This is a genomic window from Paenibacillus sp. p3-SID867 (assembly GCF_025142895.1).
GTDB lineage: Bacteria > Bacillota > Bacilli > Paenibacillales > Paenibacillaceae > Paenibacillus_AQ.
In genome coordinates this window covers 1-56534 of record NZ_JAMBDM010000001.1, presented here as the reverse complement: position 1 = coordinate 56534, position 56534 = coordinate 1, and the positions used below count along the sequence as shown (strand labels likewise).

The window sequence follows — 56534 nt, the reverse complement described above, 5'->3', positions numbered from 1 at the left end:
CGGCTTTTGCCAAGGCCGAGGATCCGAACAGCGGCGGACGGCAGATGCCTGGACACTTTGGCAGTAAACGCCTGCGAATTGTGACGGGCTCCAGCCCTGTAACCACACAGCTTCCGCATGCAGTGGGTATCGCACTGGCGGCGAAGATGCAGAAGAAGGATTTTGTATCGTTTGTTACGTTTGGCGAAGGCTCAAGCAATCAGGGGGATTTTCACGAGGGCTGCAACTTTGCGGGCGTTCACAAACTTCCTGTCATTATCATGTGCGAGAATAACCAATACGCCATTTCGGTGCCGCTTCATAAACAGATTAGCGGGAAGGTAAGCGACCGCGCGCTCGGTTATGGATTCCCCGGCATTCGAGTGGATGGTAACGATGCGCTCGAGGTCTATGCAGCCGTGAAGGAAGCGCGTGAGCGTGCGATTCGCGGAGAAGGTCCGACACTGATCGAATCCATGATGTACCGTTTGTCTCCGCACTCCACATCGGATAACGATTTGGCGTACCGGACTAAAGAAGAGGTCGAAGAGAACTGGAAGAAAGACGGCGTCGCCCGCTTTAAGAACTATTTGGTCGACTGCGGGCTCTGGGACGAAGCACGCGATCAGGATCTGATTGCGCAATTAAACCTGGAGATCAAAGAAGCGACGGAATCTGCAGACTTGGCTCCATTTCCGAAGCCTGAAGATACGCTTCTTCACGTATATGCCGATGATGAAGGGGGCGTGTAAAAGATGGCGGTAATGGAATATATCGATGCAATTCGCCTGGCCATGAAGGAAGAGATGGAGCGTGACGAGTCCGTATTCGTGTTAGGCGAGGACGTAGGCGTCAAAGGCGGCGTGTTTACAACAACCAAGGGTTTGATGGATCAGTTCGGCGATATGAGGGTGCTTGATACCCCGCTCGCGGAGTCCGCGATTGCCGGTGTCGCTATCGGAGCGGCCATGTATGGCATGAAGCCGATTGCCGAGATGCAATATTCGGATTTCATGTTCCCGGCAACCAATCAGATTATTAGTGAAGCTGCGAAAATCCGCTATCGTTCCAATAACGACTGGAGCTGTCCCGTCGTGATTCGTGCGCCGATCGGCGGCGGAATATTCGGAGGATTGTATCATTCCCAGTGCCCGGAATCGGTTTTCTTCGGAACGCCGGGATTGAAAATCGTTGCGCCGTACTCGGCCTATGATGCGAAGGGGCTGCTGAAAGCTGCGATACGCGACCCGGATCCGGTACTGTTCTTTGAGAACAAAAAATGCTACAAGCTGATTACTGGCGATGTACCGGAAGATGATTACGTTGTACCGATCGGCAAAGCGAAATTGCTGCGCGAAGGGTCGGATATTACGGTGATCAGCTACAGTCTGCCGCTGCACTTTGCCATGCAGGCTGCCGAAGAGCTTGAGCAGGAAGAAGGCATCAGCGCGCATGTTCTGGATCTGCGTACGATACAGCCGCTTGACCGGGAAGCGATTATTGAAGCGGCCCGTGCAACGGGTAAAGTGCTGATCGTTCATGAAGATAATAAGACCGGTGGCGTCGGAGGGGAAGTAGCCGCGATTATTGCGGAGCACTGCCTCTATGATCTGGATGCCCCGATCATGCGCTTGTGCGGTCCGGATGTACCGGCTATGCCAATCAGTCCGCCGATGGAGAAATTCTTCATGCTTAACAAGGACAAAGTCAAAGAATCCATGCGTCAACTGGCGCTTTATTAAGAACAGGGAGTGGAGTGTGAGCATGTCACAAAATCAGAAATTGACCGATGTTACAATGCCTCAGCTGGCGGAATCCCTTGTTTCGGCGACCATTGCCAAGTGGCTGAAGAAGCCGGGGGATGCCATCGAGCAGTACGAACCGATCTGTGAAGTCATTACCGACAAAGTCAATGCCGAGATTCCATCCACCTTGGACGGCGTCATGGGAGAGATTCTTGCCCAGGAGGGCCAGACTGTCAATGTTGGCGAGATCATTTGCCGGATCGCTGTCGCTTCCGGTCAAGGGGCAGATCCTTCTCCCCTGCCGGCTGCAAGTGCTCCCGTGAGTCAGCATCAGGGAAGCGGCAGCGAAGAAGGCTCGATGCGTTTCCGGTATTCCCCGGCTGTTCAAACACTGGCAGCCGAGCATCAGATTGATCTTTCGCAAGTACAGGGATCAGGCATGGGCGGCAGAATCACTCGTAAAGACGTACTGGCTTATATTGAAAAGGGAGGAGCAGCCCAAGGCCAAGGCGCTCCTGCTGGAGCAGCACCAGTCCAGAGCGCCCAAGCACCGCAAGAAACGATACAGCCTAGCGGGACTTCGCCGTTTCAAGGGCTGCAGCATCAGACGCCTGCGGAACCGTCGCCTCCACTTGGCACAGCTATTCCGGATGTGCGTCATTCCGGGCTGCATTTGACGGAATCGCCGAAAATTCCAACCATCGAAGTGGAAGGAATGGAAGGCGGCAGATCGGAATACTTTATCGATGTTACGCCGATGCGTAATGCGATCGCCAGAAATATGCGTCAAAGCGTGACGGAGATTCCGCACGCGTGGACGATGATTGAGGTCGACGTGACCAACATCGTATTGCTGCGTAATCAGCTGAAGGACGAGTTCAAGCGTAAGGAAGGGGTTAATCTGACCTATCTGGCCTTTTTGCTAAAAGCCGTTGTGAACGCAATTAAAGATTATCCGATCATGAATTCGTTCTGGGCCGTGGATAAAATCGTAGTGAAGCGCGATATCAATCTGTCCCTGGCCGTCGGAACAGAGGATTCCGTGCTGACGCCGGTCATCCACCGTGCCGATCAGAAGAATATTGCCGGCTTGGCTAGAGAGATCGAAGAGCTTGCACGCAAGACCCGTGAAGGCAAGCTGAAGTTAGACGACATGCAGGGTGGTACCTTTACGGTGAACAATACGGGATCCTTCGGTTCGATTTTGTCTTATCCGATTATCAACTATCCGCAGGCTGCGATTCTAACGTTTGAATCCATTGTTAAAAAGCCTGTGGTCATCAATGATATGATCGCTGTTCGTTCCATGGCGAACCTGTGTCTATCCCTCGATCATCGGATTTTGGATGGGGTTATCTGCGGAAGATTCCTGCAACGGGTCAAAGATAACCTGGAAGGTTATACCCTGGATACGAAGCTGTATTAATGTTCTTCAATGCATCTGCGGACTGATTCTTCGGAAGAAGGTTCGCAGACGTCATTTATACCAAAGTCAATTACAGGAGCATTCATTGTTAGTGGGAACCCTATGAAAGAAGGCGTTAGCACATGAATAAACCGTTAGATGTATCGTATACGCCGGTTGTAGATTATGGCATGGCTTGGGAGCTTCAGAAACAACATGTTTCCGCCATCGATCAGGGGGAGCAGCATGAATGCTTGATGCTCCTTCAACATCCTCCGACCTATACCATGGGGTCGCAGCGTCATCCGGAGCACTTGCTCTTAAGCAAAGAGGAATTGGAGAAGCAGGGCATCGGCTTGTTTGAAATCGATCGTGGCGGTGACATTACATATCATGGTCCTGGACAGCTTGTCGGGTATCCGCTGTTACTGCTGGACGGCGGCAAGAATTTGAATCTGCACGGATTTCTGCGCGATGTGGAACAGGTCATCATCGATTACTTGGCATCATACAACATCGAAGCCGGCCGCAAACCCGAGTACACCGGGGTATGGGTAGGGGATCTGAAAATTTGCGCCATCGGCGTTAAATTCAATAAAGCCCGCCAGCATCGCGGATTTGTGACAAGCCATGGTTTTGCGTTTAATATTAAATCCGGGATCGCCGACGCGGGATTCGCTGGAATCATTCCATGCGGCATACAGGAATATGGTGTAACTTCATTGGAAGACTGTACGGGGCGGGTTTTTGAAGTAGAGGAAGTAGCCCGGGAGATCGTGCCTTTCTTCACCCGGGTATTTCCATATGAGGCTCGTTGGTTGTAACAGCAGGCGCTCGTAAATGCAGGGTGTCAGCGAAGGAACAATGGCTCAAGGATAACCAGCAGTGTTGATCCAATCATGGCAATCAGCATGAGGTAGATAACAATTCGAAACCACTTTTTACGTTGCATTGTGTAACTCCTTTGAAATAGGTTTAATGATGAACATACATGCAGCAGCATCATTTCATTGTGATATAGATATAAAGACATTGTATCGTATCTGCGAAAGAGAGGGAAGTCCAGTGATCTCAGAAGAGCGTATCATCCAAGAGTTTATGGAATTGGTTCAGGTCGATAGTGAAACCAAGCATGAAGAAGAGATCTCCAAGGTTCTCAAACATAAATTTTCCGTTCTTGGCTTTGACGTCATCGAAGATGATGCCAGAGAGAAGACAGGGCACGGAGCAGGAAATCTGATTATTACCTGGAAAGCGGACGAGGCGTCCTCGCAAGCGCCTAAACTGCTATTCACCTGCCATATGGACACCGTAACGCCCGGTAAAGGCATTAAGCCGACCTTGGGTGATGATGGCTGGATTCGAAGTGATGGAACGACTATCCTCGGGGCTGATGACAAAGCGGGCATCGCCGCACTACTGGAAGGTATTCGGGTTATCCGGGAAAATAACATTCCCCACGGACAAGTCCAGTTTGTCATTACGGTAGGTGAGGAATCGGGTTTGGTGGGAGCTCGTGCGCTTGACCCTGATGTTTTGGATGCGGATCTCGGCTTTGCCCTGGATTCCAACGGTGAATTAGGCTCCATTGCAGTTGCCGCACCGACCCAAGCAAAAATCAAAATGATTATCAAGGGCAAGTCGGCTCACGCCGGAGTGAATCCGGAGGATGGCATCAGTGCCATTCAAGTCGCTTCAAAAGCGATAGCCAAAATGAAGCTGGGACGCATCGACAAAGAAACCACGGCAAACATTGGCAAGTTTCAGGGTGGAGGGGCAACCAACATCGTCTGTGATCATGTTCAGATTGATGCTGAAGCACGCAGTATCGTTCAAGAGAAAGTGGATAAGCAAGTAAATGATATGCGTGAGGCGCTCGAAACTACCGTGCGGGAGTACAATGCCAATTGTGAGTTCATTAGCGAGATAGTCTACCCGGCTTTCAGTTTTAATGAACATGATGAGGTCGTTCAGCTTGCGCAGCGTGCCATCGGCGGTTTGGGCTTGCCCACCCGCACGTTCCGCTCCGGAGGCGGTAGTGACGCCAACATTTTTAACGGTCTTGGAATTCCAACCGTCAATTTGGCGATTGGATATCAAGATATTCATACGACACAGGAGCGCATTCAAGCTGCAGATCTGGTCAAGGCGGCACAGATCGTTGTTGCGATCATCCAGGAAACGGCTAAGGCTTAGTCGATCATCAGACATGAAGAAAATGTATAAAGCCCGCGGCGGACGTTTTACGTCCCTGCGGGCTTTTAGATTTGTCGATTAATTCAAGGTTGCCATGGGCGATTGGTTCTCCCGTCTTTTTTGGGCAGGCGACCAAGTGGTATGCCAGTTCGTGTTCTCGACCACATGCAATGCGGCATTGATGTTGTCTAAGTATTGTTCAATCTCTTTACTCGCCACTGCCGAGGAATACTGTTCCTCAAGGCGGGCAGAGAGGGAGATCAAGGCTGACTGCAAATAACAAGCAGCTTCGCCGAATCGTATCTCTGTACGCCCGGGATAAACCACTCTAAGCTGCTCGAACAGGGATGCAGCCTCATCATATTTTCCTTGATCATATAAATGCTCTGCCGCTATAAAACATACTTTCATACAGTTGCTGTCCTGCTCTTGAAGCGGCAGCGCTTCCAATTGGTTTAATTTTGAAATTGCGAGTCCTCTGTAGCCTTCATCATAAAGAAAACAGATCAGAGCATAATAAGCATGCTCGCCGCTATGGGTAAGCAGATGTTCGGCTAGGGATATCATATTAAGCGTAACGGCAGCACGTGCTAATTCTAAAGTATCCGACATGGCGATAAATTGATCAGGGATTGAATGGTTTATGTTCCACTCGCAGAGCTGCCTGATTCTGGCCAGCTGAGCTCCTTCTGACGTTCTTGGACGAGGCAGTTCGCGCAGGTGGTGAGTCGAATCGCGAAGGTAACTGTCGATGAGCTGCATGGCTACAGAAACTTGACCCGTCATGATCAGGCAAGCCACATATTGGATACAGGTATCTGGATATAAACTCCCCTGTTTAGCAAAACAATGGGCAGCTTCCGGATAAGCTCCGATGTAGAATAGTGATCTGCCAACCATGATGTTGGAAGCCGGAAAGCTTCTTGTTTCGTCCAGGAGTCGTTCACAAATCGTGTGGTCTGAAATCCCCTGCATGTGCAGGAGTGCAGCCCACTTGTTCAGAGCCTCTTGGACGTAGGTACCGGAATGCTGTACGACGGTTCTGAAAGCTTCCTCCGATTTGCCGAAGGAACGCATCCGCATGCTCAATAACCCGTATTCGAGCCAGCTTAGATCAACTTCCTTCCAGCCCGAGCTCGTCTTGTCGGTCGGGCCGGATTGCGCAGCTTCCCTGAAGCTCTTTAAAGCCTTCTCAAGATACCCGCGTCTTTTGTACCACTTACCGCGCTCATATTCAGTTGAAGGTGGATTAGTGATTGGTTCGGTTTCAATAATAGGTATATGTCGCATGTCGAAGCCTCCCAATGTTATAACACCCATATAGGTGTAAAGGTCATGGTCCGTATTCGAAAAAAATAGAAAAAAGTCGAAAATCAGGTCGTAAGACCTAATTTCACCCCTTGTTTTCGTAAATATTTTTAGAAGACTTAGAAATTATATCCATAATCTTTGTTTCCGAGCCCCATTGCTGTTGCCACTGTTTCAGCATGATCCGGATCTGCCAAGCCTGTCCTACCATATGTACGGAATGATCCCCTTTGTAGCTTTTCATGGGCAGGTTCCTTCTTTCTTGTAAATTTTGATATAATACACCTTATGCAATAGCATGGTCAGTCATGCCGTTTTTAAACAAAGGAGGTCATTTTGTGAGCGATATCGGCAGTAAGAACCGAGAAGCCTCGGATAAATTGCTGGAAGAAACCACCCTATCTACCCAATCGATTTTTGAAGGGAAGATTATTTCACTGCAGGTCGATACGGTGAAACTGCCCAATGGGGGGACTGCGAAACGTGAAGTTGTCAGACACCCCGGCGCAGTAGCGGTGCTTGCTATAAAAGGCGACAAAATGTTGGCCGTCAATCAATTTCGTCAGCCGCTTGGGCGCTGTGAGGTTGAAATCCCTGCAGGCAAGCTGGAGCGGGGGGAAGATCCGCTGGAAGCGGCGAAGCGCGAACTACAGGAAGAAACGGGTTATTCGTGCGGTTCCATTCGTAAACTGCATTCCTTTTATACCTCCCCGGGATTTGCAGATGAGATCATTCACTTATATCTGGCAGAGGATCTGGTCAGCGGCGACATGAACCCGGATGAGGATGAATTTATAGAGATGATGGAAATCTCGCTGGAAGAGGCGTATTCACTTATACAAGAAGAAAGAATCAGCGATGCGAAGACCATTCTCGCCGTTTATGCTTGGAATATGTATAGCCTGACAGGAAAAATCTGATATGCTGCAGCCTGAAAAGAACATGTCAACCGGGGAGAAGCTTCAGTCCTATTACTGCGACATGCACATTCACATAGGGCGCACAAGCAGCGGACAAGCTGTGAAAATTAGCGCAAGTAACAATTTGACCTTTGAGAATATAGCCGTGGAGGCCTCGGAGCGCAAAGGCATCCAAATGATCGGTATCATCGATTGCCATTCTCCTTCGGTACAGCACGATATACTCCAATGTTTGGACAGCGGCGTCATGCAGGAGATAGATGGAGGCGGCATCGCGTATCAGGATACGGTGATCCTGCTTGGAAGCGAGATTGAAATTCGCGAAAGCGGCCGTGGCGCAGCCCATGTGCTGGCCTATTTCCCTGACCTGAACACCATTCAGGAGTTTTCTGTCTGGATGGCAAAATACATGAAGAATGTGCAGCTTAGTTCACAGCGCATCTATGTCAGCCCTCGTGAGCTGCAGCAGGAGATTTTGGATCGCGGCGGGCTGCTGATACCTGCACACGTCTTTACGCCTCATAAGGGACTGTACGGCAGCATGGCGGATCGTATGAGTGAGGTGCTGGACCTGAACGGGATTGCGGGAATAGAGCTTGGACTCAGTGCTGATTCCTCGATGGCCGGGCGGATAAGCGAACTGGACGCCTACTCCTTTCTAACCAACTCGGATGCACATTCGCTTGGGAAAATCGGCAGGGAATACAACCGGATTGACATGGCGAAGCCTTCATTTACCGAATTTCGCCAGGCGCTTGGAACAAGTAACGGTCGAAGAATCAGCGCGAACTACGGGCTTAATCCCAGACTCGGAAAATACCATCGTACTTACTGCGGCGGCTGTGACAGCATTCTGGAGGAGGGCAGCGATATTCATGAATTGGTGCGCTGTCCTTACTGCGGGAGTACCAAGCTGGTGCAGGGCGTGTTTGATCGGATTCTGAACATCGCTGACCGTAAAGAGCCCATAGTACCGCAAAGCCGGCCGGCATATCACTATCAGGTTCCGCTAGAGTTCATCCCGGGCCTTGGCAAATCGTCGATGTCGAAGCTGCTGGGGGCTTTCGGCACCGAAATGCACATCCTTCACCAGGCTACGGAAGCGGAGCTTGCCGCTGTTGCCGGGGAAGGGCTCGCTGCCAGCATTGTGATGGCTAGGAACGGGACATTGTCCTTTTCGGATGGCGGGGGAGGCTCTTACGGGAAGGTTCTCCGCTAAATCGACCAACTCTTTCAATCGCTAGGTCATACAAGAAGGGTGATGGTCATAGAGTAGAGTAGAGACACAGAAAGGAGACTCTATTCTATGCAATCATTCCGCCAAGCCTTTAAGGATCAGACCATGCTCTATGTGTTCGTGGGCGTCTTGTTTTTAGTTGGCGTCCTGTTTGGAGCGTTGATGGTCAATGCACTTTCATTGGAGCAGCAGCAGGAGATGGCCCGATATTTAAACCACTTTTTTGTAAACGTGCAGGACGGTGGAGAAACCATGAGTCAGTCTTCTTACTGGAGCATCGCAGCCCTTCATCTGAAATGGATCGGTTTGATATGGATTCTGGGATTGTCCGTCATCGGGCTTCCGGGAATATTGATATTGGACTTCTTAAAAGGAGTGCTCATTGGGTTTACGGTCGGTTACTTGGTCGGACAGTATTCTTGGAAAGGACTGCTGTTCGCCTTGGTGTCGATTGCGCCGCAAAATTTGTTCATCATCCCCGTGCTTATGATGTGCAGCGTAGCGGCGATAACCTTCTCCCTATACATCATCAGGGACCGGTTTATTATGAATCGCGGCGGGAGCATGGTAAAGCCCTTTGCCTCGTATGCGATGCTGACCTTTTTCATGGTCCTGATAACGCTCGGAGTCGCTTCTTTTGAAACCTGGGTAACCCCGGCCATGATGCGCTGGGTCACGCCAATGTTGCTATAATCCGCGAATTTTTCCATAAAGCAAAACCGTTTGACTTTGTTTGTCAAATCCCCCTATAATGAAGGAAGTGAACAATAACGTGCAGTGATTTCCAAGGGGGAGGGAAACGATGGAAGCGCGGATCGACAAAATTAAGCAGCAGCTACAATCCCAAGGATACAAATTAACGCCCCAACGGGAAGCCACGGTAAGCGTATTGTTGGAAAATGAAGACGACCACCTTAGCGCAGAGGATGTATTTATGCTCGTGAAAGAGAAGGCTCCGGAGATCGGTCTGGCAACCGTGTACCGTACCCTAGAGCTGCTCAGTGAGCTTCATGTTGTCGAGAAGATAAATTTTGGCGATGGTGTCGCCCGTTATGACTTGCGGACGGATACTTCGAAGCATCACCATCATCATTTGATATGTACTCAATGTGGAAGCATGGATGAGATACGCGAGGATTGGCTCGGTCCATTGGAAGAGCGGTTAGAGCGAGAGTTTAACTTTACCGTTCATGACCATCGGCTTGATTTCCATGGCATATGCTACCGTTGCAAAGAGAAGGGCAAGAATGACCAGGACAAATCATAATTTTATATCATTCAACAAACCGCAGTGATGACCATCACGGCAAGCCCTCTACGGCGGTAAGCCGGGAGGGTTTTTTAGATGGTAACCAAAATATATATGGAACATGCACGAGTTCGTATCGTTCACGCAAGAACAATCTATCATTCTACATCATCCATGTACGTCGATAAGACGTTTTTTTTATTCTATCCCAATAACCGCCAAGTCCAATGACTAAAGAACATCAGAGGAAAACGTCATAATCCAGCAGCTTGTATCATAGGATTTACGTGAAGTATACCTGTAATACCCACTTTCACTTGGTGATCAAGCAAAGATGAAAGAGAGGCGCTGCCAGTGATTATATCGATCCGAAAAATAGGCTCACTGATCCGATTTATTACGATGTTTGCTGTTCTGACGATGTTTTTTTACTTCGTGCTGGGTTGGGTGGGAGATTGGCTGACCCCAGTGGATCCTTACCGTGCGCCTTCCGGTCAAGCGGTTAAGGCTTTTCAGCCTGAAAGCACCATGGACTCCCGATATTCGCCGGCGGAACGTCTGCGATTGTACTACTGGTATGGGGAGTGATCGTGCTTGTAACGGGCACACGGGAATAGGAGCAAAAAGATCATGAAACAATATCTGGACGAATATGTAACCTATCTGGAAGACGTGAAGGGATTGTCCCGAAGTACGATTGAATCGTACCGGGCCGACTTACAAGGATTCATTGCTTTTGCAGAGGAAAGAGACGTTATCAATCCGCAGGAAGTTACACGTACCATGCTTGGATTATACATGGGAAGACTGAGGCAGCAGGGCAAGGCGGCATCAAGCCAGCTTCGCTGCACGGCTTCCTTGCGTTCCTTTTTTCAATATTTGGTGCGTCAAGCCGTTATAGGACAAGATCCGACCCAGCTGCTGGAAAATCCGAAGCCGGAACGGAAGCCGCCCAAGTCGCTAACCATTGAGCAGGTGGACAAGCTGCTGTCGGCCCCGGATTCCGGCACCCCTCAGGGGGCCAGGGACAAAGCGATGCTGGAACTGCTATATGCTTCAGGTATTAAGGTGTCGGAATTGGTGAATTTGAATACGCATGACATAAATATGGAGTTGCGATTTCTGCGCTGTGCCGTTTCCGGAGGGAAGGAGCGAATTCTTCCAATTACTCAGATCGCAGCCGAGAGCGTGGCTTTTTATATGCAAGACATGCGGGACAAGCTGATTCGTGATGCGGACGAGGATGCATTATTCCTGAATTCACTCGGTACGCGCTTGACACGGCAGGGATTTTGGAAAATTATTAAAAAGTATGGCAAGCTGGCCGATATCGATGAGGAGATCACGCCGCATACCCTTCGCCATTCGTTTGCTATTCATTTGCTGCAGAACGGCGCCGACTTGCGTTCGGTTCAGGAGATGCTGGGTCACTCGGCATTATCCACCACCGGCATGTATCAATCCACCAAGAAAAGCATGAAGGAAGTATATGATCATTTTCACCCGAGATCTTAGCGGGACCTGCTCGACTAGGATCTACAACTTATTCTCAGTTAGGAGAGGTATGAACATGAGTTCAATTCATCAGGAAAGCATTAAGGAAGCAGCGGCATACATACGCGGGCAGAAGGGTGTCGAGCCCCAGGTCGGCTTGATTTTGGGTTCAGGACTCGGCGTGCTGGCAGAATTAATTGAGAACCCGGTCTCCATCCCGTACACGGACATTCCTCATTTTCCCGTGTCCACCGTAGAAGGCCATGAAGGAGAACTGCTGCTGGGCACGATACACGATCGACCTGTCGTTCTGATGAAGGGCCGTTTCCATATGTATGAAGGCTATGGTCCGGAAGTGACGGCTTTCCCGGTGCGCGTCATGAAAGAGCTGGGCGTGAAAAGCCTGCTGGTTACCAATGCGGCGGGCGGCATCAACACGTCCTTCGAGCCGGGTGACCTCATGCTGATCTCCGATCATCTGAACATGACAGGCACCAACCCGTTAATCGGGCCGAATGATCCGGAGCTTGGCGTTCGGTTCCCGGACATGTCCCAGGCTTACAGCCGTCAGCTTCGCCAATTGGCAAAAGAAGTCGCGGTGGGTCAGGGCATTGCGCTTAGAGAAGGGGTCTATGCAGGTTTGCTCGGACCAACCTATGAAACGCCTGCCGAGATCGTCATGCTGCGTACGCTCGGCGCGGATGCGGTAGGCATGTCTACGGTGTCTGAGGTCATTGTGGCCAGACATGCCGGTCTTGAAGTGCTGGGCATCTCCTGCATCAGCAACATGGCAGCCGGAATATTGGATCAGCCGCTATCCCATGACGAGGTTATGGAGACTGCCGAGAAGGTCCGGGAGAAATTCCTTGCGCTTGTCATGGCCATTATTCCAAAAATGTAATAACCCATTTTAGCAAGGGGCTGGGCTCCGGCGGATTTATATCTGCCGAGTCCAGCTTTTTTGCTATAAGTTTTCAGCGAAGCTGAACCATTCTGTATTCGCATTTATACGTGTTTGGGGTCCCCGCAAAGTATTTGGAATAAGCATCGAAGCATAGGCTCCACTTTATGGGGTTATTCTGTGTTCCTTTTAAGATCAAGTGATAATATTTCCGTAAAATACTGGAATAATTTGTTTTCATCCTGACGACAATGAATAGCAGACCCGTTATTTTTCGGGATGCCATTACGAATGTCAGGAGGGGATGGAAGTGAAAAAAGCGTTAATCGCTGGATTGCTGGTTCTATTTGTAGGGTTGTCCAGTGCGGCTGTACCAAGTTATGCAGAAGAAAAAAGCAAACCCGGCGAAGGATCATCTCAAGAGGAACTGGCACCAGGTGCTCGTTCTGCTATATTGCTGGATGCGGATACCGGAACCATTATTTACGAGAAAAACAGCCATGATAAGCTGCCTCCGGCGAGCATCACCAAAATTATGACGATGCTGCTTACGATGGAGGCCATCGATGAAGGACAATTGCAGTGGACGGATAAGGTGCGTACCAGCGAATATGCGGCCTCCATGGGCGGGTCACAGATCTTTCTTGAGCCCGGCGAAGAGATGACGGTGGATGAGATGCTCAAAGGCATAGCCATGGCATCAGGCAATGATGCCTCCGTCGCGGTGGCGGAGAAAATTGCCGGCTCAGAGGAAGCGTTTGTGAAGCTGATGAACGAGAAAGCGGCCGAGCTGGGAATGAAGGATACACATTTTGTGAACTGCAACGGACTTCCTGCAGAGAATCACTATACTTCGGCCCACGACATTGCGGTCATGAGCCGGGAGCTGCTGAAATATGACCAGATCACCAAATATACGGGAGCCTATCAGGATTATTTACGTAAAGATTCAGAAAAACCGTTCTGGCTGGTCAACACAAACAAGCTGGTTCGATTCTACACGGGTGCTGACGGATTGAAAACCGGATACACGTCAGAGGCCAAATTCTGTTTATCGGCAACGGCCAAACGGGACGGACTGCGCGCTGTAGCCGTTGTCATGGGAGCTCCGGATACAAAGACTCGGAATAATGAAGTATCTCGCATGTTTGACTATGCCTTCTCCCAGTATTCGATGCATTCCATCTATAAACCGGGTGAAGTGTTAGGTATCGTGAAGGTCCAGAAGGGAACCGTGCCTGAGATCTCGATTCAAGCGGATAAAGATTACAGCGTGCTGGTTAAGAAGGGCGTAAAAAGTCCGGATATCCGTCATGAGATTCAGATGGACCCGAATTTGAAGGCGCCGGTAGCCGCCGGACAAGTCGTCGGCAAGCTAACGGTATATCAAGGTGATCGGGTCGTGAAGGAGTTCGAGCTGACATCTCCTGTCGAGGTGAAGAAGGCCGGATTCTGGAAGCTCTTTAAACGGACAACCGGCAGGTTGTTTCATGTAGATTAATAGGAGTTTTCTTCTAGTTTTGTCGGGATGCAGGAATGTCATTTTCAAATGTAGAAATCTTTGTTCATGTCAGGGAGGAGAGTGAGCAAACATGAATCTGCATGTTGATATGGAGCATCACAGGCATGTACTGATTGTCCGTCTGTCCGGGGAACTGGATCATCATACGGCTGATCATGTCCGGATGCAGCTGGATGAAGCTATTCAGAGACGTCAAACAGAGCACTTGGTGCTGAGCTTAAAGGACTTGGACTTTATGGACAGCTCGGGACTTGGGGTCATCCTGGGACGCTATAAATTCATCAAGCAAAAAGGCGGAAAGATGGCGGTATGCGATGTCAAGCCGCAGGTTTACCGCTTGCTTGAAATGTCGGGGCTGTTCAAGATCATGCCGATATATGAGAACGAGAGCACGGCACTCTCGGGTTTGGAGGTAGTGTCATGAGTGAAGGAAAAGCACAGCATAATTTTATGACTCTGCAGTTTGCCGCAAAGTCGGAAAACGAATCCTTTGCCCGTGTCGCCGTGGCTGCGTTCATCTCCCAGATGGATCCCAACATGGATGAGCTGAGTGACCTAAAAACGGTAGTCTCCGAAGCGGTCACAAACAGCATTATCCACGGTTATGATAGTGATCCGGATGGGGTTGTCAAGATTGAAGCCTCCATAGACGGGGATATGATCACGCTGTGCATTGAAGATTCCGGCCATGGGATCGAAGACTTGGAGATGGCCAAGCAGCCGCTTTATACATCAAAGCCAGAGCTGGAGCGATCCGGCATGGGATTCACCATCATGGAAAATTTCATGGATGAATTTGAAGTGGTCAGCGAACCAGGCAGCGGTACGTCGATCAAAATGAAAAAGAGGATCGAATCTAAGAAAGCTTTATATAATTAGGGGTTGGACAAATGGATGCCGATGTGAAGAAAACTTCGCAGACTTATTTGGACGACGCGGAGGTCAAACGACTCATTGCACTTAGCCAAAGCGGGGATAATGTCGCCCGGGACACGCTCGTCAACTGTAATATTCGTCTTGTCTGGTCTGTCGTTCAGCGGTTTATGAACCGGGGGTATGAGCCTGATGATCTGTTTCAGATCGGCTGTATCGGTCTCCTCAAATCCGTGGACAAGTTCGATCTCAGTTATGACGTAAAGTTCTCGACCTATGCCGTACCGATGATCATCGGAGAAATTCAGCGCTTCTTAAGGGACGACGGGACCCTGAAGGTCAGCCGTTCGCTTAAGGAAATGGCCAACAAAGTCAGGAAGAAGCGGGACGAGCTGTCCAAGCAGCTCGATCGGCTTCCAACGGTGAAAGAGGTTGCCGAAGAGCTTGGGGTAACCCCCGAGGAAGTGGTGTTTGCCCAAGAGGCGAACAAACCGCCAACCTCGATTCATGAGACCGTATTTGAAAATGACGGGGATCCCATAACGCTAATGGATCAGATAGCTGATGAATCGCAGGAACGATGGTTCGACAAGCTGGCCTTGAATGAAGCGATAGGCGGCTTGACCGAACGGGAGCGGCTCATTGTATATCTGCGGTATTACCGGGATCAGACGCAGTCGGAAGTTGCCAGCCGGCTGGGCATATCCCAAGTACAGGTATCGCGACTTGAGAAAAAAATATTGCAGAGCATACGGAACGAGATCGCGCAGTAGCGGCTCGCAGCCGTTATTCTAAAGAACTGCTCAAACTGACGCCGCCCTTAGGGGACGGCGTCTTTTCATTTTTCAACAACCTCCCTGTTGATGGAGCGGATAAAGAAAGTATGGTAAATCCGAGTAGAAAGGAGAGACATTTCCCATACTAACGGTAATTTAGCAGTAAAGGAGTGTTTCGGATGAAGGTTAATCCCACTCCGACGGTGTTTCTGCAGCTAAGGAGCCGCATACGGTTACCAAGAAACCAGACCGTCAAACTAGGTGATGTCGCCTTCATTGTCTGCGAGCCCGAATGGGAGAAACGGCTGAGAGCCTTGCCGCTTACGCAGCCGAAGGATATCGATGGCAACCGCCTTGTCATGGATCTGATACAAATCATCCCGAAAATTCAAGCCTTGATTCCTGGCGCCCATATTGAACCGATGGGAAACCATCATACCCTGGTAGAGCTTATTGGTCCGGAGAGCAAGCGGTCCAAATTGTGGTTCCCGCTCATTTGGCTGCTCTTGTTTTTCGGTTCGGCGCTTACCATTATGAACTTCCATGCCGATGTCAACATGCTCGAGGTACAGATCCGAATCGTCGAGATGGTGACGGGGAAAAGAGACGAGCATCCTTATTTGTTCCAGATTGCATACTCGCTCGGGCTCGGATTCGGAATGACGGTGTTCTTCAATCATTTGTTCAAGAAAAAATGGAATGAAGAACCGACCCCGCTCGAGGTGGAAATGTACCTCTATCAGGAAAATCTGGATCAGTTCGTGGTCGCCGAAGAATATCGGAAAATGAACGCCAGCGCGGATACACCAGGTAAGGAACCATGATGATATCCATTCTGCAAGGGATATTCACCATTGTTCTTGGCGTAGCTGGGGGCATCGCCGTCGGCGGCGGAGTCATTGCGCTCATCATCGTGCTGGACATCATTCCGAGATTGTCCCAGCTGACGGCAACGTACAACCGGGTCCATTGGTATGAAGGGGCTTTAATTGCCGGATCTTTTATCGGCACGGTGGCCGATTTCTGGCGATGGTCCGTTCCTTTGGGACCGGTTGTGAGTACCGTGATCGGATTGATGTGCGGGATATTCATCGGCATGCTGGCAGCCGCATTGACCGAAGTATTGAATGTATTGCCGATTCTGGCCAAGCGGCTCCGGTTGACGGGGTATTTGTTCGGTCTTCTTATGGCCATGGTCGCAGGCAAAGTAGCGGGCTCTCTGTTCGACTGGTTTGTTTACAGCAAGTAATAGTTAAGGCTAGGAGGTAGGTTATGGACGAGAAAACAACATATAACGGCGAACGGGAGACCGATATTCCGATCATTCCGCCATCGGAGATCAAAGCATTGGAGGAACAGGAGCTGGCGGAGAAGAGGGAGGCCGAAACCTCCAACAGCACCGAGGAATCCGTCATCTACTGGCAGCACACAGACCATGTCCCCGCAAAGCTGAGTGATCTGAAAAAAGTGCTTAAGGAAGTTATCGGTCTTGGAGTTTCGTTTGATGTGGTATTCCGTGAAATGAACTTTGCCGGCAGAAATGCGGGGCTTCTCTTCCTAAACGGCTTCACGAATGATGCCGTGGTGACGGATATACTGACAAGGCTGACGTATCTGACACCGGAGGATGTGAGCAATCAGGCACTTACCGAGATGATGACCCGCTATATTCCCCATGTCCAAGTGGAGCGGGATACAAGACTCAGCAAAGTGATTAACGAAGTGCTCTCCGGTATATGTGCGCTGTTCATTGAGGATGCGCATTCCGCCATCTTGTTGGATACCCGGAAATATCCTGTGCGCGGGCTCGAGGAGCCTGCGGTGGAACGTGTCGTTCGCGGCGCAAGAGATGGTTTTACGGAGACACTCGTTACCAACGTGAACCTGGTGCGAAGACGGGTTCGTGATCCGGGACTTCACGTCGAGGTCATGAAGGTCGGAAGGCGGACGAGAACCGATGTGTGTCTGGTTTTCATTGATGATATCGTGGACCGCACGCAGGTTGAGGCGATTCGCGATAAAATCAAGGAGGTGGATTTAGAGGGGCTTCCACTAGGAGATAAACAGCTCGAAGAAGCAATCGTGAACAAAGGCTGGCACCCTTTTCCGCTGGTCCGATATTCGGAACGGCCGGATGTTGTATCCTCCCATCTGCTCGAAGGCCGAGTTGTTGTCATGGTAGATACTTCACCGAGCGTGATGATTATGCCAACCACGTTTTTGGATCTGTGTCAGCATGCCGAGGAGAATCGCCAAACCCCATTTATGGGGACATATCTCCGCTGGATACGTTTTATTGGCATTTTTGCATCCATGTTTCTGCTCCCGCTGTGGATGCTGCTTGTTGTCCATCCTGAACTGAAGCCGCCGGGACTCGATATCATCGGTCCGCAGGAGAACGCTAAAATTCCGATTATCCTGCAGTTTCTGATCGTTGAATTCGGCGTGGATTTGCTCCGCTTGGCTGCCGTTCATACACCGACGCCGCTAGCGTCGGCGATGGGGTTGATCGCTGCCATCTTGATCGGCGATATCGCCGTTAAGACCGGATTGTTTGTCAACGAGGTCGTCTTGTATATGGCGGTTGCATCCATCGGGATGTATGCAACTCCGAGTTATGAGCTGGGACTTGCCAACCGGATGGTCAGGCTGCTCCTTCTGCTTGCAACAGCCCTGTTTGCGGTGAAGGGTTTTGTCATCGGGACGACGCTTCTGATTCTGCTCCTGACGACACACCGTTCCTACAATTCCTCTTACTTGTGGCCATTTATACCATTTAGTGCAAAAGCGATGGGCGAAATTTTGTTCCGCAAACCGCTGCTTCTATCAAGAAGACGCCCGGCCCACAATAAAACGCGCGACAACACCAAAATGGGTCCTGAAATGAATCCGAGGGGCGAGCAATAACAATAACACAAATGTTGTGTTGAAAAATCCATTTTGATTACCTTCCGTTGTCTGCTATACTGTGAACAATTATTCGATTACCCTATTTTGAATCAATGGATCGGAGGAATTGTAAGCATGTTTTTACACGGTACAAGCAAGATTAACGATCAGGGGCATTTGGAAATCGGCGGGTGTGACACATCCGATTTGAAAGCTCAATATGGAACACCATTATATATTGTAGACGAGCAGTCGGTTCGCAATCGTTGTCGGGAATACATCGAGGCCTTCAAGGCGTCCGGCTTGAAGTTCCAAGTCGCGTATGCAAGTAAGGCGTTTTGCGTGATGGCCATGTGCCAATTGGCCGATCAGGAAGGTATGTCGCTTGACGTCGTATCAGACGGAGAGCTGTACACCGCACTTGAGGCCGGATTCCCGGCAGACCGGATTCATTTCCACGGAAATAATAAAACCCCGGAAGAAATTGAGATGGCGCTGGATGCGGAAATTGGCTGTTTCGTTGTCGATAACGTAGTTGAACTGCATATGCTGCAAGCGATTGCTGCCGAGAAGAATCGGAAGGTCAACATTCTGCTACGCGTGACACCGGGTGTTGAGGCTCATACGCATGAGTATATCTCAACAGGCCAAACGGATTCGAAATTTGGCTTTGATATCGGCAACGGCTCTGCTTATGAAGCGGTGAAGCTTGCCGAGGCTCAAGCGAACATTCATCTGATGGGTATTCATTCCCATATCGGCTCCCAGATTTTTGAGGTGGAAGGCTTTCAGATGGCTGTTCAGCGCGTAGCTGAATTCGCGGTTTCCGTTAAAGAAGGTTTGGGGGTTGTGTTCAAGGTTGTAAACCTTGGGGGTGGTTTCGGTATCCGTTACGTGGATGGCGATACGCCGCTTCAAGTATCCCAGTATGTAAAAGCGATCACGGATGCCGTGAAGACCCATTTTGCGGGCCTTGGCTCCGAACTTCCTGAAATTTGGGTGGAACCGGGCCGGAGCATTGTTGGTGATGCAGGCACCACCCTGTATACGGTGGGCACAAGCAAGGATATTCCCGGAGTGCGTAAATACGTTGCCGTAGACGGCGGAATGACGGACAACCCGCGCCCGGCGTTGTACGAGTCGAAATATGAAGCGCTGCTGGCGAACCGGGCGAATGAGAAACCGGAAGAAACGGTATCCATTGCCGGCAAATGCTGTGAGAGCGGAGACATGCTCATCTGGGACTTGGAGCTTCCGAAGGTAGCAACAGGCGATTTGCTGGCCGTATCCTGCACAGGCGCATACAACTATTCCATGGCTAGCAATTACAACCGGATCCGTAAACCTGCGGTCGTGTTCGTGAAGGACGGACAGAGCAAGCTGGTCGTACGTCGTGAGTCGCTTGCGGACATCATTAGCCATGATGTAGTGCCGGCAAGTGTAACCAAAGAAACCGTAACCAATTAATCTGATGTTTGTTTTACGGCTCTAAAATCCAAGAGGGCCCGCCAATGCCTCCGGCTGCGGTCAGGGCTCTTAGTTATGCCTTGACTTGAGATGTGATGTGTAAACGGGGGACAAGATCGTTTTTGCTTCGAAGCTCAATTCATAGTAAACTATAGAATGCATTGTAAAAAAATCGATAAAAGCGTTCTAAGTAACGGAAGGAGATAACACATATGGCTAAAAAAGCGAAGATCACATTAGAGAACGGCAAAGAGGTAGTGCTTGATCTGTTCGAGAATGATGCACCGAATACGGTAGCTAATTTTGAGAAATTGGCGAACTCCGGTTTTTATAACGGTCTTGTATTTCACCGCGTAATTCCTGGGTTCGTTGCTCAAGGCGGCTGCCCACAGGGAACGGGAACCGGCGGTCCTGGCTATACCATCAACTGCGAAATCAACCCTAACAAGCATGAGCGTGGAAGCTTGGCCATGGCGCATGCCGGCCGCAACACGGGCGGAAGCCAGTTCTATGTATGCTACGAGCCGCAGCCGCATTTGGACGGACAACATACGGTGTTCGGTAAAGTTGTAGAGGGCATGGAGTATGTGGATGCATTCAAAGGCCGCGACAAAATGGAAAAAGTAGAAGTATACGAAGCGTAACCATTAGCTTTTGTTCAGGACAGGCTCACTCATAAGGGTGAGCCTGTTTTTAATATTCCGGGGAGGGGTTAGGCAGGGTCAGGGAATAATTGGCGGAGCTCCTCCGGAACAGGCCGGCTTTTTCGGGTATGTACATCCATCGCCACACTGGTAACGGCGGCATCCGCGCACAGCTCTCCCTGTTCGTTGTATATCGTCTGAGTCAGCACATAACTCGTACGACCCATAGCATGCGGTTCGGTCACGATCGTCAGCCGTTCGCCCTGGCCGCACTCCTTGCGGTAATTAATATTGATATTGACGGTAACGGTCTGGACGCCGAGCCGTTTCAATATGTCATATTGAAGATTTCCTGCTTCGTACCATTCCTCACGACCCCACTCCAGATATTCCAGGTATTTGGCGTTGTTTACATGTCCGTTGACGTCGATTTCCGTAGGACGGACGACAATGTCCATCGAAGTTTTCATCGTTGTGCGCTCCTTTTCAACTGTATCTAGTTCCCGTGTTTATCCTATCTATCTGTTCTCTCTTGGGGGAGAATTCTCCTTCTACATACATTACACATATTGGTATTAAGTTATAGACTTTAAAAAAGTTAGTTGTTTTTCTTGCAATTTTCAAAAGGTGGTGATAAGATTCTTCATAAGATCAAATAATTTCATATGTTTAATCCTTCGGGGCAGGGTGAAATTCCCTACCGGCGGTGATGAACGCAGTGATTGAGCTTTAGAGAGCAGATATCTGCGTCTTAGTCCGTGACCCGGATATGCGTGTGTTGTTACACACCGTATGCGGTGGACCTGGTGAAAATCCGGGACCGACAGTATAGTCTGGATGGGAGAAGGAGTGAAAGACACATAAGCAACATGTGCTATTTGTGTCTGTGCACACAACGCGATATGCGTTATGTGCAGGTTTTCACATGCAATTCAAGCCTGTGCTTGCGATGATTTGATGTCGCCGGTAACCGATTTGAATCGTTTGTTATAGGCAAAACCTGCGATCATAACGGTTATTTAGCGTGTCGATTATTAACTTCCATCAAGCCCTGTTCAAGGATTCCCCGAATCTTTGGCAGGGCTTTTTTGTGTGAACGTTGAGAAAGGGGCATGTTTAGCATGGATATCGTCAACGATGAATTCTATATGTCACTTGCGCTGGACCTGGCTGAACGTGCTCAGGGCCAAACCGGGATTAATCCGGTTGTGGGCTGTGTCGTCGTTAAGGATGGCGCGCTTGCAGGGGTGGGAACACATCTGGAGCGCGGAACACCGCACGCTGAAGTTCATGCCCTGAATATGGCTGGCAGCAAAGCAGCGGGCAGTACGGTGTACGTGACACTGGAGCCCTGCAGTCACTACGGAACGACGCCGCCTTGCAGCGAGAGGCTGATTGCCGAGGGTGTTCAGCGAGTGGTTGTTGCTTGCGAGGATCCCAATCCTCTCGTTGCGGGCAATGGGATCCAAATGCTGCGCGCAGCAGGAATCCGGGTTGAGATCGGTGTCCTTAAGGAACGTGCTCTTCGCTTGAACGAAACCTTCATTAAATTCATTACGACGGGTCAGCCTTTCGTAACGTTAAAGACAGCCAGCACGCTGGACGGCAAGATCGCTTCGAAAACCGGTGATAGCAAGTGGATATCCAATGAGGAATCAAGAGAGCTTGTGCATACGCTGCGTCACCGTCACCAGGGCATCATGGTAGGCGTGTCTACCGTAATCGCGGATAATCCAAGCCTGACGACAAGACTTGGCGTGGAAGGCTTGCATCCGGTTAGGATCATTGTGGATTCCAGCTTGCGAGTCCCGCTCGACAGCCATGTCGTGACAGACGGTTTGGCGCCGACGTGGATCTTGACGACGGAGCAGGCGGATGAGAAGAAGCGGGCCGTGCTGGAAGAGCAAGGAGTTCAGGTTATCCCCTGCGGGCCAGGACCGCGTGTGGATCTGAAGACTGCACTGGTGAAACTGGGGCAGAAGGGGATTGCCTCCATTTTACTGGAAGGTGGTGGCACGCTGAATGGCTCGATGCTGGAACAGAAGCTGGTGGATCGGCTCATCCAGTTCATCGCCCCTAAGATTATTGGTGGATACGATTCCCCGGGAAATTACATGTTCAGCGGGTATGAGCAGATGAATCAAGCGATTCAGCTGTCAGGACTTGAGACCGAAAGACTTGGCGACAATATTTACGTCACCGGGATTCCGGTCTGGAAATAAGGAGAAAGAAAGGAGGGAAACCTGTGTTTACTGGATTGGTTGAGGAGATCGGCGAGATGAGGCGGATCGGACGGAGGGGCGAAGCCATGCTGCTGAGCATTTCCGCGAGCCGGATTATGGATGATTTAAAGCTGGGGGACAGCGTATCCGTTAATGGCGTTTGCTTGACAGCTACAACTATTGACAAAGGCATATTTACGGTGGACGTGATGCCGGAAACCTATAGAAATACCAATCTGAAGGAACTGCAGCCAGGCGGAAAGGTGAATCTGGAACGGGCGATGGCTGCCGGAGGCAGATTTGGAGGCCATATCGTTCAGGGGCATGTGGATGGCGTCGGCGTCATTCGGAATGTGCAGGAGGATCAGAATGCCGTGGTATATGAGATTGCTCCCGCGAATGGGGACGTATTCAAATATATCATTCCAAAAGGCTCTGTCACACTGGATGGAATCAGCTTGACCGTTGTCAAAACAACAGATTCCTCCTTTACGGTATCGATCATCCCCCATACGCTGGCGGAGACGGTGCTGGCTTATAAAAAAGCGGGCGATACGATTAATATCGAATGCGACATTTTAGGGAAATATGTAGATCACCTGCTGCATTACGGCTCAGAAGGGGCCGGCAGCAAAGGTGGGACAAAACCGGGGATCAGCAGGGATTATCTTGCGGAACACGGATTTGCCTAAGCCTGGTGATTCACATAGAGTCTCCATGAGGAAGAAGGAGGAGTAGCGATGGATGAACGCTTTTCATTTCATACAATCGAAGAGGCGTTAACCGATTTGAAGGAAGGCAGGGTCGTCATTGTTGTCGATGATGAAGACCGTGAGAATGAGGGCGATTTTATCGCATTAGCAGATAAGGCAACCCCGGAGGTCATTAATTTTATGATCACCGAAGGCCGTGGGCTCGTATGTTTGCCCATGACGCAGGCCAGAGCCCAGGAGCTCGACCTCAAACCGATGGTTACCCAGAATACGGACTTTCATGGAACGGCCTTTACGGTTTCCATTGATCATAAGGATACTACGACAGGCATATCGGCCTATGAGCGGTCCATCACCGTCAAAGGCATTTTGGATTCGAATGCATCTGCGTCCGATTTCCGAAGACCGGGTCATATGTTCCCGCTGATCGCAAAAGATGGAGGCGTCCTGCGCCGGGCAGGACATACGGAGGCCGCTGTCGATCTTGCCAGATTGAGCGGCTCCTATCCGGCCGGTGTCATCTGCGAGGTAATCAAGGAAGACGGCACAATGGCACGGCTGCCGGACCTTGTGGAGATTGCGAAGAAGCATGAGCTGAAGCTGATTAGCATCAAGGATCTGATTCATTACCGCAATGAAAAAGAAAAGCTTGTCCAGCGAGAGGTAGCTGTGCGAATGCCGACCGACTTCGGCGTGTTTCAGGCCGTAGCCTACACCAACGACGTGGACAATAAAGAGCATGTTGCCTTGGTAAAAGGGGAGATCGACGGGAATGAGCCTGTTCTCGTGCGCGTGCATTCCGAGTGCCTGACAGGAGATGTGTTTCACTCCCATCGCTGCGATTGCGGTCCCCAGTTCGAGGCGGCACTCCGCCAAATCGATGAAGCAGGCAGAGGCGTTCTTCTCTACATGCGCCAGGAGGGGCGGGGCATCGGCTTAATCAACAAATTGAAAGCCTACAAGCTGCAGGAAGAGGGACTCGACACCGTTGACGCCAACCTTAAGCTCGGCTTTGCGGCCGATCTGCGCGATTACGGCATTGGAGCCCAGATCCTGAAGGATCTGGGGATCAGAAAAATCCGCTTGCTGACAAACAATCCGCGCAAAATCAAAGGCCTCGAAGGTTATGGTCTTGAGGTTGTGGAGCGCGTTCCGATCCAAATGCCGGAGAACGAGGATAACACGGGCTACCTGCATACCAAGCAAGCCAAGCTCGGTCATATGCTGAAATTCAGCGATATCGAGCAGAACGAGAGTGCCAACTAATCACCACATAACAAAAGGTCAATCATGGGGAGGCTGACTTCTTGGAGTGACCTAGCGAAGAGGACGGAATGCTGCTGAAGAAGCGGTAGCGGTCGCCTTTAACTCCTGATTTCTACCTTGAATAAATAGTTCATGAAATCAGGAGTTAACAGCGATCGGAAGCAGCAGCCGTCAGCGCAGCGGAAACATGAACCGAAGTCATACCCGCCAAGTTTGACCTTATATAAACTCCAAACCGAAAGGAAGTCATTCATCATGGCAACTATATTTGAAGGTAAATTAGTATCCGAGGGTCTAAAGTACGGGATCGTCGTAGGTCGATTCAACGAATTCATCACCAGCAAGCTGCTGAGCGGCGCACTGGACGCACTGAAGCGTCACGGCGCACAGGAGAACGAAATCGATGTGGCCTGGGTGCCGGGTGCGTTTGAAATCCCGCTGATTGCCCAAAAAATGGCAGAGAGCGGCAAATACGATGCAATCATCACCTTGGGAACCGTCATTCGCGGGTCCACCACGCATTATGATTATGTATGCAACGAAGTGGCCAAGGGGGTATCCGCAATTAACCTGAAGACCGGTGTACCAACGATTTTCGGTGTCGTGACAACGGAGAATATCGAACAAGCCGTGGAACGCGCGGGAACGAAGGCCGGCAATAAAGGCTGGGATTCGGCTATGGCAGCCATTGAAATGGCGAACTTGACGAAAAGCCTAAAATAGTGCTTATTTAATGTAGTGCTCTTTTTTTGAGCACTGCATTTTATTTTTTGGCGGGAGGTTTCACCGTGACCGTATTATACAAGCTGGAAACGTTTGAAGGACCGCTCGATCTGCTGCTGCATTTGATTGATAAAGCGGAAATCGACATCCAGGATATTCCCGTCAGCGAGATTACCGAACAATACATGGCCTATTTGCACAACATGCAGGAGCTGGAGCTGGAAATTACGAGCGAATTTCTGGTCATGGCTGCAACGCTGCTGTCTATAAAGAGCAAGCTATTGCTTCCGAAGCCTCCGGTTATCGAAATGGACGAGTTCGATTTTTATGAAGAGGATGACATGGATCCCAGAGCAGAGCTCATTGCGAAGCTGATCGAATACCGTAAGTACAAAGGCATCGCACGCCACCTGCATGAGAAGGAATGGGAACGCAGTCTGATTTATTCCAAGGAAGCGGAAGACCTGACGCCTTACATGCCGGAAGTGGAAGAGAATCCGGTTCAGGGATTACATATTTCCGATTTGATCGCTGCTTTTCAAAAAGCGTTAAGCAAAGCAGTCAAACGTACATCGTATGCCCGCATTCAGCGGGATGAAATATCGGTTAAGGACCGGATTCGTCAGGTCATGGATGCTTTGGAGGAGGTTGGGCCTGGAGGCAGAATCCTGTTCTCCAAGCTGCTACACGAAGAGATGGTACGGCATGAAATCGTGGTAACCTTCCTGGCCATTTTGGAGCTGATGAAAATGAAGCAAATTTTGTGCTACCAAGAGAAGTTGTTTGAAGATATCGTCATGGAGTGGAGAGGGGAAGGACGCATTGATGGATTATCCGAAGCTGAAATCGATTATTGAGGGGCTTCTGTTCCTGTCGGGAGAAGAGGGCTTGTCGGTTAGGCAAATTGCTGAGATCACCGAGCAGTCGGATGGCCTGGTTGGCGAAGCGCTTGAGGACATGAAGGAGGAATGGGAGCGCCATGAGCGCGGGATTCAGATCGTACAGATTGCGGGGAGTTACAAAATCGCGACGCTGGCCGAGCACGCTCCGTATTTTGAGCGCCTGGCGTATTCGCCTTCCCGCTCTTCCTTGTCGCAAGCCGCACTCGAAACACTTTCCATCGTGGCTTATCGTCAACCGATTACGCGCGTAGAGATTGAAGACATCCGCGGCGTCAAGTCCGAACGGGCTATCCATACGCTGGTAAGCAAAGGATTGATCGAGGAAGTCGGACGCGCCGAGGCGATTGGCAGACCGATTCTGTATGGAACGACCAAGTCCTTCCTGGAATATTTCGGGCTTGCCAATATCAAGGATTTGCCGGAGCCGTCGCAATTCGAGGATAACGATAGTTTAGAAGAGGAAACGCAGCTGTTGTTCGATAAGCTTGACGGTCGTCAGCTTACGTTTGATGATGTAGAGGAAAGCTAGCCATTATACAATATTATAGGCTGCAGCAAAAAGTTGATCCTGGGCATGGTGAAATCCATCGTCCGGGATTTTTTTATGCGGCTAGCGAAAATTTGAATTTCAAGGACTTGGAACAATTTCGCATCATTTGGAGGCGCTTTTGCCATACTAAGCCAAGCGGATTACATTTGACTAAGTTCGTGCTGGGGGTTACTTCGTGAGGATATGGATCTTTCTGGCGGCTGGTCTGGTCGTTCTCCTCATCGTATTGCTGATCGTTGTGCTGAGCTCCAAGGTAACGATTAAGCTGGATGTGGTTCTAAAAAAAGATGAATATAAAGTGTTGGCGGAAATCAAAATGATTTTCGGATTGATTAAGCGCAAGTATGCAGTCCCCTTTCACCTGGCGAACGGTGGGATCGAGTTTAAGAAGGAAACCGTTGGTGGAGACGGAGAACAGGGAACTGCGCCCGATTCAAAAGAGGAGAAGGCTTCGAGCAAAACGATCAGATTTAAGGACTACGGGCGGGCCATGCTTTCAACAAAAGGTTTCAAAAAGTGGTTGAGACAGACGATGTCGGCCGTTCATCTCATGGATGTGCGCTGGTCAACCCGGATTGCCCTGGAGCATGCGGCCGACACGGCGGTAGCGACTGGGCTGCTGCATGGCATCAAGCATACGTTACTTGGATGGATGTCGTATCGCCTGGTCATGGAAGAGCTTCCCCGAATTGATGTGGTGCCGCTCTTTAACGATCCGCCGCAAATTTCCACAGAGCTTAACTGCATAGCGAAAATCTCTTGCGGAAAAGCTATGTATGCTGGACTGGTACTTATAGTTCGCGTGTTAAAGGTGAAAGGAGGAATAAGATCATGGCAGAACACCCTATTCAAGGCTTGATGCAAACGGCTATGGAAAACATCAAGGGAATGGTGGACGTTAATACGATTGTGGGCGATCCGGTGAATACGCCGGACGGCAGCGTTATCTTGCCAATCAGTAAAGTGGCGTTTGGTTTCGCTGCCGGCGGTAGCGACTACAACGTTGAGGCGGGAGGCACACACTCATCCACCACTACTAACGGGACGCACAACGATCATAGTGCCCTTCCTTTTGGCGGCGGCAGCGGCGGTGGCGTGTCCATTCGGCCGATTGCTTTCCTGGTCGTGGGTAAAGAAGGCGTGCACATCGTGCCGCTGGACAATCAAACCCATCTGTTTGAACGGATTATTGATGCAACCCCGTATTTACTCGATCAAATCCAGTCGATGTTTCAATCAGGAAGCAATGCCGCGAACAGCACCACGCCTCCGCCTGCGTACTGATTGGAGCAAGCAAATCCCTTTCGTTCATAACGGAAGGGATTTTTGCTGTAAAGAGAAGTGGTTATATGAGCATTCAGTGAAGCTGAACTCATCTGATAATCACGAAATGGACATACCTTTAGCGCGGACGACATATACTTGTACAAGATTTCTGAACACCGGAGGATAAAATGATGAAAATGAAATGGACGAACTGCAAGTCTTTGTTATCCATGTTGATTGCCATAAGCTGCTTGCTGGTCACGGCTGTTCCCGTGCATGCAGATCATGAGAATGGCCCCGCCAACCATGCGCAGGCAGCTGCACTGATTGATGTCACTTCTGGTAGAATGCTCTACAGCAAAAACGGGGACGAGCGTTTAAGAATCGCAAGCCTGACCAAGATTATGACAGCCATTGTGGCGATTGAACACGGCAAGCTGGACGATCGCGTTAAGGTCTCCAAGAATGCGTTTGCCAAAGAGGGCTCCTCTCTCTTCCTGAAGCTAGGTGAGGAGATGACACTTGAGAATCTGCTGTACGGCTTAATGCTGCGATCAGGCAACGACGCTGCGACGGCCATTGCCGAGCATGTCGGGGGGACGGAAGAAGGCTTTGTGCTGCTGATGAACGAGAAGGCGGCCGGACTCGGTTTGACCAACTCGCATTTTATGAATCCTCACGGTTTGGATCATGATGATCATTATTCTTCCGCTAATGACGTTGCCAAACTGACGGCTTATGCCCTCAAGAACCCTGTCTTTAGCGAGATTGTCAAAACGCCGACCAAGAAAGCACCGAATCCAAATGAAGCGTGGGACTACAAATGGGATAACAAAAACAAGATGCTTCGTTTCTACGAGGGGGCGGACGGCGTCAAAACCGGTTACACCAAAAAAGCATTCCGCTGCCTGGTAAGCTCTGCCACCCGAAACGGTCAGCAGATTGCGGCGGTTACGCTGAATGACGGCAACGATTGGAATGATCATTCCAAGATGCTGGATTACGGATTTAACCATTTTCCACTGAAAAAGGTTACGGAGAAAGGGCAGAAGATCCAGGGCTATCCACTGGTCACGGGCAGTTCCTTTACGTATGCGTTCGCGCATGATGAGGAAGCGCGCCTGGTGAAGAGGCTGGTCCTGCATAAAGCGAGCACACCCGACTTGTCTTTCGGGTTGCGGGGTCATATTGAACTGCTGCTCGATAATGTCAGCATCGGCAAAGTTCCGGTCTATGCCGAAGGAAGCAAGTTACCTGAAGTCCCTGAGGTTTTGCAGAAGTCCAGAAGCACATCCGGACCCATCGGTTCGTTGTCGCTGTGGCAGTCTGCAGGAGAAGTGCTAAGGCATCTGTTCAGGGCCAAATCATAACTAGCCTTCGCTAAAGAGATCGTATATTCTCACGCGAGCGAGGCAGCAAACGGGGGCGAAGAGATGATCAATTTGATTTGGATGGGGATGATACTGATCGGCTTTATCTTTGCGGCAGTTAACGGGAACATCGAAAGTGTTACAAAAGCCGCATTTGACGGAGCCCAGACGGGAGTAACCGTCTCCTTCGGTCTCATCAGCATACTGGTATTCTGGCTAGGCATGATGCGCCTGGCAGAGGACGCGGGCCTGCTGAAGAAGGTTGCCAAGCTGCTGGGCCCGGTTGTCCGCTTCCTGTTCCCGGATGTACCGAAGAATCATCCCGCTATGGGGTATATATTGTCCAACATGAGCGCCAATTTGTTCGGTCTGGGGAATGCGGCGACTCCGATGGGGATTAAGGCGATGCAGGAGCTTCAGAAGTTAAACCCGGATAAGGAAACAGCGTCTCCGGCGATGTGTACCCTGCTGGCATTAAATACGGCCAGCATTACGCTCATACCGACTACGCTAATCGCGATCAGGCTGAATTATGAGTCCGCTAATCCTTCGGAAATCGTGGGCACCACGCTTTTGGCCACTGCGATTGCGACGGCGGCCGCCATTATGGCTGACCGATGGTATCGAAGAAAGACGATACGCCGCCAGAAGTCGCCGGGAATCGGTACAAGCCTGAACCCGGATGTGAAGGGGTGATGAATCTTGCTGTCATGGATTAATCTCGTTTCCGCCTGGTCTATTCCCATTATTATCGCTTTCATTCCGCTTTATGCTTATACCCGCAAAGTGCCCGTATATGAATCGTTTGTGGATGGAGCCAAGGACGGCTTCTCCACGGCGATTGGGATCATCCCGCACTTGGTGGGCATGATGGTCGCCATTAGCGTGTTCCGGTCTTCCGGCGCGCTGGAGTTTTTTGTGGGCTGGACGGGCCCTTTTCTGCAATCGCTAGGCGTGCCCAGCGAGATTTTGCCTTTGGGAATTCTCAGGCCGCTGACAGGTACAGGCTCTCTCGCGTACACAACGGAACTGATCCGGGCATACGGTCCGGATTCCATGATTGGCCGAATCGCTTCGACCATCCAGGGAAGCACGGATACGACTTTATACGTACTGACCGTCTACTTTGGCGCCGTCGGAATCCGCAATGGCCGGTATGCGCTGAAGGTGGGGCTGTTCTCTGATGTGATCGGTTTTATTGCGGCGATCGCAGTCTGCCTGCTGGTGTTCGGTTAATTGAGATCATTCGGACGGTCTGAGTAAGACGGAGCGTTTTTTCTATGTAACAGGACGTGTGCCCATACCCTCGATTCCCTCGCGTCATATACTGCTGCAATTACAAATTGTAGTAGGGGTGATGAAATGGAATTCGAGGGTTTTGTTATTCATCATACCGTGTGTGAGCGGGAACCGCGGAACTGGGATTTTAAAATTCATCCGGACGGCTCGGTTTCTTCTTCATCCGTGCTGGTTCACCCGGGCCAGATTCACATCTGTCTGGAGGGCGACTTTAATATCGGCTACGAGTCCATGTCGCTGGACCAGAAAACACAGCTGTTTACCGCCAGCAAAATCATTTTGGAGCTATCCAGACTCCATGATATTTCCCCGTTATACTTGTTTCCTCACTCCGACTCCTGCCCTGGGGCACATTTTCCATGGAACGCGCTTGTGATTTATCCTGTCGATGGTTATCATTAGGAATGAGGTGACCTAACGAACATGGAGAGATTACAGAAAATTATGGCACAGGCCGGAGTCGCTTCCCGCCGCAAGTGCGAGGAATTGATTCTTGAAGGCAAGGTGCAGGTAAACGGAGAGACCGTTACCGAACTCGGCACGAAGGCCGATCCAGCTCAGGATATCATTACGGTTTCAGGCAAACCGATTAAGAATGAGAAAAAGGTATACATTATGCTGAATAAGCCGAAGGGAGTTATTACAAGCGCTTCTGATCCCGAAGGGCGAAAAATTGTATCGGATTATCTCAAGGGCATTAAAGAGCGGGTATATCCGATTGGACGTTTGGACTACGATACGGAAGGACTCCTGCTGCTGACCAATGACGGCGAGTTTGCCAATCTGCTCAGCCACCCTAAATATCATGTGCCCAAAACATACTTGGCTACCGTGAAAGGGGTGCCCCATGGCACCGAGCTGGACAAGCTTCGCCAAGGGATCATGCTGGAGGACGGAATGACGTCTCCTGCCGAAGTGGAATATAAGGATGTGGACCCGGATAATAAACAATCCGTCATATCGATTACCATCCATGAAGGCCGCAACCGTCAAGTCAGAAGGATGTTCGAAGCGATCTCCCATCCGGTAACGCGATTGAAGCGGATATCTTATGGGGATCTGCTGCTGCAAAATTTAAAACGAGGTTTGTACCGCCATTTGACAGCGGATGAAATCAACCAGCTTTTGCAGATGGCGAAAGCCGCTAAGCCGGGCGGGAAACCGAAGCGAAAACGTTAAACCCGACACATAATATTCAAAATGGCGAGCGGCGTTTATGACAAATTTCGTTATAATTGTTCATAGGATGTTCACACCCGTAGTAAACGATATGATGAATGTCATAGAAAGGAAGCTGCTGCTTTATGGGCAAATCAAAGAAAAGCGTACAGATTGTAATTCTGCTTGCCATCATCCTGGTCGGAGTTTACGCCGTTGCAACCGTTGTATTCGGCTCTGATAAGGTTCCCAAAGTGGGTCAAAAGGCAGCGGACTTTGAACTTCTAGGCATGGATGGCAGCGTACATACCATGAGCGAATACGAAGGCAAGGCCAGGGTGATTAATTTCTGGGGCACCTACTGTCCGCCATGCGTGCGGGAAATGCCGGCTCTTCAAGCCCAGTGGGAGAAATGGAGCAGTCAAGGCGTTGAGATCATCGGAATTAATGTGGGCGAGAACAAAATGACCGTTGAGAATTTTGTGGCTCAAACCGGCGTGAAGTTCCCCATACTGATGGATCCTAAACGGGATGCTGTTGCCAGCTTCGGGGTTGGACCGATGCCGACCACCTTTTTTGTTACGGCCTCTGGCAAAATTGATCATATCCGTATAGGCGAACTGGATTTGAACACCCTTGACAAACAAATTGAACAGTTGGTGAATGCGAAATGAGTCAAGGTTCCAAGCCTTTGATCCAGAATACGAAGTGTGATTGCGGACACCAGAATCCAACGGGGACGGTCCTCTGCGAGGCATGCGGCAAGCCGCTGACCGAGGAAGCAGAGGCCCAGCCGATTCTGGAAATGCGGTATGACGGCGTTGCTCGTCGATCACAGAAAGAAAATCCCGGTATTATCGATCGGGTATGGAATTTCTTTTCTTCGGTAAAAGTAGCAATATATCTGATATTGCTTACCCTGATTGGTTCCTCGTTAGGGACCATCTTTCCGCAGGAAAGCACATTCCTTAATATTGACCCCTCTGTCTATTACAAAGAGGAGTACGGGCAGCTGGGGCATATTTATTACTTGCTCGGGCTGTCCCATACATACACGTCATGGTGGTTCGTGCTGCTGCTTGTCATGATCGGCGCATCGCTTGTCATTTGCAGTCTGGACCGGGTCCTTCCACTGTACAAAGCGCTCAGCAGACAGCGGATTCCGAAGCATATGTCCTTCCTTACCCGCCAAAAGGTGGTATACCAAGGACAAGTCGAAGAGGACGGTCCCGACTGGGTTGAACGGGTGAAACCGATCATTAAGAAAAAGGGCTACCGCGTGCGAACGGATGGTGGAACCCTGCTGGCGGAGAAGCAGCGGTTCAGCCGCTGGGGCCCCTATGTTCTTCATATCGGCCTGATTATTTTCCTGCTTGCCGTTCTTGGACGGAATCTTCCTGGACTGCATATGGACGAGCACATGGCCTTCCCTCAAGATGAGCCTGTGCGCATCAAGAATACCAGTTATTATTTATTGAACGATGGCTTTAAGGTGGAGTTCTATACCGAGGACGATATGCCTGAGGAATTTAAAGGCAAGAATAAAGTACTGCCGAAGGAGTTCCAAACGCAGGCGATTCTGTATATGTGCGAGGCCAATTGTGACGATCTCGGTAAAGAGCCCGAGCTCGTGGAAGTGACGCGTCATAACATCGAGGTGAATCATCCACTCAATTACAAAGGGTTAAAAGCGTATCAATTCGATTATGATCTGACCCCGATTCTCCGTTCGGTTTCGCCGGTGCTGGTTGACAGTAAGAGCGGGAAGGAATACGGCAAAATCACATTGTCGATCGACGATCCTCAAAGAGAGTATCAGGCGGGAGAATATACGTTAACGCTTACACAATCCTTTACCGATTTTGGACTTGGCGATAACGGCAAACCGGTAAATCTGTCACCTAACCCGAATGCGCCTGCATTCTTATTTCTGATTAAGGGACCTGAACTGCCGAAGGAAGGCATTCAATATTTCTACTTCCCGAAGCAGATCGATAAGGAACGCTTTAACCAGGAAGCGATCAATGCACAGCTGGCGGGTGGGGAAGCGCTCGTACAACTGGATGTTCTCAGCATGGACGATGTGGACTTTTCGGAATCTACGACTTATCTGAATATTCGTGTGGATAAAGCCATGCCGTTCATTTGGATTGGTTGTTTTATCGGTATGGTCGGTCTGGTCATGGGCTTTTATTTCACCCATCGCCGGATCTGGCTGCGTATTGATAACGGAACGCTGACACTTGGCGCACATACGAACAAGAACTGGTTTGGGCTTCGCAAGGAGGTCTCCGCGATCCTCAAGCAAATGAATATCGAAGTCGATGAAAAGTCATTGGAGAATAACAGGGGGACTAAGGATGAATCTAATTGATTTTAGCGGCGACGCATTTATCGTGGCCTTTACCTTATACTGTGTGGCATTTATCATGTATGCACTTGCCGTCATGGGACGACGGTTCCGCAAGCGGGACCCTGAAGCCCATTTGGCTAAATGGGGAAAGATTGCATTTGTTACGGCATCGATCGGTTTGATCGGACATCTGCTGTACTTCTTTACGAGATGGGCGGGCTCCGGTCATGTGCCTGTCAGCAACATGTATGAGTTTATGACCTTTTTGTCGATGGCAATCATGATTGCCTTCCTCGTACTTTATTTTATCTACAAAAAATCGCTGCTTGGATTGTTTGCACTGCCACTGGCAATCCTGATCATGGCCTACGCCGCCGTGTTCCCGCAGCAGGTGCAGCCGCTGATTCCTTCGCTCCAGTCCTATTGGTTGGGTATTCACGTTACGTTGGCGGCGCTGGGCGATGCGTTTTTTGCGGTCGGTTTTATTGCCGGCCTAATGCACCTGCTCCGTACCGTTAACTTTAGCGGAACGGACAAGGGCTCACGCAAGGAACAGCGCTGGCTTGAGCTCGTCATGTTTGCCATCGTGGTGCTGATCGGATTTATATTGTCGGTATACAGCTTCCGTGCAGGTGGATATCAAGCTGAATTTAACCAGACTTTGGTTGACCCGAAGACAGAAAATAGTACAATAGTAAAAGTGGAATATAACATGCCACCGCTTGTCGCACCATATAAGAGCGAGACGGAGAGCATGCAGTCCTTCTTGGGCATGAAATCTCCGCTCATGGAAGCCCCGTCCTGGATGCACGGCGTGAATGCGGGACGTAAGCTGAATACGGTGGTATGGTCACTGATCACGGGGGTGATCCTGTACGGATTGCTCCGCCTGATTCTGCGCAAGCCGCTGGCAAAATTCATTCAGCCTGCACTGAATAGATTGGATCCGGACGATCTGGATGAAATCAGCTATCGCGCCATTGCGATTGGTTTCCCGGTATTTACGCTGGGTGGTCTCATATTCGCCATGATCTGGGCAGAAATTGCATGGGGCCGGTTCTGGGGCTGGGATCCGAAGGAAGTGTGGGCGCTTATTACATGGTTGTTCTACAGTGTGTACCTTCATCTACGGCTATCGCGCGGCTGGCAGGGGAAACACTCGTCCTGGCTGTCCGTTATCGGCTTTATCGTGGTCATGTTTACGCTGGTCGGCGTCAACTTGATTATCGCGGGTCTGCATTCCTATGCGGGAACCGATTAATTGTCAATAGAATAGCAGTGAATGATCAATCAGAAGGGCCCTTTCTTAACCAAGAGGGCCACTTCTGATTTTCCCTATAAAAATGAAGGAGTTGGCCGCCAATGTCAGAGCACGGAAATCGTATTCTTGTTGTTGATGATGAAGAACGGATTCGCCGCTTGTTAAAAATGTATTTGGAGAAGGAAGGTTATGAAATCGAAGAGGCGGAAGATGGAGAAACTGCACTTCGCAAAGCAAGCTCGGAAGATTACGGGCTCGTTATTCTGGACGTCATGCTGCCCGGCATGGACGGCGTCGAAGTGTGCACCCGTCTCCGCCAGGTGAAGTCTACCCCCATTCTCATGCTGACTGCCAAGGGTGAGGAGATAAACCGCGTACAGGGATTTGAAGTGGGAGCCGACGATTATGTTGTGAAGCCGTTCAGCCCGCGCGAGGTGATCTACCGCGTGAAGGCGATTTTGCGCCGCTCATCCGCTACGGCCTATTTGAGCAAGGAACCAAACCCAAGCAACAGCATTGTTTTCCCGCATTTGATCATTGAACATGATGCTCACCGCGTGACGGCCGGCGGGCATGAAATCAGTTTGACGCCAAAGGAATATGAGCTTCTGCACTACCTGGCCTCGTCCCCGGACAAAGTATTCTCCCGGGAAGAACTGCTTAAGGACGTATGGAATTATGAATTTTTCGGCGATCTTCGCACAGTCGATACGCACGTGAAGAGGCTGCGGGAGAAGTTAAATAAGGTATCCGCGGAATCCGCAGCGATGATTACGACCGTATGGGGAGTAGGCTACAAGCTGGAGGTCCCGAAGTAACGTGAGTTTCTGGAGATCACTCGTCGGCAAGCTGTGGATTACGATAACCTGTTTAGTCGCGTGCGTGCTGCTGACACTCGGATTATTTTTGCTCCCCTATATTGATACCACGTTTGCGAATTCGGATGCCATCAAACGTTTATTTACTTATGTAGCCATAATCGGTTTTTCGATGACCACTTTTTTCGGGTTGTTCCTGTTAACGAAGATTACCCAGCCCATGCAGCAGCTCATTGAGGCCGCCAATGACATCCGTAAAGGGAAATATGGCACTCGGCTAAATCTTGTGACCAGTGACGAGATTGGTGAGCTGGCCAATACGTTCAACCATATGGCAGCAGAGCTGGAAACGAATATCCGCAACTTGAACCATGAGAAGGAGCATCTGTCCAGTGTGCTGAGAAGCATGAGCGACGCCGTGATTACTTTTGATAACCACGGTCAGGTTATTCTGGTGAACCCGCCAGGGCAGGAAATCATGAAAACCTGGAAAGGGCTGGAGTGGGATGATGAGCTGCAGGGCGGAGGCTGGGCGGCCGATGTCATGCCGAAACCGCTCAGTGAGCTCTATTATGCCACCGTGAACGAAGGGAAGGACCAAAGCGCTGACCTGCATGTGAAGCAGGGAATTTGGTCAGCACATATGGCTCCCTTATATTCGGATGAAGTGATCCGCGGCGCCGTTGTTGTATTAAGAGATATTACCGAGCAGGTCACGCTGGAGAAGATGCGTACGGATTTCATTGCCAACGTGTCGCACGAAATCCGGACGCCGCTGTCCATGATGCAGGGCTACAGTGAAGCGCTGCTTGACGGGATGGCGGCTTCACCGGAGGAGAGCAGGGAGCTGATACAGGTGATTCATGAGGAATCCCTGCGGATGGGCCGGCTGGTGAAGGATCTGCTTGATTTAACCCGTATGGAAGCAGGGCATGCAGAGTTGTCCCTGCGGGAGATGGACGCAGGTGAACTGTGTGAAAGAGTATACCGGAAGTTCACTGTTCGTGCCAAGGAACGCGATATTGATCTTCAGCTCAACAAACTTCATTCGAATCTTCTGCTCGAAGCGGCGGATGAAGATAAGCTTGAGCAGGTGCTGACCAATCTGCTGGACAATGCTTTTCGTCATACGCCTTCAGGCAAGCAGATCCGAATCATTGCCGATCGGATTACCGTATCGAATACAGAGGCGCTTCAGGTGAAGATTAGCGACCAAGGCGTCGGTATTCCGTCTGAAGATCTGCCTTTTGTTTTTGAACGATTCTATAAGGCCGACAAAGCGCGTGTACGGGGGGAGACGGTGGGAACCGGCATTGGACTCGCCATCGTGAAAAATATCGTGACAGCGCATCATGGCACGATTAACGCAACAAGTGAAGTAGGCGAAGGAACGGTGTTTACGATGATCATTCCAACAAAATCGGCAGAATCTTAGGGAATATCTCCGCAAAAGACAAAACACGCTCGCAAGGAGCGTGTTTTTTTGTTGAAATAAAGGGGTTAATCTTGTTCTACGTGGAACAATGATTAACCCCTTATTGTCTTATACCTGGCCTGAATTTAGCCCAGCGCGATTTGCTGCGCGGTGTTCAGTTCCGACAGCCCGGCAAGCTTGACCAGAACGTCTTTAGGAACGTCTTTATCCACCGTCAGAAGCATGATGGCTTCACCGCCGATGACTTTACGTCCAACCTGCATGGAGGCGATATTGACATCGTTCTCGCCGAGCAGGGTTCCGACACGACCGATAATGCCCGGTTTGTCGTTATGGGAGATCAGAATCAGATGACCTTCCGGAGAGATATCGACCGGGAATTTATCCAGACGGACAATCCGTTCGCCGTAACCGAGCAGGAGTGTGCCTGCGACAATTCGCTCCAAACCGTTTTGCGTTTTGAGCGTAACGGTAACGAGGTTGGTGAAGTCTTTGGTTTTTGGTGTCTGGGAGACAACGACGTGAAGATCACGGCTTTTTGCCAAATGCATGGAGTTTACGATATTCACTTCGCTTCCGAGATGGCGTTCCAGCACACCCTTCACGATGTATCGGGTCAGGGCCTGCGTATCGACTTCAGCCAGCTCGCCTGCATAGTCAACGTGAATCTCCTTCACCGCGTGTGCGGTGATCTGAGCCGCTACACTGCCCAATTTCTCGCCGAGCGAGAAGTAAGGCTGCAGCTTGTTCATTACGCTGGCCGCTACAAGCGGGAAGTTGACCGCATTCTTAAACGGCTCGTCGCGCAGGATATGAAGCACTTGTTCCGACACGTCAATCGCAACGTTCTCCTGAGCCTCAACGGTAGATGCACCCAAATGCGGGGTCACGATCACCTTTGGATGGTTCAGGAATGGATGATCGCTTTCAGGCGGCTCATGTTCGAATACATCAAATGCGGCTCCGGCAACAATGCCTTCATCGATCGCTTCGACAAGGGCGCGTTCGTCAATGATGCCGCCGCGGGCGCAGTTCACGATCCGCATGCCGCGTTTCATCACTTCGAATTGCGGTCTTGCGATCATATGGCGGGTTTCCGGCGTAAGCGGAGTATGGACCGTAATGAAGTCGGCGCTGCGGATAATGTTATCCACCGAGGAGAGTGTCACGCCCAGTTTGTCCGCACGCTCTTCCGTCAGGAACGGATCGAAGGCAAGAATGTTCATGCCGAAAGCCTTGGCGCGTTTAGCCACCTCGCTGCCGATTCGGCCCATTCCCATGACACCCAGCGTCTTGTTACGAAGCTCAACGCCAAGGAAGGATTTTCGGTCCCAGGAACCGCCCACCGTTTTGGCATAGGCCTGAGGGATGTGACGGGCGAGGGCAATCATCATGGCAAACGTATGCTCCGCTGTTGTAATCGTGTTACCGTCTGGCGCATTGATAACAACGATCCCGCGCTTCGTAGCAGCCTCAAGATCAATGTTGTCAACGCCAACGCCAGCACGGCCGACAACCTTGAGATTGGTTCCTGCATTCATAATGCGTTCTGTCACACGTGTCTGACTCCGTACGAGGAGTCCGTCGTATTCACCGATAATGGCAGTGAGCTCATCCTCGTTGAGCCCGGTTTTTTTGTCTACCTGCACATCGGCGGCATCCATTAACTGCTGGATCCCCAAATCACTGATCGGATCCGATACCAATACTTTAAACATGGTTTCTCTTCCTCCTTAAAATCCTCTATAAAATGCGGTACTGCAATATTGAATAAGGATTACGCGGGGCGTATTCCGTTATACACCAAAGATTCCAATAAAGCTGCAAGAGGTCTATACAGGTTTGACGCGGTGTCGTGGCAAAGAGACAGGAACATAAAAAAACTCCCAATCCGCATACTACCTCCGTAGTAAGGGACGAGAGTTATTCGTGGTGCCACCCTTATTCGCTGCCATGTTGCGGCAGCCTCAAGCGGTCTGTTCAGACCATGATTGGTAACGGATATCATCCGATTTGCGCCTACTCAAGTTTCAGCGAAATATCTCAGGAACGCTCAAGAATACTTTTACGCCACCGATTTGCACCAACCATCGGCTCTCTGAGGACGTTACAGCATCTCTTTTCCATCATCGGTTTTCACAGATTAATTTTTTCATAATGTATCATGGCTCTAACATTGTGTCAATAGGTGTTTATTCCGTTCATAGGCCTTAAAGTAGGGGATGAATCAAGGGATAGCCTTGAATGTCATGCCGTTAATTTGCTATGATGCATATGCCCGCCTATGATGGAATGATTCTGATATTACTATGGTTGTATACGATGATAATCTTAAAAATCAAGATGAAAGACAGGCCCATCTTCTATGAAAAAATTTAAAATACGCGTAAAAAGAATCGAAGCCCACCAATTAAACGATCGGCTGCTGCTTATTAATCTGTATCTTACCCAAGCATTGACACTTATTGCAGGGTTGATCTGGATCCTGTTTCAGCAGAGGAATCCGTTTGGGCTCTTTGTCATTCCGAAGGATATCGAGTTCGTTTATTGGGGGCTCGGACTTGCTGCCGCCATGCTGGTAGTGGATTTTGTATTATCCCGGTTTGTGTCAGAGGATAGTATGGACGATGGCGGAATCAATGAAATGCTGTTCCGAAAAAGGCCGGTTTGGCATATTTTTGTTATAGCTTTGGTTGTATCCATCTGCGAGGAGTTATTGTTTCGAGGAGCCATCCAGCATGCGTTCGGACCGTACTGGACGAGTATCTTGTTCGCGCTTATTCATGTCAGATATTTAAAACATTGGCTTCCAACCGGGTGGGTTTTCCTAAGTAGTTACGGTCTGGGCTACGTCTATATTCAAACGGGTACCATTTGGGCACCAATCCTGTGCCATTTTCTGATTGATTTCATATCAGGAATGTTGATTCGGTTTCGGAGGAAAGAGGAACATGAACGAACTTAGCAGAATGCAGCGACATCAGAGCCGAAATAAAAGCCGCAAAAACAAGTCAACGGCTCAATCAGAAAAAAGAACGGCAGCGAAGTCGCGACAAGCGGATGAAACGAGGAGTCGATCTAAATCGCCACCCCGTGCAAGCTCCGTGGAGCAAAAGCCCCAGAGCAGCACGACAGCGGACGGCTTGAGCCGTTCGAGGTCGACCCGGTCACGTCAGCGTCAAACAGAGGAAGAAGTGTCTGCTCCTAAACGCACGAATACATATTCCTCGTACCGCGTAAGAATGAGCAAATGGTTTGTGAACTCATTGATCGTCATTTTCATATTGTTAATGGTAGGTCTTCTGTGGTGGGGACTTATCGGAGCACCTCCATTAAAGGAATTGTTAAAGGAGTTATTATGAGTGTGTTGATGTGGATAGCAGGTGCTGCGGCACTCGGTGCAGGCGCTATCGGCTGGATGAGGGCTGAGGCCAGGGGCTATCGGGTGCGTGAGGAAGAAGTCGTATCCGATCGTATCCCTCACTCGTTTGACGGGTTTCGGATATTGTTCATCACCGATATACATCGCAGACAATTGTCAGAAGAGAAGCTATTATCCAATCTTTCATCGGTGGATTGCGTACTGCTTGGCGGAGATATCACGGAAAGAGGAGTGCCCCTACAGCGGTTGAGGCATAACTTGTCGGTGCTGGTCCGTATCGCACCCGTTTATGCCGTCTTGGGGAATCATGATCTGAATGCAGGCAAGGACGCTGTCCGTAAAGCGTTGCGCGAGAGCGGCGTTATGCTGCTGAATGACAAGACCGTTACGTTAAAACAGAGTAACGAGCTAATTGTTCTTAGCGGCGTAAGGCAGCCGGCCAGCCGGAAACACCCATACACAAGATTTCGGGGGAATGCAGCTGAAGACCAGTATCACATCATTCTGGTGCATGATCCGATATGGATCAAGGGCAAGGATGTGGTGCATGGGGATCTGGTGCTGGCAGGACATACCCATGGGGGACAGATCGTGCTGCCGTTGGCCGGAGCCGTTCGTCTGACGCGCTTTTACAAGAAGTTTAAATCCGGATGGTATGCACTGCCGAGAAAGGCGGGCGAAACCGAACATTCTTCCAGGATGCTGATCAGCCGGGGATTCGGTACTTCCCATATCCCGCTGCGCTTGCAATGTCCCGCAGAATACCATGTGATTACATTACGCAAAAAACCTTAATTCGATCGTCAGATGGTGACGGCAGAATTAAGGTTTTTGTGTTTTCCCGGATTATCTTATTTTCGGTTCGATTTGCCGCGGATCCACAAAGCCATATCCTTTGGCTTCAAGCTTGGTCAGCAAGGTATCGAGGGCCTCTACGGTCCACGGAAGCTCGTGCATCAGAATGTTGCTGCCAGGGTGAAGCTGCTCGAGCACATTGCTGACTACGGCATCGGGCTTGTTTTTGCTTTCGCTTTCCCAATCCAGCGAACCGTTGGACCAGGTCATGAACAGCAGGTCATGACTAAGGGCAACTTCCTTAACAATATCTCCGCCAGAGCCGAACGGAGGACGGAAAAACTTCGGTTCCGATCCGGTCGCTTCCTTGACGATTTGCTGGACATCGCCGATCTGTTTCTTTACCGTCTGTTTATTTTCTTTTTTCAGGTCGATATGGTCCCAGGAATGATTTCCAATGATTTGACCGCGGTCATGGATCAGCTTCAGCAGTTCAGGATGTTCCTTTGCGCGGTATCCATTCACGAAGAAAATCGCTTTGGCGTCATGTTTGTCGAGCGTATCGATCATTTGGCTGATCATTTTTTCTTCCTTGGGACCGTCGTCAAATGTGAGCAGCACCACTTTTTCGGATACGGCATCATCATTGGGGACGATGCGATACACCTTATTCATGTGATACTTCGGTTCAGTCGGCGCCTCGGCATCGGGACTCTTGACGGCTTCATCCGATGGGTCCGCGGGAGTATCTACTTCAGGCTCGGCTTCAGGCTTGTCCGTTTCGGTTGACTTGTCGGTACCTTCTTTGGGAGTGGACGCCTGTCCAGAGGTTTCATTTTGCTGCGTTGCTCTGTCATTACCGACTTCCGTGGCCGTGCTTTGCTTCTGATCAACTCCGTTGTTGCCGCAAGCGCTGAGCATAAGGCAGCAAGCCAGCAGAAGTACTGTTCGTGTTCTAACCATGATTCCATCTCACTTTCCTGTATTTATGTAGCATGAGTTCCTGGCGGTGCGAGAACAATAATCTCGAGTTTATCATAGAAGGAGGTATCATTTGTGAAGACTTCGTCATTTCTATATGGTGTCATTATCGGCGCCGTTGCATGCCGGATGATTACCCGTAATAACAGCAGGTTCTTCTCCTCAATGATGAAAGATGCGAATCTTGGCCGATTCGCGGATACCGCGATGAGTAAAATTCAGGGCACGAAGAGCCAGCAGTATTCCGGCTCGAGCCAAGAAAGCGTGTCTCCCAGTTCAGGCCGACATGATTCCACTCATTCCAATGGAACTGCTGGGGTACAGACATCGACTCATTCGAAGGCTGCCAACCTGAAACAAGTCAAGGATTTTATCCGAAACAACCCTGATGTCAAGAACGAAGTCGAACAGATTTTGAAAGAAACCCACACCGTCATACCGGGTTTGTAAACGGCATGAACCATTTTGAATCATTCTCGGGGACCGGCCACACGAATCCCTGCGAATGATTCTTTTTTCTTGAGTTACATATTTACGTGCATTTGTGGGTATTAAATGATAAAATCAATTATATAAAACCATTTTTATCACGTCATAATCCAGACATCATAATTTGTTATAAACTTTTGTTTACGTAAGGAGGATCCTGTCATGAAAATAGAGCGTTTGAGTCAAGATAAGATACGGATTTTCCTCACGTTTGACGATCTGAGTGAGCGTGGGATCCAGAAGGAAGAGATGTGGCAGGAAATACCGAAAGTTTATGACCTGTTTACGGAGATGATGGATCAGGCATACAGTGAGCTCGGATTTGATGCCACCGGACCTCTTGCCGTTGAGGTGTTTGCACTGCCTGCCCAGGGCATGGTGGTTATTGTGACGAGAGGGAAATACGATCATCATTTCGGCGGCTTGTCCGAAGAAGATATGCCGGACGAGATTTATGAAATGGAAGTAACGCTGGATCAAAGTGATACTATCGTCTATGTTTTTCAGGATTTTGAAGTGCTCATTGAAGCATCGCATATGTTGAAGGACCTTGTAGGCGGAGCGGGTAAGCTCTATCACTATATGGATAAATGGTTTTTGTACTTCGATCCTGAGGAATTGGATAGCGAGAAGCTGCCCGCGGTTATTGCGATGCTGGCTGAATTCGGTGAATCCTCTTCAGTAACGGAAGCTATGCTGGAGGAATACGGTAAGAAAGTAATGCCTCAGCAAGCGGTTGAGGTTATCTGTACACACTTCCAGCGTCAGCATTAATTAAGGTGGGCGTGCGTGCCGGACTTCAGGCCCGCAACTAACGGAAGGGGAATTTTAGTGCTGGTGTTCTCGGTAATTGCGTCAGCTTTGGCGCCGGGACTCGCATTGCTCACGTATTTTTACCTGAAAGATAGGTATGATCAAGAGCCCCTGCACATGGTGATCAAAGTGTTCATGTTAGGGGTTCTGGTCGTTTTCCCGGTTATGATTTTGCAGCGGGGAATGATACTATGGCTTGGCGACAATCCGGTAGTCAACTCATTGCTCGTTTCGGCGGGTGTTGAGGAATTTCTGAAATGGTTCGTAATGTATCATATTATTTTTAACCATACGGAATTTGACGAGCCTTATGACGGCATCCTTTATGCAGTGGCGATATCGCTTGGATTTGCTACGGTAGAGAATTTGCTTTACGCCTGGTACAGCCAGGCGGCCTTTGGTCCGATGTTCCTGCGGGCGCTGCTGCCCGTATCGGGACACGCAATGTTTGGCGTCATCATGGGATACTACATGGGACATGCGAGATTCACGGAAGGAAAACGAAGAAGGTTCTTCCTCGTTCTATCCTTGTTCCTGCCTTGGATGTGGCATGGTTTGTACGACCTGATTCTGAGTCTGCTGACCCACACATGGGTATGGTTCATCGTACCGCTTATGGTGCTGCTATGGTATGGCGGCATGGGCAAAATCTCTAGAGCTAACAACCGTTCTCCTTTCCGTTTCATTAAGCGGGAGGAAGAGGTTAACACTTAACAAATCAGGGCACACTTCATTCTATAGACCTCGGCTGACAGCCAGGGAATCATAGAAAGGGAGGTGTCTTTTTTTGCGTGTAAAAGTGAAAATTCTTTGCAAAGATTGCGGTGAACGTTTTGTGCTGCGGGGAAAAAAGGAACAGGGCCGGATCGAAACTGGATTTAAGCAATGTCTGTGCAACAACCGCGATCACTTCGAGATTGAGGAAGATTTCTAAGGGATGAAGGAATTATACAGAAATGCATAAGACTTCTTTCTTCTAGTCAAACTAACGGCAGTGAGTAGAAGAAAGGAGACTATCGCATCATGTACAAACGATTAAGCGCTATCCTGTTTCCTGTGGCCACAATTTTATTGATCGGGGCTCTGGTATGGGGTTACCAAGAGAATAAAGAGAAAAACGCCATATTGATTAATGCCGAGAACCAATACCAACGGGCATTCCATGACTTGTCGTACAATATGGACAGGATTCATGCCGAACTCGGCAATACGCTCGCGGTGAGCTCTACCTCCCAAGGGATGCATCGCAAGGGCTTGATGAATGTATGGCGCCTAACCAGCGAGGCTCAAAATGAGATCAGCCAGCTGCCGCTTACGCTCCTTCCCTTCAACAAGACCGAAGAGTTCCTTTCCCGAATTTCTAATTTTGCATACAAAACAGGTGTGCGTGATTTGACGAAGGAGCCGCTCAGTGAGAACGAGGTCAAAACGTTGAAATCCTTGTACGCCAACTCCGGCGAAATTACAAAGGATTTGCAGCATGTGCAGAACAAGGTTATCGCAAACAGTTTGCGCTGGATGGATGTAGAGACGGCACTGGCTACCAATAAAGTCGAAGATAATTCCATTATTGACGGCTTCAAAACGGTGGATAAGAAGGTGGAGTCCTACCCTGAGCTTGACTGGGGACCATCGGTAAGCAGCATTTACAACCGCCGTTCCGTGAAGCAATTGGCAGGCATGCCGATATCGGAAGAGGATGTGAAACGCAAAGCGCTGAAGTTCTCGGATGTGGGCAATGATGCCAAAGTGCAAGTGACGAAGAACGGAAATGGCACCGAGTGGGTATCGTATACAGCAAAGGTACAGCATCCGAATGGTCATATGCTCAGCATGGACTTTACCGAAAAAGGCGGCCAGCTGATCTCCTATACGGATGAGCGGAATGTGGGTGCCAAGCAAGCGTCGGTTCAAACGGCAATCGACAAAGCCCAGCAATTTCTGACGAAAAAAGGCTATTCCGACATGACGGTTGTTTCGGCGGACCAATATGACAACCTGGCTAACTTTTCCTTTGTTCGTGAAGAGGATGGCGTGCTGATTTATCCTGAGAAAATCACGGTTCGTTCGGCTATGGACAATGGGGATGTCATTGGATTCCAGGCCAGCGACTTTGTATACGAGCATCAGATCAAGCGAGAAATCCCGCAGCCGAAACTTAGTCTTGCCGAAGCGGAGAAGGTCTTGAACCCTGAGTTTAAAGTGCTCTATCACCGTAAAGCCTTAATCAAAAACGACCGCTCCGAGGATACTCTGTGTTATGAATTCGGCGGGCGGATTAATGGAGCCCAGTATCGGATTTACATTAACTCGGATACCGGCCTTGAGGAAACGGTCGAGGTCGTGAAGGATGCACAGTCAGGAATTAAATAAGCAAAGCACTGTGTGATGCAAGCCGGGTTCAGGAGATTTCCTGAACCCGGCTTTTTTTTGGTTGGATGAAGTAACTAAAAGCAAGGTGGAGAGTCCCGAGTTCCCGAGGATGGACATGAATCGACCTTGATTTGAAGATTTTGTCCTATGGGCCTTGGGATCCCGTGATATAATGGAACATAATGATTATGATGAATTAGTGGGTGAGCGCATTGTATCCAAAGATTAACGATGTCCTCTATATCCAGTTGGATACGGGGGATGAGAAGGAAGCTAATATTGTTTATAAATCCCGCATTTCCGACATGGATGACGAATCGATGTATATGGAGGTTCCGCTGCAGGAAGGGACGGGCAAGCTGAAAAAGCTGTACATCGGGGACGAGCTGTCCGCTTACTTTTTAACGGAAGGCGGAGTCAAAAATTTCTTCAATTCCCACGTCCTTAGCCACCATGAGGATATTATCCGTCTGGTTCGCATCAAGAAGCCGGAGCAGGATCAAATTACGAAGGTGCAGAGAAGAAGCTTCCTTCGGGTGCAAGCCGAGCTCGAGGTAGCCGTTATGACCAAAGACGGCGGCCAGTTTCTAGCCAAAACCGACGATGTTGGCGGCGGTGGCGTATCCTTTCATCTGCAGCCGGATCAAGCGATTGCGGAAGGGAGTATTTTGTCTTGCTGGATCCTTATCCCGTTTAAGAACGGATCCGTGGAGCATGTCCCGTTTGAAGGCGAGGTTGTGAGGGTGAAGGAGCTCCCAACCAACCGAAGCATCGTTATGCTCAAGTTTAATCAGATCGCAGATATGGAACGCCAGAAGCTGATTCGTTATTGTTTTGAGAGACAGTTTGATTTTCGCAACCGTTAATGCATAAAAGGGACAAGCCGGTGGCACACTATCCGAAAATTTTGTGCCGGAGGAACTGTCAGCCATGTCAGAAGTAGTAAACGATCGCGACCAGCTTCTCGAAAAAACAGGACTGGAAGTTAAGGAATCCGAGCAGGGACAAGCCCTGCATGACCGCTACGGGTACATGCTGCTTAAGCTGCTAATCGGACTAGTGCTTGCCTTGGTGATCACCCAGCTCCTATTGCATTATGAGCCTAGCCGGCCCTATATCTCGCCAATTCAGCAGATGGAGGGTGTTCCCGTTAACGAGCCAAATGTAAACGATTGGATGGGGGAAAACACCCCTTCTCTTTTGCATCACTCTAGCTAGTGTGGTATAATTTTCACGTCGCAGGCGGGCGCCTGCTTTTTTCTTGAAATATAAGATTACGCCTTTGTTTCATCTGCGCTGTGTCTTATATATTTTCACTAGAGAAACGGTGATCCCGTCCGCAATGGATGGTAAGCCCTTTCGATTTCGAGGTAGATGTTTGAGGAGGAATGCCCCGTTGGTTACGCAGGGGACAGGTTATCGCGACAGAATTAATATTGCCATCGACGGTCCGGCAGGCGCGGGTAAAAGCACCGTAGCGCGTATGGTAGCCAGCAGGCTGCAGTACATCTACGTGGATACCGGAGCCATGTACAGGGCAGTCACCTGGTTCATGCTGAACCAAGGGATTTCTCCAGAAAATCCCGAAAAAGTGCTTCAACATGCACAAAATATGGTGATTGAATTAAAACCGCATGAAAATGGTCAAATGGTCTGGCTGAACGGGGAAGACGTCACGCCGTATATTCGTTCACATCAGGTTAGTGCAGTGGTATCCCAATATGCACGAATCGAGGGTTTGCGGATAAAGCTTGTCCGTTTACAGCAGCAAATGGCGGAAGACAAGGGCGTTGTCATGGATGGACGTGACATCGGCACAACCGTTTTGCCGGATGCTGAAGTGAAGATTTTCATGACGGCCAGTGTCAAGGAACGAGCTCTCCGCCGCTTCAATGAGTTGAGTGATGAAGGCATATCGCTGGAACAACTGGAAAGAGATATCGCAGAACGTGACAGGCTTGACCAGGAACGTGAAGTGTCGCCCCTCCGATGCGCAGAGGATGCCATCATACTGGATACGACACATATGGATATCAATCAGGTTGTGGAGGCAATTCTTTCATATTGCGAAACTTAAGTGGGATGGGGAGAAATGGGCATGATTTATGTTTTTTGCAGAGCGGTGGTCCGCGGTTTGTTCGCTATTCTCTACAGATTTGAATCTGTCGGCGTACATAACATTCCTTCAGAAGGCGGCGTGCTAATCTGTAGCAATCATATTAGCATTCGAGATCCGATATCTGTGGGCATTCACGTCAAGCGCCAGGTTAAGTTCATGGCCAAGGCGGAACTGTTCAACATTCCGGTGTTCGGATGGCTGGTTCGTCAGCTTGGAGCATTTCCGGTCAAGCGCGGGGGAGTAAGCAAAGATTCGATCAAAACCGCCCTCACGATTCTGCGCACAGGCGAGATCATGGGTATCTTTCCTGAGGGCACGCGCAATTCCGATTCAACTGCGGCCAAACGGGGTGCAGCTAGTTTCGCTCTCCGCAGCGGGGCGACGGTCATACCGGCTGCGATCATTGGAGATTACAAGCTTTTTCGCAAAATGAAAATCATCTATGGTGCCCCTGTGGATCTATTAAGCTTTGAAGGTGACAAGTCACCGGAAGCGCTGGATGCAGCAACCGAGTTGATCATGGCCAAGATTCACGAAATGCGCGCAAGCGGCAAGCCAACCGTGAACTGATTTATTTCGTTCCATGCATAAAAAGCATGGGGAGATTGGAAAGATACTACAGCAATTATGTTTTGAACTTCGCGAATGCGAGTTTAAATAAATGGGGTTTGAATTGAGGAGGTTATTTGACATGTCGGAAGAAACAAGAAATGAAGAGGCTGTAGAAAACCAAGAGCAGCTGGACCAAATCGTATCCTTGAAAAAAGGGGACACCGTGAAAGGGACGATCGTCAAACTGGAGGACAACCAAGCTTATGTAAGCATTGGATATAAATATGACGGCGTAATTCCTGTTCGCGAACTGTCTTCTGTACAGCTTGATAACGCATCTGATGCGGTTCAGGTTGGCCAAGAGGTAGAGTGCAAAGTCGTTAGCATTAACGACGACAAGGAAAGCCTGGTTCTTTCCAAGCGCGCGATCGACACTGAGAATTCGTGGGAAGAGCTTGAGAAGCATTTTGCGGATCAGGACGTATTCGAAGTAACGGTGGCTGACGTTGTTAAAGGCGGACTCGTAGCCGATGTGGGTGCACGCGGATTTATTCCTGCATCCATGGTAGAGCGTCATTTCGTTGAAGATTTCAGCGACTACAAAGGCCGCACGCTTCGCGTGAAAGTGAAGGAACTGGACCGCGAGAACAACAAAGTGATCCTTTCCCAGAAGGATGTTCTCGAAGAAGAGTTCGAAGCAAACAAACAAAAAGTGATGTCCGAGCTTCAAGATGGCCAAGTGCTGGAAGGTACAGTACAACGCCTTACGCAATTCGGAGCATTTGTTGATGTTGGCGGGGTAGACGGTTTGGTTCACGTATCCGAGATCGCTTGGAGCCACGTCGACAAGCCTGCCGATGTATTGTCCGAAGGTGATCAAGTGCGTGTAAAGGTACTTAAGGTAGATCCTGAAAAAGGCAAAATCAGCCTCAGTATCAAAGCAGCCGCTCCAGGTCCTTGGGAAACAGCTGGCGAGCAATTCAACACGGGCGACATTGTAACAGGCGTTGTTAAACGTTTGGTTACTTTCGGAGCTTTCGTTGAACTGGCACCAGGTGTTGAAGGTTTGGTTCATATCTCCCAAATCTCCCACAAGCATATCGGTACACCGCAAGAAGTATTGAAAGAAGGCCAAGAAGTTCAGGTTAAAGTGCTTGATATCAACACTTCTGAGCAACGTATCAGCCTGAGCATCAAAGAAACGGAAGAAGCGCCAGCTCAAGCTCCACGCGCTGAAAAACCGTCCAAAGGTCCTAAAATCGACCTGAAAGACAACCCGAACGTTTCTTTGAACAATCAAGGCATGAGCGTTACGCTTGGAGAGCGTTTCGGCGATAAGCTGAGCAAATTCAAGTAAGCCCGGGAACAGTTTTGTTCGGTCTATTGACCTATCATAACGAAGTCGGCGAACCCAGAAATCTGGGTTCGCCATTTGTTTTTTTAGGGGACGAACGTTTACGGATGTTGTAACATGGGGTAGAGCATAATAGAAATAAAGATGAAAGGTTAGCCAATTGTAACGTTTTTTGCTATGATGATAATCGTAAGAATTGACAGGAGGAGTGACTATGGCAAGACCCGTAGTGGCTATCGTTGGACGGCCTAACGTCGGTAAATCCACCATATTTAACCGATTGATTGGCGACAGATTAGCCATCGTTGAAGATAAACCGGGTATTACCCGTGACCGGATTTACGGTAGTGCCGAATGGAATGGTAAAGCGTTCAGCGTCATTGATACCGGCGGTATCGAAATCGACGGCGATGACATGATATTGAAATCCATCCGCATGCAGGCCGAGCTTGCAATTGAAGAAGCGGACGTCATCGTATTTATGTGCGATGCCAAGACAGGGGTTACCCAATCGGACGAGGAAGTTGCACAGATTCTGTTCCGTTCAGGTAAACCTGTCATCCTAAGCGTAAACAAAGTGGATAATTTGAAGCGTGTTGATGATATCTATGAGTTCTATTCCCTCGGATTTGGCGATCCTGTCGGAATATCGGGCAGTCACGGCACAGGGATCGGCGACCTGCTGGACGTTGTGGTCGAGAATCTGCCAGAGCTTGAAGACGATGGATATGACGAGGATGTTATTCGAGTTGCCCTGATTGGCAGACCGAATGTGGGCAAGTCCTCCCTGGTTAATGCCATTCTGGGAGAAGAGCGCGTCATTGTCAGTGACGTTGCCGGTACCACTCGCGATGCTATTGACACGCCGTTCGAGAAGGATGGGCAGCGGTATGTGCTCATCGATACGGCGGGCATGCGCAAACGCGGGAAAGTGTATGAGACCACGGAGAAATACAGTGTCATGCGCGCCATGCGTGCCATCGAGCGTGCGGATGTCGTTCTCGTCCTCATCAACGGGGAAGAAGGCATCATCGAGCAGGACAAGCATATTGCCGGTTATGCCTATGAGGCCGGTAAAGCCTCTTTGTTCGTTGTGAACAAATGGGATATGGTCGAGAAGGATGACAAAACGATGCAGCAGTTCGAGAAAAAGATCCGCGATCATTTCTTGTTCATGACCTATGCGCCGGTTGTTTTCCTGTCGGCCAAAACGAAGCAGCGTTTGCAGAAGCTGCTCCCTGTCGTTAAGCATGTGGCTGATCAGCATTCGCTGCGCGTGCAGACGCATCTCCTTAACGATGTCATATCCGATGCGATTGCCATCAATCCGCCTCCAACGGATAAGGGAAGAAGATTGCGTATTAACTATTCGACACAGGTTGCAGTCAAGCCGCCGACCATGGTCGTATTCGTCAACGATCCGGAATTGATGCACTTCTCATATGAGCGTTACCTTGAGAACAAGATTCGGGCCGCGTTTGACTTTGAAGGTACACCCATCAGGATATTTACTCGAAGAAAGTCTGATGAGAGTTAGGGGAGAATAGCTTGATTTTGGAGATCGTAGCGATAGTAGTGAGTTATTTACTCGGATCAGTAAGCTTCAGCGTACTGCTTGCCAAAATCCTGAAAGGGATTGACATTCGTCAGCATGGCAGCGGCAACGCCGGGGCAACCAATACCCTTCGCGTCCTGGGAAAGGGACCTGCCATACTGGTATTGGCTTTGGATGTAATTAAGGGCATCGCTGCGGTTTGGATCGGACGATGGCTCGGGGGAGACAATGCGTGGCTGCCGGGATTGTGCGGTATTGCGGCCATTATCGGTCATAACTGGCCTCTATACTTCCGCTTTCGAGGCGGCAAAGGGATTGCAACAGCCATTGGGGTGCTTGCTACGCTTTGCTTTATACCAGCGTTTATAGCAGGCATTATCGCAATCCTATCTATTGTTTTTACCCGTTATGTATCTTTGGGTTCCCTTATATTTGTAGTACTTACCCCTGTTTTTCTATTGATCGCGGATTATTCGTGGCCGATCTTTTGGACGAGCTTGATCATATGCATATTCGCCTTCTGGCGGCATCGCTCGAACATTGTGAAGCTTGTGCAGGGGCGTGAAAACAAGCTGGGTTCCGGAAAAGGAAAGGACAAAGGAGGGAAGCGCGTTGTCTGACAAAGTCGCTGTTCTGGTGGCAGGCAGTTGGGGAACCGCTTTGGCAAGTGTTCTCGCTTCAAATGATCTGGATGTGGTCGTCTGGACAAGAACGGAGGAACAGACTCGTGAAATCAACGAGTCGCATACCAACAACCGTTATTTACCCGGTGTGGAGCTACCACCGAATATCCGCGCTACAACCGATATGAAAGAGGCGGTCTCTTCGGCTGCTGCCGTGGTTATCGTTGCGCCTTCGTCCGCGATGCGGGAGGTGAGTGGCCAACTGAAGAAATACTGGACCGAAGACATGCTGGTGCTTCACGCAACCAAAGGCTTTGAGATCGAATCCTTGAAGCGGATGTCCACTGTCATATCTGAGGAGCTCGGCTGCGAGGAAGGCCGTGTGGTCGTTTTATCAGGACCGAGCCATGCGGAGGAAGTGGTCAGACGCTGCCCGACAACGGTTGTTGTGGCTTCTTTGGATGCCAAGGCGGCTGTGGCCGCTCAGGATTTGTTTATGAACACGTATTTCAGAGTGTACACGAACCGGGATATGATTGGTGTTGAGCTGGCCGGGGCCTTGAAGAACATCATTGCTTTAGGGGCCGGGATGTCCGACGGACTGGGTTTCGGCGACAACGCCAAGGCAGCTCTTATTACGAGAGGTTTGGCAGAAATATTGCGAATCGGCATGGAAATGGGCGCGAATCCGCTGACGTTTGCCGGGCTTGCGGGAATCGGCGACCTCGTGGTTACCGCCACCAGCCAGCACAGCCGAAACTGGCGGGCTGGTTCGATGCTCGGTCAGGGGAAGAAGTTAGATGAGGTTCTGGGCTCCATGGGTATGGTTGTGGAAGGAATACGCACGACACAAGCCGCACATGCCATTTCCGAGAAATACGGCGTACAGATGCCGATAGCCGATCAGCTGTACCATGTGTTGTTTAAAGACCGGAATCCCCGGATCGCCGTAGAAGCCTTGATGGGCCGGGATCCCAAAACAGAGATGGAAATGATGCCGCTTGAAACTTGGGAGCAATGGCACACCTAGCTTATTCACCATTCCGATGATTGACTCATATATTGATGTGAGGATGTCGGAGGAGGGGTGGAAATGAGCAAAAGCTTTCACAAGGATGTACTGAATGCGATTAACAAGAAAAGCGGCAAGAAAATTTCTTCAGGGGCTGTCAATAAGCTGGCTAGCACGGTTAAGCCGTCTACAATGCAAAATGAAGCCCAGCTCCGCCAGCTGATCAAGCAGGTATCTTCGATGGCGAACATACCTGTTAGTGAGGACACGATCCAGGAGATTGTCGGCGCGGTGAAGAAAAGTGGCATGAATCCGAGCAATATGGAAGCCTTGATGAAAATGATGATGAACAAATAAGATACGATGATGATGTTGAACAAAAGACGCTCCGGATTGGATAGCGGCTTTTGTTCTTTTTTTCGACATACCTGGGGTGAGGCGCTATCATTTTCGTGATATAATAGGTTGAAATTGATGAGAGATTGGAGAGTTTCGTGACATGGATCCGATGCAAAAGATGTGGCTGTCCCTAGTCGCGATATTGATTATGGCACTGTCCGTCATAGTGGTTACGCTTGCGCGAAGCAAGACCAAGGGTTTTCTGCGCGGCGCGCTGTCGTTCGTGGCCTTTATGATGATGATTTTCGGTTTTATTATTGGACTGGCCTCCATCATATAACGTAGGAAGCCAATCCGGGACGATACGTAAAGGGGTGCAGCATGACGCTGAATGATCTGCCGGAATTGGAGAGTGTGTTAGCTACCGCCATTCATAAGCTGAATCAGGTACCTGTGGCTTGGCTGCTCGGTGGAAGCTGCAGCTTGCTCCTTCAGGATGTAACTTTGGACAAACCGCCGAGAGATATCGATATATATACCGATACTGGGGGCGTACAGCCTTTGCATGAGTCGCTGGCTTCTATGGCCGTGGATGCTCCCCGCTTGGACCAAGAAGGGATATATTCTTCGATTTTGAGCCACTATGAAATAGAGAAAGTCCCGATTGAGCTGGTCGGCGGATTTGAAGTGAAATCAAACGGATCCTCCTACTGTGTTGAGATCGATCAATTGCTGTATCCTGCAGCACCAGAGAGTCAAATACAGGGCGCCACGGTACGGCTCATGCCGTTATCCCATGAACTGGTGTTTAATGTGCTTCGGGACAGGCCGGATCGATACGTTGCCATTGCGGAAGCGATGCTGCGGGACATGGACCATCATATGCCGCTTCTTCAGCAGTTATTAAGCCGGAACCAGCTGCATGGGGAATATCGAATGGTTTTGAACCGATTAACCGGACTTTAACCGGAGTACTGAGTGAAGCAGCCAGGGAGTATGGCAGAAGGTGTACATAAGAAAAGGAGCGCGTTTATCGTTGGACTACGAGGTATTATTTCAACCGGATCAGAAAAAGGTCAAGGTTCGTCCGCACACAAACGTCCTGGATGCCTCGCGTCGGGCCGGTGTGCGTATTCCTACCCGTTGCGGAGGCAAAGCCGGTTGTTTGATGTGCAAGATCATTGTCCCGAGCGAGGAACGCGATCATTGCTCCGCTCCGGAGCCCAAGGAAATCAGGAAGCTGGGGACATCGATGATTGAACAAGGCTACCGGCTATCCTGCCAGACGAGGATCACGAATCATATCAAGGTAATGATTCCCGAGGATCCGCTCAAAGCTGCGATACGTAAACAGCTGGAGGCGGCGAGAAATCGGGAGTCCGATGACTTTATTTAAAGCGAAGGATGATGTTAGTTGAGTATGAACACTTGGATGACCCAAGCGGCAGGCCGTTCGAAGCGGATGTCTGCCGTCTTAGTCCTGGTGCTGTTTCCGATGTTGCTGACAGGGTGTCTTTATCCTGACGAGAAATTGCAGGAGAACAAGGTTTCATATAGGGAAAGTGTCAAGCGGATACAATCGGCCGTAGATGATTTTTATAAAGAACAGGGAATTTTGCCGATAATTACGGCAGGTCCGGAAGTTCCACGATATGAGAAATACCGGGTCGACCTTGATCAACTGAAGAACCGGGGATACATTGACCAAATTCCGGATACGGCATTTGAGAAGGGCGGCAGTGGATATTTTCTCATTATTAATGAGGAAACGGAGCCAACCGTGAAGGTCATGGACTTGACCACGGCCCAGAAGGTGAATGACGTTCAGAGAGCGGTTAATTTGTACAAAATGGCGCATGACAACGCGCTTCCCGCAGGGGAAGCCCTCTACCCGGGATACACGGCGGTGGACCTGTCCAAGACCGATGCTAAATCCGTTAGATTGATGAGTGTGTACTCAGGTCAGGAGATGACCTTTATGATGGATGAAGAGGGAACGGTGTACGCCGATTATGCCTTTGATATTATGCAGGCGATCCAGAAGAACGGTTCCGATCCGCAAGAAGGAGAGGATTTACGGGTGTTCCTGGAGAAGGAATCCTATTATGTCCCGGTAAAATCCGTACCTTATGCATGGAAGGATGGGCAGCCCGTTGCTCAGCCGCTATCCTAAACCTATACCCGCCGTTATCGGCGGGTATTTTTG

66 protein-coding genes, 1 riboswitch and 1 other annotated feature (1 of these 68 running past the window's edge) are annotated in these 56534 nt (G+C 49.8%); of the genes, 60 read left to right on the top strand and 6 right to left on the bottom strand.

Annotation, left to right across the window (positions count from 1 at the left end):
* The 4 genes from M4D81_RS00330 to lipB all read left to right on the top strand — a co-directional run.
* Positions 1 to 731, top strand: partial view of a thiamine pyrophosphate-dependent dehydrogenase E1 component subunit alpha gene (locus M4D81_RS00330; protein WP_260064004.1) — the 3' portion only. 298 nt of this gene lie to the left of the window's left edge; 731 of the gene's 1029 nt are visible here — the last part of the coding sequence; its start codon lies off the left edge, out of view; the stop codon is at positions 729 to 731.
* Positions 732 to 734: 3 nt separating this feature from the next.
* Complete coding sequence (locus M4D81_RS00325) at positions 735 to 1721, top strand: alpha-ketoacid dehydrogenase subunit beta (protein WP_260064003.1); 987 nt, start codon at positions 735 to 737, stop codon at positions 1719 to 1721.
* Positions 1722 to 1743: 22 nt separating this feature from the next.
* Entirely contained in the window at positions 1744 to 3150 is a 1407-nt protein-coding gene (locus M4D81_RS00320) for a dihydrolipoamide acetyltransferase family protein (RefSeq protein WP_260064002.1), read from the top strand.
* 122 nt (positions 3151 to 3272) lie between these two features.
* On the top strand, positions 3273 to 3953 hold the full coding sequence (gene lipB, locus M4D81_RS00315; protein ID WP_071223877.1) for a lipoyl(octanoyl) transferase LipB: 681 nt from the start codon (positions 3273 to 3275) through the stop codon (positions 3951 to 3953).
* A gap of 26 nt (positions 3954 to 3979) precedes the next feature.
* On the opposite strand, the gene prli42 is transcribed toward lipB, so the two are convergent.
* Complete coding sequence (gene prli42, locus M4D81_RS00310; RefSeq protein ID WP_162487679.1) at positions 3980 to 4081, bottom strand: stressosome-associated protein Prli42; 102 nt, start codon at positions 4079 to 4081, stop codon at positions 3980 to 3982.
* A gap of 113 nt (positions 4082 to 4194) precedes the next feature.
* Between prli42 and M4D81_RS00305 the strand changes: the two genes are divergently transcribed.
* A complete protein-coding gene (locus tag M4D81_RS00305) occupies positions 4195 to 5325 on the top strand; it encodes a tripeptidase T (protein ID WP_260063999.1) in 1131 nt (376 codons plus the stop codon).
* Between the two features lie 78 nt (positions 5326 to 5403).
* On the opposite strand, the gene M4D81_RS00300 is transcribed toward M4D81_RS00305, so the two are convergent.
* Positions 5404 to 6615, bottom strand: a complete 1212-nt coding sequence (locus tag M4D81_RS00300) for a tetratricopeptide repeat protein (RefSeq protein ID WP_260063997.1) — start codon at positions 6613 to 6615, stop codon at positions 5404 to 5406.
* Between the two features lie 103 nt (positions 6616 to 6718).
* The gene (gene mciZ, locus M4D81_RS00295; protein ID WP_194541891.1) at positions 6719 to 6877 is read right to left on the bottom strand and encodes a Z-ring formation inhibitor MciZ; all 159 of its coding nucleotides are present in this window, start codon (positions 6875 to 6877) and stop codon (positions 6719 to 6721) included.
* Between the two features lie 94 nt (positions 6878 to 6971).
* Between mciZ and M4D81_RS00290 the strand changes: the two genes are divergently transcribed.
* The 16 genes from M4D81_RS00290 (at position 6972) to M4D81_RS00215 (ending at position 20605) form a co-directional block, all read left to right on the top strand.
* Positions 6972 to 7553: an NUDIX domain-containing protein gene (locus M4D81_RS00290; RefSeq protein ID WP_260063996.1), complete on the top strand. Its 582-nt coding sequence runs from the start codon at positions 6972 to 6974 to the stop codon at positions 7551 to 7553.
* A gap of 1 nt (position 7554) precedes the next feature.
* Positions 7555 to 8772 (top strand): endonuclease Q family protein, encoded by a 1218-nt coding sequence (locus M4D81_RS00285; protein ID WP_260063995.1) that lies wholly within the window; start codon positions 7555 to 7557, stop codon positions 8770 to 8772.
* 87 nt (positions 8773 to 8859) lie between these two features.
* Positions 8860 to 9483, top strand: a complete 624-nt coding sequence (gene spoIIM, locus M4D81_RS00280; protein ID WP_071223882.1) for a stage II sporulation protein M — start codon at positions 8860 to 8862, stop codon at positions 9481 to 9483.
* A gap of 109 nt (positions 9484 to 9592) precedes the next feature.
* Positions 9593 to 10057, top strand: a complete 465-nt coding sequence (gene fur / locus M4D81_RS00275; RefSeq protein ID WP_006209405.1) for a ferric iron uptake transcriptional regulator — start codon at positions 9593 to 9595, stop codon at positions 10055 to 10057.
* A gap of 336 nt (positions 10058 to 10393) precedes the next feature.
* Positions 10394 to 10627, top strand: a complete 234-nt coding sequence (locus tag M4D81_RS00270; protein ID WP_100536268.1) for a YqzK family protein — start codon at positions 10394 to 10396, stop codon at positions 10625 to 10627.
* Between the two features lie 42 nt (positions 10628 to 10669).
* The gene (locus tag M4D81_RS00265) at positions 10670 to 11554 is read left to right on the top strand and encodes a site-specific tyrosine recombinase (protein ID WP_260063994.1); all 885 of its coding nucleotides are present in this window, start codon (positions 10670 to 10672) and stop codon (positions 11552 to 11554) included.
* A gap of 55 nt (positions 11555 to 11609) precedes the next feature.
* The gene (locus M4D81_RS00260) at positions 11610 to 12434 is read left to right on the top strand and encodes a purine-nucleoside phosphorylase (RefSeq protein ID WP_071223885.1); all 825 of its coding nucleotides are present in this window, start codon (positions 11610 to 11612) and stop codon (positions 12432 to 12434) included.
* A 310-nt stretch (positions 12435 to 12744) separates the two neighbouring features.
* Positions 12745 to 13935, top strand: coding sequence for a D-alanyl-D-alanine carboxypeptidase family protein (locus M4D81_RS00255; protein WP_071223886.1), 1191 nt, complete (start codon positions 12745 to 12747; stop codon positions 13933 to 13935).
* A gap of 91 nt (positions 13936 to 14026) precedes the next feature.
* Positions 14027 to 14380: an anti-sigma F factor antagonist gene (gene spoIIAA / locus M4D81_RS00250; protein ID WP_071223887.1), complete on the top strand. Its 354-nt coding sequence runs from the start codon at positions 14027 to 14029 to the stop codon at positions 14378 to 14380.
* Positions 14377 to 14835, top strand: coding sequence for an anti-sigma F factor (gene spoIIAB, locus M4D81_RS00245; RefSeq protein WP_071223888.1), 459 nt, complete (start codon positions 14377 to 14379; stop codon positions 14833 to 14835). Before spoIIAA ends, spoIIAB begins: the two co-directional genes overlap by 4 nt.
* An 11-nt stretch (positions 14836 to 14846) precedes the next feature.
* Entirely contained in the window at positions 14847 to 15602 is a 756-nt protein-coding gene (sigF, locus tag M4D81_RS00240; protein ID WP_006209412.1) for an RNA polymerase sporulation sigma factor SigF, read from the top strand.
* A gap of 182 nt (positions 15603 to 15784) precedes the next feature.
* Positions 15785 to 16429, top strand: coding sequence for a stage V sporulation protein AA (locus M4D81_RS00235; RefSeq protein WP_071223889.1), 645 nt, complete (start codon positions 15785 to 15787; stop codon positions 16427 to 16429).
* The gene (locus M4D81_RS00230) at positions 16426 to 16854 is read left to right on the top strand and encodes a stage V sporulation protein AB (RefSeq protein WP_071223890.1); all 429 of its coding nucleotides are present in this window, start codon (positions 16426 to 16428) and stop codon (positions 16852 to 16854) included. The genes M4D81_RS00235 and M4D81_RS00230 overlap by 4 nt, the downstream gene beginning before the upstream one ends.
* 23 nt (positions 16855 to 16877) lie before the next feature.
* The gene (locus M4D81_RS00225; protein ID WP_260063993.1) at positions 16878 to 18512 is read left to right on the top strand and encodes a spore germination protein; all 1635 of its coding nucleotides are present in this window, start codon (positions 16878 to 16880) and stop codon (positions 18510 to 18512) included.
* 117 nt (positions 18513 to 18629) lie between these two features.
* Entirely contained in the window at positions 18630 to 19961 is a 1332-nt protein-coding gene (lysA, locus tag M4D81_RS00220) for a diaminopimelate decarboxylase (protein WP_260063992.1), read from the top strand.
* A gap of 212 nt (positions 19962 to 20173) precedes the next feature.
* Complete coding sequence (locus M4D81_RS00215; RefSeq protein ID WP_009595227.1) at positions 20174 to 20605, top strand: peptidylprolyl isomerase; 432 nt, start codon at positions 20174 to 20176, stop codon at positions 20603 to 20605.
* 68 nt (positions 20606 to 20673) lie between these two features.
* Here M4D81_RS00215 and M4D81_RS00210 read toward each other — a convergent pair whose 3' ends face one another.
* Positions 20674 to 21075 (bottom strand): acyl-CoA thioesterase, encoded by a 402-nt coding sequence (locus M4D81_RS00210; RefSeq protein ID WP_397376648.1) that lies wholly within the window; start codon positions 21073 to 21075, stop codon positions 20674 to 20676.
* A 199-nt stretch (positions 21076 to 21274) separates the two neighbouring features.
* Positions 21275 to 21458, top strand: a riboswitch (FMN riboswitch).
* 268 nt (positions 21459 to 21726) lie between these two features.
* Here M4D81_RS00210 and ribD point away from each other — a divergent pair.
* From ribD to M4D81_RS00120, 18 genes are all read left to right on the top strand, one after another.
* Positions 21727 to 22827: a bifunctional diaminohydroxyphosphoribosylaminopyrimidine deaminase/5-amino-6-(5-phosphoribosylamino)uracil reductase RibD gene (gene ribD, locus M4D81_RS00205; protein WP_260063991.1), complete on the top strand. Its 1101-nt coding sequence runs from the start codon at positions 21727 to 21729 to the stop codon at positions 22825 to 22827.
* 23 nt (positions 22828 to 22850) lie between these two features.
* Positions 22851 to 23519 carry a riboflavin synthase gene (ribE, locus tag M4D81_RS00200; protein ID WP_260063990.1) on the top strand — a complete coding sequence of 223 codons (669 nt, stop codon included), beginning with the start codon at positions 22851 to 22853 and terminating at the stop codon, positions 23517 to 23519.
* 48 nt (positions 23520 to 23567) lie between these two features.
* The gene (locus M4D81_RS00195; RefSeq protein WP_260063989.1) at positions 23568 to 24806 is read left to right on the top strand and encodes a bifunctional 3,4-dihydroxy-2-butanone-4-phosphate synthase/GTP cyclohydrolase II; all 1239 of its coding nucleotides are present in this window, start codon (positions 23568 to 23570) and stop codon (positions 24804 to 24806) included.
* Positions 24807 to 25061: 255 nt separating this feature from the next.
* Positions 25062 to 25529 carry a 6,7-dimethyl-8-ribityllumazine synthase gene (gene ribH, locus M4D81_RS00190; RefSeq protein WP_071223897.1) on the top strand — a complete coding sequence of 156 codons (468 nt, stop codon included), beginning with the start codon at positions 25062 to 25064 and terminating at the stop codon, positions 25527 to 25529.
* A gap of 65 nt (positions 25530 to 25594) precedes the next feature.
* Positions 25595 to 26386 (top strand): segregation and condensation protein A, encoded by a 792-nt coding sequence (locus M4D81_RS00185; RefSeq protein ID WP_071223898.1) that lies wholly within the window; start codon positions 25595 to 25597, stop codon positions 26384 to 26386.
* Positions 26355 to 26960 (top strand): SMC-Scp complex subunit ScpB, encoded by a 606-nt coding sequence (gene scpB, locus M4D81_RS00180; protein WP_071223899.1) that lies wholly within the window; start codon positions 26355 to 26357, stop codon positions 26958 to 26960. The genes M4D81_RS00185 and scpB overlap by 32 nt, the downstream gene beginning before the upstream one ends.
* Before the next feature lie 196 nt (positions 26961 to 27156).
* Positions 27157 to 27840 (top strand): DUF2953 domain-containing protein, encoded by a 684-nt coding sequence (locus M4D81_RS00175; protein WP_260063988.1) that lies wholly within the window; start codon positions 27157 to 27159, stop codon positions 27838 to 27840.
* Entirely contained in the window at positions 27813 to 28265 is a 453-nt protein-coding gene (gene ytfJ, locus M4D81_RS00170) for a GerW family sporulation protein (RefSeq protein WP_071223901.1), read from the top strand. The genes M4D81_RS00175 and ytfJ overlap by 28 nt, the downstream gene beginning before the upstream one ends.
* Positions 28266 to 28435: 170 nt before the next feature.
* Positions 28436 to 29617, top strand: coding sequence for a D-alanyl-D-alanine carboxypeptidase family protein (locus tag M4D81_RS00165; protein ID WP_220685897.1), 1182 nt, complete (start codon positions 28436 to 28438; stop codon positions 29615 to 29617).
* A gap of 63 nt (positions 29618 to 29680) precedes the next feature.
* Positions 29681 to 30313: a nucleoside recognition domain-containing protein gene (locus M4D81_RS00160; RefSeq protein WP_260063987.1), complete on the top strand. Its 633-nt coding sequence runs from the start codon at positions 29681 to 29683 to the stop codon at positions 30311 to 30313.
* 6 nt (positions 30314 to 30319) lie between these two features.
* Positions 30320 to 30853, top strand: a complete 534-nt coding sequence (locus tag M4D81_RS00155) for a spore maturation protein (RefSeq protein ID WP_071223904.1) — start codon at positions 30320 to 30322, stop codon at positions 30851 to 30853.
* 126 nt (positions 30854 to 30979) lie between these two features.
* Positions 30980 to 31318, top strand: a complete 339-nt coding sequence (locus M4D81_RS00150; protein ID WP_071223905.1) for an N-acetylmuramoyl-L-alanine amidase — start codon at positions 30980 to 30982, stop codon at positions 31316 to 31318.
* A gap of 21 nt (positions 31319 to 31339) precedes the next feature.
* The gene (locus tag M4D81_RS00145) at positions 31340 to 32095 is read left to right on the top strand and encodes a pseudouridine synthase (RefSeq protein ID WP_071223906.1); all 756 of its coding nucleotides are present in this window, start codon (positions 31340 to 31342) and stop codon (positions 32093 to 32095) included.
* 125 nt (positions 32096 to 32220) lie between these two features.
* On the top strand, positions 32221 to 32748 hold the full coding sequence (locus tag M4D81_RS00140; protein WP_071223907.1) for a redoxin domain-containing protein: 528 nt from the start codon (positions 32221 to 32223) through the stop codon (positions 32746 to 32748).
* Complete coding sequence (gene resB / locus M4D81_RS00135; RefSeq protein ID WP_260063985.1) at positions 32745 to 34448, top strand: cytochrome c biogenesis protein ResB; 1704 nt, start codon at positions 32745 to 32747, stop codon at positions 34446 to 34448. Before M4D81_RS00140 ends, resB begins: the two co-directional genes overlap by 4 nt.
* Positions 34435 to 35688, top strand: coding sequence for a c-type cytochrome biogenesis protein CcsB (ccsB, locus tag M4D81_RS00130; RefSeq protein WP_071223909.1), 1254 nt, complete (start codon positions 34435 to 34437; stop codon positions 35686 to 35688). The genes resB and ccsB overlap by 14 nt, the downstream gene beginning before the upstream one ends.
* Before the next feature lie 101 nt (positions 35689 to 35789).
* Positions 35790 to 36506: a response regulator transcription factor gene (locus M4D81_RS00125; RefSeq protein ID WP_009595176.1), complete on the top strand. Its 717-nt coding sequence runs from the start codon at positions 35790 to 35792 to the stop codon at positions 36504 to 36506.
* A 1-nt stretch (position 36507) separates the two neighbouring features.
* Positions 36508 to 37941 (top strand): cell wall metabolism sensor histidine kinase WalK, encoded by a 1434-nt coding sequence (locus tag M4D81_RS00120; RefSeq protein ID WP_260063984.1) that lies wholly within the window; start codon positions 36508 to 36510, stop codon positions 37939 to 37941.
* 125 nt (positions 37942 to 38066) lie between these two features.
* On the opposite strand, the gene serA is transcribed toward M4D81_RS00120, so the two are convergent.
* Positions 38067 to 39659, bottom strand: coding sequence for a phosphoglycerate dehydrogenase (gene serA, locus M4D81_RS00115; RefSeq protein ID WP_260063983.1), 1593 nt, complete (start codon positions 39657 to 39659; stop codon positions 38067 to 38069).
* A gap of 191 nt (positions 39660 to 39850) precedes the next feature.
* Positions 39851 to 40080 (bottom strand) — a binding site (T-box leader).
* Between the two features lie 226 nt (positions 40081 to 40306).
* On the opposite strand from serA, the gene M4D81_RS00110 reads away from it, so the two are divergent.
* The 3 genes from M4D81_RS00110 to M4D81_RS00100 are packed head-to-tail and all read left to right on the top strand — an operon-like array spanning position 40307 to position 42118.
* On the top strand, positions 40307 to 40906 hold the full coding sequence (locus tag M4D81_RS00110; RefSeq protein ID WP_071223912.1) for a CPBP family intramembrane glutamic endopeptidase: 600 nt from the start codon (positions 40307 to 40309) through the stop codon (positions 40904 to 40906).
* The gene (locus tag M4D81_RS00105) at positions 40893 to 41303 is read left to right on the top strand and encodes a hypothetical protein (protein ID WP_071223913.1); all 411 of its coding nucleotides are present in this window, start codon (positions 40893 to 40895) and stop codon (positions 41301 to 41303) included. The genes M4D81_RS00110 and M4D81_RS00105 overlap by 14 nt, the downstream gene beginning before the upstream one ends.
* Entirely contained in the window at positions 41300 to 42118 is an 819-nt protein-coding gene (locus M4D81_RS00100; protein WP_260063982.1) for a metallophosphoesterase, read from the top strand. Before M4D81_RS00105 ends, M4D81_RS00100 begins: the two co-directional genes overlap by 4 nt.
* Before the next feature lie 51 nt (positions 42119 to 42169).
* Here the strand turns inward: M4D81_RS00100 and M4D81_RS00095 are convergent, their stop codons facing one another.
* Positions 42170 to 43081, bottom strand: a complete 912-nt coding sequence (locus M4D81_RS00095; RefSeq protein WP_260063981.1) for a polysaccharide deacetylase family protein — start codon at positions 43079 to 43081, stop codon at positions 42170 to 42172.
* A 93-nt stretch (positions 43082 to 43174) separates the two neighbouring features.
* On the opposite strand from M4D81_RS00095, the gene M4D81_RS00090 reads away from it, so the two are divergent.
* The 18 genes from M4D81_RS00090 to M4D81_RS00005 all read left to right on the top strand — a co-directional run bounded on the left by M4D81_RS00090 (position 43175) and on the right by M4D81_RS00005 (position 56501).
* Positions 43175 to 43549 (top strand): hypothetical protein, encoded by a 375-nt coding sequence (locus M4D81_RS00090; RefSeq protein ID WP_071223916.1) that lies wholly within the window; start codon positions 43175 to 43177, stop codon positions 43547 to 43549.
* A 201-nt stretch (positions 43550 to 43750) separates the two neighbouring features.
* The gene (locus M4D81_RS00085) at positions 43751 to 44362 is read left to right on the top strand and encodes a genetic competence negative regulator (RefSeq protein ID WP_071223917.1); all 612 of its coding nucleotides are present in this window, start codon (positions 43751 to 43753) and stop codon (positions 44360 to 44362) included.
* Positions 44363 to 44419: 57 nt separating this feature from the next.
* Positions 44420 to 45115 (top strand): glutamic-type intramembrane protease PrsW, encoded by a 696-nt coding sequence (prsW, locus tag M4D81_RS00080; RefSeq protein WP_071223918.1) that lies wholly within the window; start codon positions 44420 to 44422, stop codon positions 45113 to 45115.
* A gap of 73 nt (positions 45116 to 45188) precedes the next feature.
* Positions 45189 to 45335 carry a hypothetical protein gene (locus M4D81_RS00075; RefSeq protein ID WP_181469710.1) on the top strand — a complete coding sequence of 49 codons (147 nt, stop codon included), beginning with the start codon at positions 45189 to 45191 and terminating at the stop codon, positions 45333 to 45335.
* Between the two features lie 89 nt (positions 45336 to 45424).
* Complete coding sequence (gene ypeB / locus M4D81_RS00070) at positions 45425 to 46774, top strand: germination protein YpeB (protein WP_071223919.1); 1350 nt, start codon at positions 45425 to 45427, stop codon at positions 46772 to 46774.
* A 212-nt stretch (positions 46775 to 46986) separates the two neighbouring features.
* On the top strand, positions 46987 to 47640 hold the full coding sequence (locus tag M4D81_RS00065) for a flagellar brake protein (RefSeq protein ID WP_260064437.1): 654 nt from the start codon (positions 46987 to 46989) through the stop codon (positions 47638 to 47640).
* A gap of 64 nt (positions 47641 to 47704) precedes the next feature.
* Positions 47705 to 47992, top strand: a complete 288-nt coding sequence (locus M4D81_RS00060) for a YpfB family protein (protein ID WP_260063980.1) — start codon at positions 47705 to 47707, stop codon at positions 47990 to 47992.
* 178 nt (positions 47993 to 48170) lie between these two features.
* Positions 48171 to 48851, top strand: coding sequence for a (d)CMP kinase (cmk, locus tag M4D81_RS00055; protein WP_071223922.1), 681 nt, complete (start codon positions 48171 to 48173; stop codon positions 48849 to 48851).
* 21 nt (positions 48852 to 48872) lie between these two features.
* Positions 48873 to 49463: a lysophospholipid acyltransferase family protein gene (locus M4D81_RS00050; RefSeq protein ID WP_260063979.1), complete on the top strand. Its 591-nt coding sequence runs from the start codon at positions 48873 to 48875 to the stop codon at positions 49461 to 49463.
* A gap of 121 nt (positions 49464 to 49584) precedes the next feature.
* Entirely contained in the window at positions 49585 to 50802 is a 1218-nt protein-coding gene (rpsA, locus tag M4D81_RS00045) for a 30S ribosomal protein S1 (RefSeq protein WP_071223924.1), read from the top strand.
* A 211-nt stretch (positions 50803 to 51013) separates the two neighbouring features.
* On the top strand, positions 51014 to 52336 hold the full coding sequence (gene der, locus M4D81_RS00040) for a ribosome biogenesis GTPase Der (RefSeq protein WP_071223925.1): 1323 nt from the start codon (positions 51014 to 51016) through the stop codon (positions 52334 to 52336).
* Between the two features lie 11 nt (positions 52337 to 52347).
* Entirely contained in the window at positions 52348 to 52974 is a 627-nt protein-coding gene (gene plsY, locus M4D81_RS00035) for a glycerol-3-phosphate 1-O-acyltransferase PlsY (protein ID WP_071223926.1), read from the top strand.
* A complete protein-coding gene (locus M4D81_RS00030; RefSeq protein WP_260063978.1) occupies positions 52967 to 54007 on the top strand; it encodes an NAD(P)H-dependent glycerol-3-phosphate dehydrogenase in 1041 nt (346 codons plus the stop codon). Before plsY ends, M4D81_RS00030 begins: the two co-directional genes overlap by 8 nt.
* Before the next feature lie 63 nt (positions 54008 to 54070).
* On the top strand, positions 54071 to 54346 hold the full coding sequence (locus tag M4D81_RS00025) for a stage VI sporulation protein F (protein WP_006209456.1): 276 nt from the start codon (positions 54071 to 54073) through the stop codon (positions 54344 to 54346).
* Positions 54347 to 54488: 142 nt separating this feature from the next.
* The gene (locus M4D81_RS00020) at positions 54489 to 54668 is read left to right on the top strand and encodes a DUF2768 family protein (protein ID WP_260063977.1); all 180 of its coding nucleotides are present in this window, start codon (positions 54489 to 54491) and stop codon (positions 54666 to 54668) included.
* A gap of 41 nt (positions 54669 to 54709) precedes the next feature.
* On the top strand, positions 54710 to 55294 hold the full coding sequence (locus M4D81_RS00015) for a hypothetical protein (RefSeq protein WP_260063975.1): 585 nt from the start codon (positions 54710 to 54712) through the stop codon (positions 55292 to 55294).
* A gap of 70 nt (positions 55295 to 55364) precedes the next feature.
* Positions 55365 to 55724: a 2Fe-2S iron-sulfur cluster-binding protein gene (locus tag M4D81_RS00010; protein WP_071223933.1), complete on the top strand. Its 360-nt coding sequence runs from the start codon at positions 55365 to 55367 to the stop codon at positions 55722 to 55724.
* A gap of 24 nt (positions 55725 to 55748) precedes the next feature.
* A complete protein-coding gene (locus M4D81_RS00005; protein WP_260064436.1) occupies positions 55749 to 56501 on the top strand; it encodes a hypothetical protein in 753 nt (250 codons plus the stop codon).
* Positions 56502 to 56534: the final 33 nt, after the last annotated feature.

Bases quoted from the DNA above. Each gene is read 5' to 3' on its own strand.
- M4D81_RS00325 (WP_260064003.1), top strand. From the start codon at position 735: ATGGCGGTAATGGAATATATCGATGCAATTCGCCTGGCCATGAAGGAA.
- M4D81_RS00320 (WP_260064002.1), top strand. From the start codon at position 1,744: ATGTCACAAAATCAGAAATTGACCGATGTTACAATGCCTCAGCTGGCG.
- lipB (WP_071223877.1), top strand. From the start codon at position 3,273: ATGAATAAACCGTTAGATGTATCGTATACGCCGGTTGTAGATTATGGC.
- prli42 (WP_162487679.1), bottom strand. From the start codon at position 4,081: ATGCAACGTAAAAAGTGGTTTCGAATTGTTATCTACCTCATGCTGATT.
- M4D81_RS00300 (WP_260063997.1), bottom strand. From the start codon at position 6,615: ATGCGACATATACCTATTATTGAAACCGAACCAATCACTAATCCACCT.
- mciZ (WP_194541891.1), bottom strand. From the start codon at position 6,877: ATGAAAAGCTACAAAGGGGATCATTCCGTACATATGGTAGGACAGGCT.
- M4D81_RS00285 (WP_260063995.1), top strand. From the start codon at position 7,555: ATGCTGCAGCCTGAAAAGAACATGTCAACCGGGGAGAAGCTTCAGTCC.
- spoIIM (WP_071223882.1), top strand. From the start codon at position 8,860: ATGCAATCATTCCGCCAAGCCTTTAAGGATCAGACCATGCTCTATGTG.
- fur (WP_006209405.1), top strand. From the start codon at position 9,593: ATGGAAGCGCGGATCGACAAAATTAAGCAGCAGCTACAATCCCAAGGA.
- M4D81_RS00265 (WP_260063994.1), top strand. From the start codon at position 10,670: ATGAAACAATATCTGGACGAATATGTAACCTATCTGGAAGACGTGAAG.
- M4D81_RS00260 (WP_071223885.1), top strand. From the start codon at position 11,610: ATGAGTTCAATTCATCAGGAAAGCATTAAGGAAGCAGCGGCATACATA.
- spoIIAA (WP_071223887.1), top strand. From the start codon at position 14,027: ATGAATCTGCATGTTGATATGGAGCATCACAGGCATGTACTGATTGTC.
- spoIIAB (WP_071223888.1), top strand. From the start codon at position 14,377: ATGAGTGAAGGAAAAGCACAGCATAATTTTATGACTCTGCAGTTTGCC.
- sigF (WP_006209412.1), top strand. From the start codon at position 14,847: ATGGATGCCGATGTGAAGAAAACTTCGCAGACTTATTTGGACGACGCG.
- M4D81_RS00235 (WP_071223889.1), top strand. From the start codon at position 15,785: ATGAAGGTTAATCCCACTCCGACGGTGTTTCTGCAGCTAAGGAGCCGC.
- M4D81_RS00230 (WP_071223890.1), top strand. From the start codon at position 16,426: ATGATGATATCCATTCTGCAAGGGATATTCACCATTGTTCTTGGCGTA.
- M4D81_RS00225 (WP_260063993.1), top strand. From the start codon at position 16,878: ATGGACGAGAAAACAACATATAACGGCGAACGGGAGACCGATATTCCG.
- lysA (WP_260063992.1), top strand. From the start codon at position 18,630: ATGTTTTTACACGGTACAAGCAAGATTAACGATCAGGGGCATTTGGAA.
- M4D81_RS00215 (WP_009595227.1), top strand. From the start codon at position 20,174: ATGGCTAAAAAAGCGAAGATCACATTAGAGAACGGCAAAGAGGTAGTG.
- M4D81_RS00210 (WP_397376648.1), bottom strand. From the start codon at position 21,075: ATGAAAACTTCGATGGACATTGTCGTCCGTCCTACGGAAATCGACGTC.
- ribD (WP_260063991.1), top strand. From the start codon at position 21,727: ATGGATATCGTCAACGATGAATTCTATATGTCACTTGCGCTGGACCTG.
- M4D81_RS00195 (WP_260063989.1), top strand. From the start codon at position 23,568: ATGGATGAACGCTTTTCATTTCATACAATCGAAGAGGCGTTAACCGAT.
- ribH (WP_071223897.1), top strand. From the start codon at position 25,062: ATGGCAACTATATTTGAAGGTAAATTAGTATCCGAGGGTCTAAAGTAC.
- scpB (WP_071223899.1), top strand. From the start codon at position 26,355: ATGGATTATCCGAAGCTGAAATCGATTATTGAGGGGCTTCTGTTCCTG.
- ytfJ (WP_071223901.1), top strand. From the start codon at position 27,813: ATGGCAGAACACCCTATTCAAGGCTTGATGCAAACGGCTATGGAAAAC.
- M4D81_RS00165 (WP_220685897.1), top strand. From the start codon at position 28,436: ATGATGAAAATGAAATGGACGAACTGCAAGTCTTTGTTATCCATGTTG.
- M4D81_RS00160 (WP_260063987.1), top strand. From the start codon at position 29,681: ATGATCAATTTGATTTGGATGGGGATGATACTGATCGGCTTTATCTTT.
- M4D81_RS00150 (WP_071223905.1), top strand. From the start codon at position 30,980: ATGGAATTCGAGGGTTTTGTTATTCATCATACCGTGTGTGAGCGGGAA.
- M4D81_RS00145 (WP_071223906.1), top strand. From the start codon at position 31,340: ATGGAGAGATTACAGAAAATTATGGCACAGGCCGGAGTCGCTTCCCGC.
- M4D81_RS00140 (WP_071223907.1), top strand. From the start codon at position 32,221: ATGGGCAAATCAAAGAAAAGCGTACAGATTGTAATTCTGCTTGCCATC.
- resB (WP_260063985.1), top strand. From the start codon at position 32,745: ATGAGTCAAGGTTCCAAGCCTTTGATCCAGAATACGAAGTGTGATTGC.
- ccsB (WP_071223909.1), top strand. From the start codon at position 34,435: ATGAATCTAATTGATTTTAGCGGCGACGCATTTATCGTGGCCTTTACC.
- M4D81_RS00125 (WP_009595176.1), top strand. From the start codon at position 35,790: ATGTCAGAGCACGGAAATCGTATTCTTGTTGTTGATGATGAAGAACGG.
- serA (WP_260063983.1), bottom strand. From the start codon at position 39,659: ATGTTTAAAGTATTGGTATCGGATCCGATCAGTGATTTGGGGATCCAG.
- M4D81_RS00110 (WP_071223912.1), top strand. From the start codon at position 40,307: ATGAAAAAATTTAAAATACGCGTAAAAAGAATCGAAGCCCACCAATTA.
- M4D81_RS00105 (WP_071223913.1), top strand. From the start codon at position 40,893: ATGAACGAACTTAGCAGAATGCAGCGACATCAGAGCCGAAATAAAAGC.
- M4D81_RS00100 (WP_260063982.1), top strand. From the start codon at position 41,300: ATGAGTGTGTTGATGTGGATAGCAGGTGCTGCGGCACTCGGTGCAGGC.
- M4D81_RS00095 (WP_260063981.1), bottom strand. From the start codon at position 43,081: ATGGTTAGAACACGAACAGTACTTCTGCTGGCTTGCTGCCTTATGCTC.
- M4D81_RS00085 (WP_071223917.1), top strand. From the start codon at position 43,751: ATGAAAATAGAGCGTTTGAGTCAAGATAAGATACGGATTTTCCTCACG.
- ypeB (WP_071223919.1), top strand. From the start codon at position 45,425: ATGTACAAACGATTAAGCGCTATCCTGTTTCCTGTGGCCACAATTTTA.
- M4D81_RS00060 (WP_260063980.1), top strand. From the start codon at position 47,705: ATGTCAGAAGTAGTAAACGATCGCGACCAGCTTCTCGAAAAAACAGGA.
- M4D81_RS00050 (WP_260063979.1), top strand. From the start codon at position 48,873: ATGATTTATGTTTTTTGCAGAGCGGTGGTCCGCGGTTTGTTCGCTATT.
- rpsA (WP_071223924.1), top strand. From the start codon at position 49,585: ATGTCGGAAGAAACAAGAAATGAAGAGGCTGTAGAAAACCAAGAGCAG.
- der (WP_071223925.1), top strand. From the start codon at position 51,014: ATGGCAAGACCCGTAGTGGCTATCGTTGGACGGCCTAACGTCGGTAAA.
- M4D81_RS00025 (WP_006209456.1), top strand. From the start codon at position 54,071: ATGAGCAAAAGCTTTCACAAGGATGTACTGAATGCGATTAACAAGAAA.
- M4D81_RS00020 (WP_260063977.1), top strand. From the start codon at position 54,489: ATGGATCCGATGCAAAAGATGTGGCTGTCCCTAGTCGCGATATTGATT.
- M4D81_RS00015 (WP_260063975.1), top strand. From the start codon at position 54,710: ATGACGCTGAATGATCTGCCGGAATTGGAGAGTGTGTTAGCTACCGCC.
- M4D81_RS00005 (WP_260064436.1), top strand. From the start codon at position 55,749: ATGAACACTTGGATGACCCAAGCGGCAGGCCGTTCGAAGCGGATGTCT.